The 45,671-nt window shown below is 33.7% G+C and carries 38 protein-coding genes and 1 pseudogene; 1 reads left to right on the forward strand and 38 read right to left on the reverse strand.

All coding sequences use genetic code 11. The features are described 5' to 3' along the window. From CD128_RS03775 to CD128_RS03785, 3 genes are all read right to left on the reverse strand, one after another. Nucleotides 1-812: 2-oxoacid:ferredoxin oxidoreductase subunit beta (locus tag CD128_RS03775; protein ID WP_103328752.1), on the reverse strand; the 812-nt coding region annotated here is incomplete at its 3' end. Beyond that, nucleotides 813-2,573, reverse strand: a complete 1,761-nt coding sequence (locus tag CD128_RS03780) for a 2-oxoacid:acceptor oxidoreductase subunit alpha (RefSeq protein ID WP_103328753.1) — start codon at nucleotides 2,571-2,573, stop codon at nucleotides 813-815. It abuts the gene before it with no gap. 148 nt (nucleotides 2,574-2,721) lie between these two features. Beyond that, nucleotides 2,722-3,516: a TIGR00282 family metallophosphoesterase gene (locus CD128_RS03785; protein WP_103328754.1), complete on the reverse strand. Its 795-nt coding sequence runs from the start codon at nucleotides 3,514-3,516 to the stop codon at nucleotides 2,722-2,724. A 159-nt stretch (nucleotides 3,517-3,675) separates the two neighbouring features. Between CD128_RS03785 and CD128_RS03790 the strand changes: the two genes are divergently transcribed. Then, nucleotides 3,676-3,891 carry a hypothetical protein gene (locus CD128_RS03790; RefSeq protein ID WP_103328755.1) on the forward strand — a complete coding sequence of 72 codons (216 nt, stop codon included), beginning with the start codon at nucleotides 3,676-3,678 and terminating at the stop codon, nucleotides 3,889-3,891. Between the two features lie 168 nt (nucleotides 3,892-4,059). Here the strand turns inward: CD128_RS03790 and rny are convergent, their stop codons facing one another. The 35 genes and pseudogenes from rny to xerC form a co-directional block, all read right to left on the reverse strand. Continuing rightward, entirely contained in the window at nucleotides 4,060-5,619 is a 1,560-nt protein-coding gene (gene rny, locus CD128_RS03795; RefSeq protein WP_103328756.1) for a ribonuclease Y, read from the reverse strand. Nucleotides 5,620-5,857: 238 nt separating this feature from the next. Then, nucleotides 5,858-6,904 (reverse strand): recombinase RecA, encoded by a 1,047-nt coding sequence (gene recA / locus CD128_RS03800; protein WP_103299015.1) that lies wholly within the window; start codon nucleotides 6,902-6,904, stop codon nucleotides 5,858-5,860. Between the two features lie 172 nt (nucleotides 6,905-7,076). Further along, complete coding sequence (locus CD128_RS03805; protein ID WP_103328757.1) at nucleotides 7,077-8,219, reverse strand: CinA family nicotinamide mononucleotide deamidase-related protein; 1,143 nt, start codon at nucleotides 8,217-8,219, stop codon at nucleotides 7,077-7,079. Nucleotides 8,220-8,375: 156 nt separating this feature from the next. Continuing rightward, the gene (gene pgsA, locus CD128_RS03810; RefSeq protein WP_103299148.1) at nucleotides 8,376-8,951 is read right to left on the reverse strand and encodes a CDP-diacylglycerol--glycerol-3-phosphate 3-phosphatidyltransferase; all 576 of its coding nucleotides are present in this window, start codon (nucleotides 8,949-8,951) and stop codon (nucleotides 8,376-8,378) included. A gap of 33 nt (nucleotides 8,952-8,984) precedes the next feature. Continuing rightward, on the reverse strand, nucleotides 8,985-9,377 hold the full coding sequence (locus CD128_RS03815) for a helix-turn-helix domain-containing protein (protein WP_103328758.1): 393 nt from the start codon (nucleotides 9,375-9,377) through the stop codon (nucleotides 8,985-8,987). Nucleotides 9,378-9,398: 21 nt separating this feature from the next. Further along, nucleotides 9,399-10,229, reverse strand: coding sequence for a YmfK family protein (locus CD128_RS03820; RefSeq protein ID WP_103328759.1), 831 nt, complete (start codon nucleotides 10,227-10,229; stop codon nucleotides 9,399-9,401). Nucleotides 10,230-10,361: 132 nt separating this feature from the next. Further along, on the reverse strand, nucleotides 10,362-11,066 hold the full coding sequence (gene ymfI / locus CD128_RS03825; protein WP_103328760.1) for an elongation factor P 5-aminopentanone reductase: 705 nt from the start codon (nucleotides 11,064-11,066) through the stop codon (nucleotides 10,362-10,364). After that, nucleotides 11,066-12,355, reverse strand: coding sequence for an EF-P 5-aminopentanol modification-associated protein YfmH (gene yfmH / locus CD128_RS03830; RefSeq protein ID WP_103328761.1), 1,290 nt, complete (start codon nucleotides 12,353-12,355; stop codon nucleotides 11,066-11,068). The genes ymfI and yfmH overlap by 1 nt, the downstream gene beginning before the upstream one ends. Further along, on the reverse strand, nucleotides 12,345-13,631 hold the full coding sequence (gene yfmF / locus CD128_RS03835) for an EF-P 5-aminopentanol modification-associated protein YfmF (RefSeq protein WP_231917252.1): 1,287 nt from the start codon (nucleotides 13,629-13,631) through the stop codon (nucleotides 12,345-12,347). The genes yfmH and yfmF overlap by 11 nt, the downstream gene beginning before the upstream one ends. A gap of 26 nt (nucleotides 13,632-13,657) precedes the next feature. Further along, nucleotides 13,658-14,374, reverse strand: coding sequence for a GntR family transcriptional regulator (locus CD128_RS03840; protein WP_103328762.1), 717 nt, complete (start codon nucleotides 14,372-14,374; stop codon nucleotides 13,658-13,660). Nucleotides 14,375-14,376: 2 nt separating this feature from the next. Then, nucleotides 14,377-16,044, reverse strand: a pseudogene (locus CD128_RS03845) (DNA translocase FtsK); the annotation flags it as partial. Nucleotides 16,045-17,054: 1,010 nt separating this feature from the next. Further along, entirely contained in the window at nucleotides 17,055-18,728 is a 1,674-nt protein-coding gene (gene rnjB / locus CD128_RS03850; RefSeq protein WP_103328764.1) for a ribonuclease J2, read from the reverse strand. Nucleotides 18,729-18,968: 240 nt separating this feature from the next. Next, on the reverse strand, nucleotides 18,969-21,065 hold the full coding sequence (pnp, locus tag CD128_RS03855; protein ID WP_103299156.1) for a polyribonucleotide nucleotidyltransferase: 2,097 nt from the start codon (nucleotides 21,063-21,065) through the stop codon (nucleotides 18,969-18,971). A 133-nt stretch (nucleotides 21,066-21,198) separates the two neighbouring features. After that, nucleotides 21,199-21,468, reverse strand: a complete 270-nt coding sequence (rpsO, locus tag CD128_RS03860) for a 30S ribosomal protein S15 (RefSeq protein ID WP_103299157.1) — start codon at nucleotides 21,466-21,468, stop codon at nucleotides 21,199-21,201. A gap of 118 nt (nucleotides 21,469-21,586) precedes the next feature. Then, nucleotides 21,587-22,558, reverse strand: a complete 972-nt coding sequence (locus tag CD128_RS03865; protein ID WP_103328765.1) for a bifunctional riboflavin kinase/FAD synthetase — start codon at nucleotides 22,556-22,558, stop codon at nucleotides 21,587-21,589. Nucleotides 22,559-22,572: 14 nt separating this feature from the next. Continuing rightward, nucleotides 22,573-23,493, reverse strand: a complete 921-nt coding sequence (gene truB / locus CD128_RS03870) for a tRNA pseudouridine(55) synthase TruB (RefSeq protein ID WP_103328766.1) — start codon at nucleotides 23,491-23,493, stop codon at nucleotides 22,573-22,575. A 100-nt stretch (nucleotides 23,494-23,593) separates the two neighbouring features. Further along, a complete protein-coding gene (gene rbfA, locus CD128_RS03875; RefSeq protein WP_103328767.1) occupies nucleotides 23,594-23,944 on the reverse strand; it encodes a 30S ribosome-binding factor RbfA in 351 nt (116 codons plus the stop codon). Nucleotides 23,945-24,098: 154 nt separating this feature from the next. After that, nucleotides 24,099-26,228 carry a translation initiation factor IF-2 gene (gene infB, locus CD128_RS03880; protein WP_103328768.1) on the reverse strand — a complete coding sequence of 710 codons (2,130 nt, stop codon included), beginning with the start codon at nucleotides 26,226-26,228 and terminating at the stop codon, nucleotides 24,099-24,101. Between the two features lie 4 nt (nucleotides 26,229-26,232). Next, nucleotides 26,233-26,550 (reverse strand): YlxQ family RNA-binding protein, encoded by a 318-nt coding sequence (locus tag CD128_RS03885; RefSeq protein WP_103296961.1) that lies wholly within the window; start codon nucleotides 26,548-26,550, stop codon nucleotides 26,233-26,235. Beyond that, nucleotides 26,547-26,831: an RNase P modulator RnpM gene (rnpM, locus tag CD128_RS03890; protein WP_103328769.1), complete on the reverse strand. Its 285-nt coding sequence runs from the start codon at nucleotides 26,829-26,831 to the stop codon at nucleotides 26,547-26,549. The genes CD128_RS03885 and rnpM overlap by 4 nt, the downstream gene beginning before the upstream one ends. 27 nt (nucleotides 26,832-26,858) lie before the next feature. Then, entirely contained in the window at nucleotides 26,859-28,142 is a 1,284-nt protein-coding gene (gene nusA, locus CD128_RS03895) for a transcription termination factor NusA (protein WP_103328770.1), read from the reverse strand. A gap of 20 nt (nucleotides 28,143-28,162) precedes the next feature. After that, nucleotides 28,163-28,630, reverse strand: coding sequence for a ribosome maturation factor RimP (gene rimP / locus CD128_RS03900; protein ID WP_103296955.1), 468 nt, complete (start codon nucleotides 28,628-28,630; stop codon nucleotides 28,163-28,165). A gap of 183 nt (nucleotides 28,631-28,813) precedes the next feature. Beyond that, the gene (locus CD128_RS03905; protein ID WP_103328782.1) at nucleotides 28,814-33,124 is read right to left on the reverse strand and encodes a PolC-type DNA polymerase III; all 4,311 of its coding nucleotides are present in this window, start codon (nucleotides 33,122-33,124) and stop codon (nucleotides 28,814-28,816) included. Between the two features lie 228 nt (nucleotides 33,125-33,352). Continuing rightward, the gene (locus CD128_RS03910) at nucleotides 33,353-35,053 is read right to left on the reverse strand and encodes a proline--tRNA ligase (protein ID WP_103328771.1); all 1,701 of its coding nucleotides are present in this window, start codon (nucleotides 35,051-35,053) and stop codon (nucleotides 33,353-33,355) included. A 17-nt stretch (nucleotides 35,054-35,070) separates the two neighbouring features. Then, complete coding sequence (rseP, locus tag CD128_RS03915; RefSeq protein ID WP_103328772.1) at nucleotides 35,071-36,357, reverse strand: RIP metalloprotease RseP; 1,287 nt, start codon at nucleotides 36,355-36,357, stop codon at nucleotides 35,071-35,073. Between the two features lie 221 nt (nucleotides 36,358-36,578). Next, complete coding sequence (locus CD128_RS03920) at nucleotides 36,579-37,361, reverse strand: phosphatidate cytidylyltransferase (RefSeq protein ID WP_103328773.1); 783 nt, start codon at nucleotides 37,359-37,361, stop codon at nucleotides 36,579-36,581. 3 nt (nucleotides 37,362-37,364) lie between these two features. Beyond that, on the reverse strand, nucleotides 37,365-38,135 hold the full coding sequence (locus CD128_RS03925; protein ID WP_103328774.1) for an isoprenyl transferase: 771 nt from the start codon (nucleotides 38,133-38,135) through the stop codon (nucleotides 37,365-37,367). A gap of 226 nt (nucleotides 38,136-38,361) precedes the next feature. Continuing rightward, nucleotides 38,362-38,916, reverse strand: a complete 555-nt coding sequence (gene frr, locus CD128_RS03930) for a ribosome recycling factor (RefSeq protein ID WP_103328775.1) — start codon at nucleotides 38,914-38,916, stop codon at nucleotides 38,362-38,364. Between the two features lie 15 nt (nucleotides 38,917-38,931). Further along, the gene (gene pyrH, locus CD128_RS03935) at nucleotides 38,932-39,654 is read right to left on the reverse strand and encodes a UMP kinase (protein ID WP_103296946.1); all 723 of its coding nucleotides are present in this window, start codon (nucleotides 39,652-39,654) and stop codon (nucleotides 38,932-38,934) included. Between the two features lie 140 nt (nucleotides 39,655-39,794). After that, nucleotides 39,795-40,673 (reverse strand): translation elongation factor Ts, encoded by an 879-nt coding sequence (gene tsf, locus CD128_RS03940; protein ID WP_103328776.1) that lies wholly within the window; start codon nucleotides 40,671-40,673, stop codon nucleotides 39,795-39,797. Nucleotides 40,674-40,853: 180 nt separating this feature from the next. Continuing rightward, a complete protein-coding gene (gene rpsB / locus CD128_RS03945; protein WP_103296943.1) occupies nucleotides 40,854-41,642 on the reverse strand; it encodes a 30S ribosomal protein S2 in 789 nt (262 codons plus the stop codon). Nucleotides 41,643-41,914: 272 nt separating this feature from the next. After that, complete coding sequence (codY, locus tag CD128_RS03950) at nucleotides 41,915-42,688, reverse strand: GTP-sensing pleiotropic transcriptional regulator CodY (protein ID WP_103328777.1); 774 nt, start codon at nucleotides 42,686-42,688, stop codon at nucleotides 41,915-41,917. Nucleotides 42,689-42,709: 21 nt separating this feature from the next. Beyond that, nucleotides 42,710-44,113 carry an ATP-dependent protease ATPase subunit HslU gene (gene hslU, locus CD128_RS03955; protein ID WP_103328778.1) on the reverse strand — a complete coding sequence of 468 codons (1,404 nt, stop codon included), beginning with the start codon at nucleotides 44,111-44,113 and terminating at the stop codon, nucleotides 42,710-42,712. A gap of 62 nt (nucleotides 44,114-44,175) precedes the next feature. Then, on the reverse strand, nucleotides 44,176-44,721 hold the full coding sequence (gene hslV / locus CD128_RS03960) for an ATP-dependent protease subunit HslV (RefSeq protein WP_103328779.1): 546 nt from the start codon (nucleotides 44,719-44,721) through the stop codon (nucleotides 44,176-44,178). Then, the gene (gene xerC, locus CD128_RS03965; RefSeq protein WP_103328780.1) at nucleotides 44,722-45,615 is read right to left on the reverse strand and encodes a tyrosine recombinase XerC; all 894 of its coding nucleotides are present in this window, start codon (nucleotides 45,613-45,615) and stop codon (nucleotides 44,722-44,724) included. Between the last annotated feature and the right edge of the window lie 56 nt (nucleotides 45,616-45,671).

The following is a 45,671-nucleotide window of genomic DNA, read 5'->3' on the forward strand; positions in this document are numbered from 1 at the left end:
CTTTTAGATAGTGCACTTTCTTCTAATTCTTCTATTTGAGATTCATATGAAGGTGTTTCCGTATCTTGATAAACAATACCTTTAATTAAAGATTCATGATCTAATACAGTTTTCATAGCTAATTGTTTATCCGTTGGGTCGTATCCTTCAATATCATCTAAACTAGTTAAATGTTCTTTAAACCAATCATACGTATTGATTTTATTATATGTTACGCATGGTGAGAATACATTTACGAAAGAAAAACCGTCATGATTTATAGCATCTTCAATTAATTTTGTTAATGCTTTAATATCACTTGAGAATCCTTGTGCCACAAACGTCGCACCTGAAGACAATGCTAATTCTAATGGTGCTACATTTTTTTCAATATTACCTTTAGGCGTAGATTTAGTTACAAACCCAACTGCTGAAGAAGGAGAAGTTTGACCTTTTGTTAAACCATAAATTTGGTTATCCATAACAATATAAGTCATATTCATATTACGGCGTAAAGCGTGAATAGTATGTCCCATACCAATGGCATAACCGTCTCCGTCTCCGCCTGAAGCAATAACTGTTAAATCTTTGTTAGCCATTTTAACGCCTTGAGCGAGTGGTAAAGCACGTCCATGAATACCGTGAACACCATATGAATTAATGTAACCTGATAAACGACCTGAACAACCTATACCTGTAATGATTGCTACTTCTTCTGGTTCAAGTCCAACATTAGCTGCTGCTTTTTGGATAGCTGCTTGAACAGAGAAATCTCCACAACCTGGGCACCAATTTGGCTTAACATTATTTCGGAAATCTTTAAATGTAGCCAATTAAACCAACTCCTTAATTTCTTTAGCTATTTCTAATCCTTTTTCTTCAATTTCATGAGGTAAGAATGGCGTACCATCATATTTAGTTTGGTTGATTAATTTACTTTGAACATTTGTGTTCATTTTAATAATATTTGCTAATTGTCCTTGATAGTTATGTTCTGCGATAACTACTTTTGAAGCTTTATCTATAGCGTTTTGAATCATTTCTACTGGTAGAGGATGCAATTGACGAATTTGCATTGTATTTACTTTGATACCTTTTTCATTTAAGCGTTTAGTACCTTCTTGTATGGCACCTTTACTTGAAATAAATCCGATATATAATATATCCGCTTCGTCATGTGCTTCATTTAACTCTACAGGATTTTCAATTAATATATCAGCTGTTTTACGCATACGTTTTTCCATTTGTTGACGTCTGTTCTCAGCTGCTTCACTTGGTTTACCTTCTTCATTATGCTCAACACCAGTCACATGGTGAATACCACCTTTAACTCCAGGAATCGGTCTAGGAGATACACCATTACTTGTTAATGCATAACGTCTAAAGTATTGTTTGTCGTCCTCTTCACGTTCTATATCAGATTGTAATAACTCTCCACGTTTAATTTGGATTTTATTATAATCAAGTTTTTTAACAGTTTGTTTACCTAATGACAATTGTAAATCACTTAATACAATGACTGGACATTGATATTCTTCTGCTAAATTAAAAGCTTCCATTGTTAAATAGAATGCATCTTCAGCATCAGTTGGAGCTACGACAATTTTAGGAATATCGCCATGTGTACCATATATCATTTGCATTAAATCTGATTGTTCTTGTTTCGTAGGTAATCCTGTTGAAGGACCTCCACGCTGAGTATTAACAATAACCAATGGCGTTTCAGTCATACCTGATAAACCAATAGCTTCCATCATTAATGATAAACCTGGTCCAGCACTAGCTGTAAATGCTCTTACTCCAGCATAGTTAGCTCCAATAGCCATGTTAGCCGCTGCAATTTCGTCTTCAGTTTGAACAACTGTGCCCCCAACTTTAGGAACATTCGCAATCATATATTCCATAATTTCTGAAGCGGGTGTAATTGGATAAGCAGCCATAAATCTTGAACCTGCTGAGATAGCACCTAATCCGATTGCATCATTACCAATCATATACAGATGTGGATCTTCATTATTTGCTTCTAATGTGAAGTCACCTTCAACCTCAGATAAATGCTCTTTCATTAAATTATATCCTTGGTTTAAAGCTTCAATATTCATTTCAACGACTTTATCGCCTTTTTTATTGAACATGTTATGAATAAGTTCTTCAAACGTGTTCGTCTCTAAATCCATAATTGCACATGTTGCGCCTACTGCTACCATGTTCTTCATAAGCGCTGTACCTAATTCTTTAGCGGTGCTCGTAAAAGGTAATTCAATTAATTGTGCACGACAATCTTCAGGTTTACTAGGTTTTGCTTTAGCATCCGCAATGATAATGCTATCTTCTCTCATCTCATGATGATTTAGCTCAATCGTTTCTTGGTCAAATGCAACTAGAATATCTAAATCATCGCTAATCGCGTGAACCGGTTCGATAGATACTCTAATTTTATTATTTGTGTGACCGCCTTTGATACGACTAGAGAAATGTCTATATCCATATAGATAGTAACCTTTGCGGTTCATTGCTGTGGCGAATATTTCACCTGTTGATTCAATTCCTTCACCTTGTTGTCCGCCCACTTTCCATGATATTTGTGATTTCATATCATATGCCTCCTGTGGAAATAATTCATCTTAAATAATAACAAAAATAACCACCGTCTTACTATGTCAACAGTGGCATTTGATTAAATTCATACTAATGGACTATAATAAATCCATTTTCAATAAAAATTATTAAACGCAAAATATATTATTTACTAAAAGGATGATCGTCATTGATTAAAATTCTTTCAATGTGCTTCGTTCTACCATTTTTATCTAAATCAATAATAACACCTGAAAGAACACTTCTTCCATCATTTGGAACTACATGTCTTTGAGGTAAACTTGTGATAAAGCGTTCAATTACTTCATCGCGATTAATTCCCAGGATACCATCATAGTAACCTGTCATTCCTACGTCGGTAATATATCCAGTGCCTTGGGGTAAAATACGGTCGTCAGATGTTTGAATATGCGTATGTGTGCCAACTACTGCGCTTGCTCGACCATCTAAATACCATCCCATAGCATTCTTTTCTGATGTAGTTTCAGCGTGGAAATCCACAAAGATATAATCCGTTTCTTTTTTTGCTTCTTCAATTAATTGATCTGCTTTTTTAAATGGGTCGTCTATATCTTGCATAAATGAGCGACCTTGTAAGTTTATAATCGCTAATTTAATATCATTAATTTGAATAAAGCGCATTCCAACACCAGGAGCTTCGCTTGGGAAATTCGCTGGGCGAACCATTCTTTTAGCATCATCAATAAAATCGTAAATTTCACGTTGACCATACGTGTGATTACCCATTGTCATAAAATCTACGCCATCTCTTAATAGTTGTTTATAAATTTTTTCTGTTAGACCTTTACCATGAGCGGCATTTTCCGCATTTACGATACTAACTGTTGGTTTATACGCTTGTTTAATTTTAGGCAAATATTCACTAATAGCATTTCTACCAATTTTACCAACAATATCCCCGATAAATAATATTCTCATTAAATGTTCATCCTCTCATAAAAACAGTTTAATTCAAAAAGGAATAGATTTAAAGAGATGATTTGGACTCTATTTAAATTTATGCCTCACTTTACTTTAGCATGTAATCAACATATGATAATATAAATTTATAAAAACAATAGGAGTTGTAATAATTATATGTCAATTAACATTGATCCTGAAAAATTTGCAGAATTAGTAGTTACATCTAATCCATCAAAATCTGAGGATGCTGAAGATATTGCTAAAGAAAGTTTAGAATTATATATCAATGCTTATCGTTTAGCAGAAAGATATTCTAATATCGCTACAAATTGCTATGATACTGCTGAAATAATTTCTGAAGTAAGAAAAGCTGATTTACAACTTAAATAATGAATGACTGATATTTTAAAAGCTAGAAGTTAACGTTAAAAAATAACGTCTCAACTTCTAGCTTATTTTTTTAAATTAATAATTATACTAATTGTTTCTTTTCAGCAGTCTCCGTTACTTACTATAAAAACGAAAAAAACAGACCCAATAAATTAGGTCTGTTAAAAATTATTTCGCATACTCAACTGCTCTTGTTTCTCTTACAACTGTCACTTTGATGTGACCAGGATATTGTAATTCTTCTTCGATTTGATTTTTAATGTCTCGAGCCAATCGATACGACTTCAAGTCATCAATTTCATCAGGTGATACAATAACTCTGATTTCTCTACCCGCTTGAATAGCAAATGCTTTTTCCACACCATCATAACTTTCAGATAATGTTTCTAAACGTTCTAGTCTGCGGATATAGTTCTCAAGTGTTTCTTTACGGGCACCTGGTCTTGCTGCAGAAAGTGCATCAGCTGCAGCTACTAATATTGAAATGATTGATGTTGGTTCTACATCACCATGGTGAGAATGAATAGCATTAATTACAGTGTCATTCTCAGCATATTTTTTTGCTAATTCTACGCCAATTTCTACGTGGCTACCTTCAACTTCATGATCAATGGCTTTACCAACGTCGTGAAGTAAACCAGCACGTTTAGCTAAATTGACATCTTCTCCTAATTCCGCTGCTAACATTCCTGATAAATGCGCAACTTCAATAGAATGTTTTAAAACATTTTGGCCATAGCTAGTACGATAGTTTAGACGACCTAAGACTTTAACTAAGTCAGGATGCATATTATGAACATTAATTTCAAATGTAGCTTGTTCTCCAGCATCTCTAATAATATCGTCAACTTCTTTTCTAGCTTTATCAACCATTTCTTCAATACGTCCTGGATGGATACGTCCATCAGACACCAAGTTGACTAATGCAGTCCTAGCGATTTCACGTCTTATTGGATCAAATCCAGATAAGATAACCGCTTCGGGTGTATCATCGATGATTAAATCGATACCTGTTAATGTTTCTAAAGTTCGAATATTTCTACCTTCTCTACCAATGATTCGGCCTTTCATTTCATCATTTGGTAAATTAACTACTGATACAGTTGATTCTGTAGTATGATCAGCAGCTAATCTTTGAACGGTAGTAGCTAATAGTTCTTTCGCTGTTTTATCAACTTTTTCTTTTGCTTCTTTTTCTTTTTCTTTAACAAGTACTGCAATATCTTGTGACAGTTCTTCTTCTACTCTATGAAGTTGTTCATTAACAGCTTCTTCTTGAGTTAGTCCGGAGATGCGTTCTAATTCTTGTTCATGCTTCATTATTAATGTTTGAACACTACTCTCTTTTGCATCTACTTGTTGTTGTCTTTCTTCAAGTTTAGATTCTTTTTGTTCTAAAATCTCATCTTTTTTATCTAAAAGATCAGACTTTCGATCTAAGTTTTCCTCTTTTTGAAGAAGTCGGGCTTCTTGTCTTTGAAGCTCACCACGTCTTTCACGTAGTTCAGATTCAGTTTGTTCTCTTAAAAATTGATTTTCTTCTTTTGCCTCTAATAATTTTTCTTTTTTGATATTTTCGGCTTCTTTTTGACCATGCCTAATAATATCTTCAGCAGTTTGTCTAGCTTGTAATTGCTTTTGATGCAATATATTTCGGGCTACAATATACCCTACAACAACCCCTAGAATAATCCCCAGCAAAATGAGTAGGAGGTTTAATAAATTCACATAAACACCTCCTTTATCTAGGTATTTGCTTTGTATATCAAAATCTATATGATTTTATAAGTTGTATAATAATTATACATATTAATTGTACGTTTATAAAGTTGGTAGTGTCAAGATATGAAATTGCACATAAGATTCAGTTTACATATACAATATCAAATAAATTTTGTATAAAACAAAGCAGGTGAAAGCTTTCTTTCACCTACTTCTAGTTATATATTATTTAAAATACTAAATATTATTCTTCATCAAATAATGACTGAGGTGATTCTTCTTCTTTTTCTTCTACGTCACCATCAAAAATACCAAGTTTTTCACGTAATTTACGATCAATTTCTTCTTTAATTTGAGGGTTTTCTTTAAGGTAAGTTTTAACATTTTCTTTACCTTGACCCATTCTTTCACCATTATATGAGTACCAAGCGCCTGATTTATCAACGATTTCATTTTCAACACCAAGGTCGATTAATTCGCCTTCTTTAGAAATACCTTGACCATACATGATATCTACTTCTGCTACTCTAAATGGAGGTGCTACTTTGTTTTTAACAACTTTAATTTTAGTTCTGTTACCAACAATGTCTTGTCCTTGTTTTAATTGTTCAGCACGACGTACTTCTAAACGAACAGAACTATAGAATTTTAATGCTCTACCACCAGGTGTAGTTTCTGGATTACCAAACATAACACCGACTTTTTCACGAATTTGGTTAATAAAGATTGCTGTAGTATTGGATTTAGAGATGGCACCTGAAAGTTTACGTAATGCTTGTGACATTAAACGAGCTTGTAAACCTACATGAGTGTCGCCCATTTCCCCTTCAATCTCAGCTTTTGGTGTTAAAGCAGCTACAGAGTCGACAACAACGATATCTACTGCGCCACTTCGTACAAATGCTTCAGCGATTTCTAAACCTTGTTCACCATGGTCTGGTTGAGATAAATATAAGTTATCAATATCTACGCCTAAAGCTTCTGCGTACACTGGATCAAGCGCATGCTCAGCATCGATAAATGCAGCTACGCCGCCATTTTTTTGTACTTCTGCAATAGCGTGTAAAGCAACTGTTGTTTTACCTGAACTCTCAGGTCCATAAATTTCAATAATTCTTCCTTTAGGATATCCACCGACTCCTAATGCGTTATCTAAAGTGACTGAACCACTTGAAACGCTTGAAACACGACGACCTTTATTGTCGCCCAATTTCATAACGGCACCTTTACCGAATGATTTTTCCATATTTTTAATAACTGTATCTAAAGCTTTTTGACGTTCATTATCCAAAGCGAAACCTCCTAAATGAGATAGTTATCTATTTAATATCTTATCTAATACTATACTCTCTATCAGAATGAATTACAAGCATTTTGCGAATATTTGTTCGCATTTTAGAAATATAAAACTTCAAATATCGAACAAGTGTACTTAAAAATTAAGTTTTTGCTGAAATAGCTCCTTACTTAAGCCAATTTAGTAATCTTATTAATGCATAATTTTGACTTCTGTTTTGAAGTAGCTTTCTTTTCTGTGACATTTTAAATGAATCTATTTTAAATTCACCATTTCGATACATTCCTAAGACAACATGTTCATTTTCATGTAGTAAAGCTATACCCACTTTTGTTTTATATAAATCTTTTACATATTGGGCCGCTTCTTTTACTTTATCTTCAATTTTATCATTTCTATTGAGGAAGACTTTTGAATCTGGTAATACTCCTTTTAAAATATTTTCATCATCATAATTTTTTAGACGAGTATATATAGCTCCATTTGTTACTCCATCATAAATACTAAATGTCTCTTTCATTGCATTCATTACTGATTGTTCAATGACGATATCATCTGAGCCATAATAGTATTCGCCTATGCGATTTAATATTTCTTCTTTAACTGGCGCTATAAGATGTTGACATTTCTCTTTTGTATCGGCATTTGCTGTCAACCTAATATACACTTCATGTGTGCCAGCTAGCGGCGCGATAGTAGGATTAGATTGTTCATCTATTAAATCCATAAGTACTGTTTCAACTTTTGATTCACCTATGCCCGCAAACCTTAGTTGTTCTGAAAAGATAACTTTATCATCGTCCATTAAATAAGGAAGTAATTCATTTTTAGCCATCGGTTGCATTTCACGTGGTGGCCCTGGCAATAACACTACTTTCTTATCATCTTTTTCCACTAACATACCTGGAGCCATACCATAATTATTTTTTAACACTTTAGAACCTTCTATGACTAAAGCTTGTTGCTTATTATTAGGTGTCATTTCTTGTCCTTGTTCTTTAAAATATTGTTCAATATATTCTAAAGCATCATTATCTGTGACAAGTTCTCTGTCAAGAACTTTAGCCACTGTGTGCTTAGTCAAATCATCTTTTGTTGGTCCTAAGCCACCAGTTAATACTAAAGTATCAAAACGTCTTAAACCTTCTTTAATTATATATTCAAGTCTTTGAGGATTATCTCCAATAACTGTATGTTCTACTACGCTCTTTCCAATACTATTAAATAGTTTAGATAGATATTGACCATTAGTGTTGGCAATTTGACCTAGTAATAATTCCGAACCTACTGCAATGATTGAAATATTCATCTATGACTCCTCCTTGTAATAATCGTCATACACAACATACATATTATAAACATCTTCATCTATTTAATCTAAACTTAGGCTTATAAAAATAAAAAACCAAGAATATGTGTAAGAAAAAGATTCTTACTACTATTCTCGGTTAATAATTTCACTAATTTAATGTTTAAAAACATCTCTACCTTTATAGAAGTACTCAATACCAGATAAAATCGTAAAGAATACGCCAATATAAAGTAAGACTTGACCAATTGGGAAACCAATCCAGTGTACAAATAAATCACCTAGTAAAATCCAAATAATAGCGACCATTGTTACTGCAGTTTTAATTTTACCTAATTGACCTGCTGCACTGACAAAACCTTGTTCAATTTGTAATAAACGTAAGCCTGTCACTGCAAATTCACGAGCTATGATGATAATAGCTACTACTGAATTAGTTAAGTCCATTTGAACCATTACGATAAGTGCACTTGAAACTAATAACTTATCTGCTAAAGGATCTAAAAATTTCCCCATATTTGTAACTAATTGCCATTTTCTTGCTAAATAGCCATCTAAAAAGTCACTTAATGATGCTACGATAAATACGATAGCAGCAATAAGTTGCTCAATACGAATTTCATATCCGCCTAAAATTGATACACTGCCAAATCCAAAGTTAACTAGAGCAAATAAAATAAAAACAGGAATGAGTATTACTCTAAAAACTGTAATTTGATTTGGTATATTCATGTTAAAGCCTCATTTCTAAATTATCTCTTTTAATTATAATATTAATACTGCTAAAACCCAAAGAACAAAAGTAATAAGAACGATTCCACCCATTATGACTGCAAGTTGTAATGGTTCTTTATTTTTAGTGCGATAAGTAGGCGCATCATCATTATGATAGCGATAAAGGAGTTCATCTAATTGATTCTGGCTACTTGGAATTTCACTTTTATGCGCTGAGATAAGTTGATTTGCATCTATATTGACTACACTAGCATAACGTTTGATAAAGCCTTCAGCATAATCCAATTTAGCTAATTCATTGAAACGATTGCCTTCAATAAGCTTTAATGTCTCACGCTTAATTTGCGTACGTTCTTCGAGTTCAGCTAGTGTCATTCCTAATCTTTCTCTTCTACCTTTTAAAGTTTCTCCAATTGTTTTCACTTTCAAAAGCCTCCACACTTACTATTCAAAAAATCCAAAGCCTCCGCCAAATGTATCTTCACTAAAATCTAATGTGTTTTTACTTTTAACAGTTTGTTGTTTCATATGTTCATATTGTATTTCTTGATGTTCATCTTCACGTAATTCAATAATATAATCAAAATCATCTATACTGTAATTACATGATTCCGCAAATAAATCGGGATGTTCCACTACTTTAATGGATGGCAATGCCATTACTTCTCTTACTAATTCTTGGTGTTTAGGATTTGTTTCTCTTGCCGTAACTGCACCATCAATAATATAAACATGATTTGCTTCATATTCACCTTTAATAAGTGAGCTACGAACAGTTTGTTTAATTAATGTTGAACTGATAAATAACCAACGTTTATGGGCACACACACTACCAGCTACTATTGATTCAGTTTTCCCAACACGAGGCATTCCTCTAATACCAATGAGCTTATGACCTTCCTCTTTGAAAAGTTCAGCTAAAAAGTCTACCAGTAATCCTAAATCTTCACGTTCAAAACGAAATGTCTTCTTATCATCTGCATCTTGTTCGATATATCTACCATGACGTACTGCTAGTCGATCACGTAATTCAGGTAAGCGCAATTTAGTAATTTCGATTTCATTAAGCTCTTTAATGATATGCTCAAAGCGTTTAACCTTTTCAAGATTATCCGTTTTAATTAGTAATCCCCGACGTCCTTGGTCTACACCATTAATTGTGACAATGCTAATACCTAACATGCCAAGTAAACTTGAAACATCCCCTAACAGACCAGCACGATTCACAGTGATTTCATATTCAAGATACCATTCTTTTTTTTCGGCAATCGTCATCTACATCCGCCCCTTGTTTAAATATCAATTTAGCATTAGCATGCATTCTTAAAATGATAGTCATATTATATCATTTATTTACGTAATACTAATTAATAATTTAACTCTTTACACTTTAAACTTCGTATGTATCTATAAGTACCAAGCGCCATTCACTTTTTGAACGGTACCTGTAACACTTTGAGAAAATGGATGCCACAAATAAGCACACGTATGCGCTACCTCTTCAGGCGTTACCATTCGTTGTTGAGGAAGTTCCGCTAAAATGACTTCTTTTTCAGCATCACTAAATGTTTGAGACATGTTACCAGAAACAAATCCGGGCGTTACCGCATTTACCGTCACATTGGTCATTGCTAATTCTTGACTCAACGCCTTAACAAAACCAATTTGAGCACTTTTCATTGCAGAATAAATTGTTTCCATACTTGCACCCGCCTCTCCCCAAATAGAAGAAATCGCAATAATTCTTCCATTAGGGCTTTGACGCAACGTATCTACAAAGTATCGACAACATCTTATAAATTGCTTTACATGAATGTGATAACTTTGGTCAATATCGTCATCAGTCATATCCTGAATCATGCCATATAAGGCTGTACCTGCACTATACACTAAGCAGTCTAAATGCTGAATATGACCAAAGGTATATTCTAAATCGATATCTTTCGTCAAGTCAGCTTGAATAAATTCCACCGCTTCATTTTGATATTTTTCTTTTAAAATGGTTACATCCGTATGATGATATTGCACGACAACTTCAAAGTTATCTTCCAATAATCGTTCTACAATTGCAGTGCCTATACTACCAGAGCCACCCATCACTAAAGCTTTCATTATTGCTTAATCTCCAAGCGACTGTCGACTAAATTGTCTAAGTTTAAATATTGATTTGCCGTTTCATTAATACTATCAAGTGTTATATTTTCAATAATATCTAACATATCAAATACACTTACACCTTCGAAGTATAATTTTGCGTATTGATTCGCAATATATTCTGGAGAATTTAAACTTGAAATAAATTCACCAATAAATTGCTTTTTCAATAATTCAAAGGCTTCAGTATCAGTCAACGCCCCTTTACGTTGTTTTAACTCATTTAAGAGCACTTCTTTTAACTTATCAGGATGTTGAGTCGCACTTGTAATAATTGAAAAACTGTATGTAGATTCTAAAACAAATTGATAGCCAAAGGTGTCATCAATTAAATCATTATTCAATAATACTTGATAGAATTCAGTCTCCTCACCAAATACTAATTCAAAGAATAAAGTCATTTCTAAGTCACGTTGTACGTATTTTTCAGGTGTTTCATTTAGAGGTTGATTTTTAAAACCTAACATTAATCTTGGCGATTGTAGTTTCATTTCTTCAGTAACATAAGGTGTTATCACATTGTCGGGTTCATCAATTGGACCTCTTTGAATGCTTGGTTGATTCGTTTTATGACGTTTATTTTCATGCGCTTCAACTACTTCGCATATATGCTCAGGATCTACATCTCCTACTACGAATAACACCATATTTGAAGGGTGATAGAACGTTTCGTAACATAAATATAAATCATCTTTCGTAATGTCATAAATACTTTCCACACTACCTGCAATATCCACTCTAATCGGGTGATTTTGATACATAGCGCGTAATGTATTAAACATAATCTTATAGCCTGGTTGTTCTTGGTACATCTTTATTTCTTCAGCTATAATTCCTTTTTCTTTATCTACTGTTTCTTTTGAAAAGTAAGGCGTCTCTACCATTTCAAGTAAACGTTTTATATTACTATCAACATTATCTGTTGCACTAAATAAATAACTTGTACGATCAAAACTAGTAAAAGCATTTACTTGAGCATTGTCTTCTGCAAACGTAGTAAATAAATCCTCAGTTTCATCTTTTTCAAATAATTTATGTTCTAAAAAGTGAGCAACACCATCTGGCACAGTTACAAATTCATCACTATGATGAGGTTTAAATGTGCTATCTAATGAGCCAAACTGAGTCGTATATGTAACAAATGTTTTTTGAAACCCTTTTTTTGGAATCACAAATAAACGTAAACCATTCTCTAGTTCATGTTCAAACACATGCTCATCAATGAGTTCATAATACTTATTTTTCATTAGTTTGACCTCCTTTTCCTTTTGTAAGCACATAAATAGTATCTAGTAAGGCTTTATTAGCCATATCAATGACATCTTCTCTTGTCACATTCATGATAGCTTGAATATATTCTTCATCAGTTTGTGCTTCTTCAAGAAGTAATTGGTTCTGCATAACCTCAATAATACTTTTCGGTCTATCTGCAATTTCTTGACGTTGTGAAACAATAATCTTTTTAGCGAGTGCTAATTTATTGTCCTCAAATTCTCCATTTTTAAACTTCTCGAATTCTTTTAAAATAGTTTCTTTAGCGATTTCATATTTATCAACTGATACGCCACTTAAAACAAATAAATAGCCATTTTTACCATCTAATTGTGAATGGATTGAATAAGCTAGACTTTGTTTTTCACGCACTTCACTGAATAATACAGAAGAAGGATCTCCTCCGAACATAGTGTTTAAAACAACAAGAGCATAATAATCTTTAGCTCCAAAACGCGTAGGGAAACGATAACCAAGGTTGAGCTTAGCTTGATCTACTTCATCCTCTTCAATAATGAATTGAGGTTCAGTTTGGCTGTAATCCAACTCAGGCATAGCTATTTGTTGAAGTACAAATGGTTTAATATCAAATTTGTCTTCAATCAATCGACTTACTTCAGTTTCATCTACATTTCCTACTACATATACAGAACAGTCATCATTATTAATCATAGATTGATATGTATCATATAAACTTTCAGATGTAACTTGCGCTATGTTTTCAATTTGTCCTGTTGCTAGATAACGATATGGTTCATCTTTAAACATATATTTAAGTAAATTTAAAAATGAATATTGTGCTTTATTATCTATAATTGACTCAATTTTTTTAGATAATAATGATTTTTCTTGCGATACAAAAGTAGGATTAAATGCTTTATCTTCAATAAGTGGGTTAGCAATCACTTCTTGTAGTAAATTAAGTCCTTTTTCAAACAATGGTGTATTGTCTCTAAGATAACGTTCATTAACAATTTCTAGTGAGATAGTAATCACGTGTTTATCTTTAAATTTAGATACAAAGCTATTGATATAAGCCCCATATAATTCTGATAATTCTCTATTCAATGCTTTATCAGTTGGCCATTTTTGGGTACCACGTACTAAAACTTTACTTAATAACGACCTTGCTGTGATTGTATTATAATCAAGCGGTGCCATAAATTTAAAAGTAATCATCGTTGTTTTAAATTTTTCAGTAGGCAATATATTGATATGTTGATATTTATCCTTATTTACTTGCGATTTCAATGTAACATCTCACTCCTTATTAAGTTTTAAAGCTTTGTGCGCGTCAGTTTGAATTTAACTAAGCTACTTTTAACATAATTTAATGAATATAAAATAGGTTTACCCGTTTCATCATAATGTACAACCTTTAATAACATTAAACCTTCATGCGGAGAAGCATTTAATATTTCAGAAATATGAGGTTCATAACTAATCGCTTCAACTTCAGTTTCAGCAGAGGCAACTTTGTGACCTGTATTAGTCTCTATTGCTTTAAGCATTGAACCATCACTAATTTGATATTCTGCACAAGTTAAATTACTTTTAGCAATTTTATCTAAGCAATATATAACGGGTTGATGGTTAGCAGTACGTAAGCGTTCAATAATCGTAATAGGCTGCTTGTCCTCAATTCCTAGCATTTGAGCATCCCATAATGATGCTGGTTGTTGTTCTAAACTTAAGTATTCTGTTCTAGATTGATATCCCGCTTGCTCAATCATGTCATTGATGCTAAATAATTTATTTAATGGATAAAAGAAAGGATGTAACGTTTTAACACTTGGTCCCTCTTCAAAGTTATCTGTTAAGACTTGCTCTGTAATGAGTTCCCCAATTGCGTCATAGACATCATCTGTTTTGACATTCACTTCTCTAGCAATTTCTAAATTGCTAGGAAGTTTGTCACCAGGTTTTAAAGATTGATTTTTAATCTGTCTAAATATATACTCTTTTACTTTAAAAACTGAGTTTATTTCTGTCATTTTTACACCTCTTCATCATCTAAATCTATTAAGACTTGTCTTGGTTTACTGCCTTTCTGAGGACCGATAACTTGATTGCGTTCTAAATCATCCATTAATCTTGATGCCCTATTATAGCCAATTCTAAATTGTCTTTGTAATAAGGATGTACTTGCTTTTTGTTGTTCAATCACAAATAAATAAGCTTCATCATATAATGAATCTTCACTTTTCATTTCTGATTTATCTACAGGTGCATCGGGTTCCATTTCTTTCACATAATTAGCTTTTTGTTGTTCTACTACATAATTCACAACATCTTGTACTTCTTGATCGCTTAAAAATGCCCCTTGGACACGCGTTTGAGAAGATTCTCCATTACCAACATATAACATATCACCTTTACCGAGAAGCTTTTCAGCTCCTCCAGAACCAATAATCGTTCTAGAGTCAGTCTGAGAACTTACAGCAAACGCAATTCGTGATGGGATGTTATTCTTGATAATACCTGTAATAACGTCTACAGATGGTCTTTGTGTAGCAACAATCAAATGGATACCTGCTGCACGTGCCATTTGCGTAATACGCTGAATAGCATTTTCCACTTCTTTACCTGCTACCATCATTAAGTCAGCTAACTCATCAACAATAACTACGATATAAGGTAATTCGGCTTGTTTTTCATCCAACTCTTCATTTTGGCGACGTAAGAATTGATTATACCCTTCAATATTTCGCGTTGAAGAATGTTGGAATAAATCATAGCGACGTTCCATTTCAGCTACAACTTTCTCTAATGCTTGTGATGCCTTATGAGGATTTGTAACTACTGGAATTAATAAATGTGGCACGCCATTATATACATTTAATTCTACCATTTTAGGATCGATTAACATAAGTTTGACTTCGTGCGGCTTAGCATTTAATAGAATACTAGTAATAATGCCGTTAATACATACTGATTTACCGCTACCGGTAGAACCTGCGACTAATAAATGAGGCATTTCATTTAGCTGGATAGTCATCGGTTCCCCAGAAATATCTCGACCTAACCCAACTTCTAATTTATTTTGTGCTGGGAATTTAGATTCTAATACTTCTTTTAAAGTAACTAATGAAATTTTATCATTTGGTACTTCAATCCCTACTGCTGAACGTCCAGGAATTGGCGCTTCAATTCGCACGTCTTTTGCAGCTAATGCAAGCGCAATATCATTATGTAAATTAACGATTTTACTCACTTTTACGCCTTGTGCTGGTTGAATTTCATATTGAGTAACCGCTGGGCCAATTTTGATTTGTGTGACCTTCGCATTAACACCGAAGTTTTTCATTGTAGATTCAAGAATTTGACCTTTTCTTTGTACTTCAGCTCTTGATGTCGCTTTCTGTTTAACTGGCTGTTTTAACAATGATAAAGGTGGAATATGATAAGCAACATTTGAGACTTCTCCAGCTTCTGAAATAGAGCCACCCGCTTGATTATTGTCTTCTGATGAAGTGTCTTGTTGTGGTTTTGACGGCTTAGGTCCAGTTGCTTTTGGAACTCGTTCAGAAGGTGTGTCCTCATCAAAGTCGAAGCGACGTTTTTTTCTTTTTTTAGATGCCGGTTTCTCTTCCGAACTATCGTTATGCCCATAAATTGGAATATCTTCAGGCGGTGCTTCTACTTCTGGGAAATCACTAACATCTGTAATTTCTCTTTCGCGTTGTAAGCGTTCCTCTTCTTCTTGCTCTTTTTGTAATTGTCGCTCTCGTGCGCGTTTTTCTTTTTCACGAGCACGCTCTTCTTTTTTAATCTTATTCTGCTCTCTTTTTTCTTTAAAATTAGACGAAGCACTTGAACTCGATGATTTCATCTTTTCAAGAGATAATTTAGCAACATCTCTATGACGTAATTTCATAAGTAAAATAATACTTGAAGCTAGTAGTAATAAAGTAATAATTACGACTCCAGCAATAGAAATTAATGGCACAAATACTTTTAATAAATAAAAACCAATTAAACCTCCCCCAAAGTTTGGGAAATGTGTGTGGTTATAAGATTTATAGACATAAGAGAGCACCGGTTCTCGCTCCGCTACAACACCTTTGGTCATATGATATATAATTTGTGCGACGATTAATAAAACGAATTGTAATAGAATTAAGCCAATCGTTCGGCGTGACTTAGGAAATCGTTTTTGCATAGCAACATAAATTGTAATTAAACTGACTAAGATATATGTAAGATAGCGACTCATACCAAATAAGTAATTAAAGAAGCTATCAATCATTCGTCCAACAATGCCGAGTTGAAACATGCCTAATACTGATAAAATGACAACTACAATTGCTACGATATATCTTAAAGAAGAACTTTCCGTTTTTTGTTGCTTTTTCTTTTTAGTATTACGTGCGCGTGTAGAAGTTCCTTTTTTTCTAGTAGTTGTTTTTTTCTTAGTTTGTGGCAAATTTGTACACCTTCTTTTATTTCATGCGTTAAATTTTTATATGTATTGCTTAAAACAAGTTATGACTATGTATTGGTTTCATTTTTCATAAAAATTAGGAAAGAGGTTGAGACAATGTCATACATCTTCAGACTAAAATAGCCTTGCAACAAAGTGACTAACTAAATACGTGAGTTTATGATACTCTAACGTTTAATTATTACACTGTTGTGATGTGTTGTCCCGACCTCTTTTTTATTATATATATCTTATATCTCAGAAATGACTGGTATAATCATTGGACGACGTTTCGTACTTTCAAATAAAAGCTTACTAATTTGATCACGCATATTTTGTTTAATGTCAGACCATTCGATACGTTTTTCTTGAAGTCCTGCTTCAACGATTTCACGTACTTTTTCTTCAGCTTCTTTCATTAAGTCTTCGCTTTCACGTACATACACAAAACCTCTGGATTGAATTTCTGGTCCTGCAGCAATACGTCTATTTTTAGGATCTAAAGTAACAACTGCGATAAAGATACCATCTTCTGCTAATAAATGACGGTCTCTTAATACTATGTTACCTACATCGCCAACACCAATACCATCGATTAAAACATTACCTGATTGTACTTTTTCATTTAATACCATATCTTTGCCATCATAGTGAATGACATCGCCTTTTTCTACAAGGAAAATCTTTTCAGGTGCAACGCCCGCTTCATTAGCTAATTTAGCATGAGCGATTTGCATTTTAAATTCACCTTGTACAGGAATGAAGTATTCAGGCTTCATGATGTTAATCATCATTTTTAATTCTTCCATGCAACCATGACTAGATGCATGAATTTTTTTATTATTAGGAATAATATGCGCACCTGCACGAACAAGTTCATTCAATGTATCGGCAATGATTACTTCCATGTTAGCTGAAGCGGTAATTGCTAAATAAACTGAATCGCCTTCTTCAATATTCATAATTTTATGTTTATGTTGAGCCATTTGACTTAAAGCTTCAATAGGTTCGCCTTCCATACCTGTAGCAATAATCACGACTTCATTCTTAGGATAATTCTCAACTTCATTAATAGGGATTAATAAGTCTTTTGGAATATCAAAATATCCCATTTTACGTGCAATGTTAAATGAACTTTCTAATGAACGTCCTAAGAATGAGACTTTACGGTTTAATTTACTAGCCGTATTAAGCACTTGTTGGATGCGAATGAAATTAGATGCGTAACAAGACACAATTAAACGTCCGCGCACTTTAGCGAATGCATCATAAATATGTGATTCGATAACATTTTCCGGTGTATTGTAACCAGGTTTCTCTGCTTCAGTAGAATCACTGATTAATGCAAATACACCTTCTTCACCAATTTCAGCCATTCGTTTAATATCTGGCGCATAATGACCTCGTAAACTTTGGTCAAATTTAAACTCACCAGTGTAAACGATTGAACCATAAGAAGTATGGATACAAATACCTAAGCTATCTGGAATACTATGCGTTGTATTAAAGAATGTGATGTTTACATTTTTAAAACGCATGACTGAGTCATGATTTACTGTATAATAGCGCACTTTTTTCTTCACATTTCTTGATTTCATGTTTTCTTTAACTAGCGCTAATGTCAATTTAGAACCGTAAACTGGCGCATCAATTTGTTCTAAAATATAGCTGACAGCACCAATTGCATGTTCATGACCATGGCTTAAAAAGATACCTTTTAATTTTTCTTTATTCTCAATTACATATTGAATGTCAGGAATCACAATATCTACACCTAACATTTCATCTTCTGGGAACATTAACCCAGCATCTAACATGAACATTTCATCGTCTACTTCAACGATATACATATTTTTAGCGATTTCGCCAACACCACCGAGTGGGATGATGCGAATATCATCATTTTTTTTCTTTACTAAACTCAAAATGTTACCTCCTATATTAAAATCCCCGTCCATATAAACTCATCATTTATTATAATTTAATTTATGTAGGATGTACACTATTAAAGTACTTCATTACTCCTTCTAATATAGGCAATAACTATTAATAGTTGTTTTTTGTTTGAATTTTCATTTTCAAAAAAGAATAAAGCAGAAATCTATTAAAGATAAAAATAAGGTTAAGACGTCATCAAACGTCCTAACCTTTAACTTTACAACTTCTTATTCATCTAATGCTTTGTGAGATGCATTAACGCGGCCTTGTTTATCAATTTCAGTAATTTTAACTTCAATTGTATCGCCAATTTTTAATACATCTTCGACTTTATTAATACGTTCTTTAGAAATTTGAGAGATGTGTAATAATGCATCTTTACCTGGGAAGATTTCTACAAATGCGCCGTATTTCTCGATACGTTTAACTTTAGCATTGTAGACTTGACCAACTTCAGCTTCACGTGTGATATCTTCAATGATTTCACGAGCACGTGTAATCATCGCTTGATCAACTGCACCGATAAAGACTGTACCATCTTGTTCAATATCTAATTTTACGCCAGTTTCATCAATAATTTCGTTGATTTTTTTACCACCAGGTCCGATAACATCTCTAATTTTATCAGGATTGATATGGATGATTTCTACTTTAGGTGCATACGCACTTAATTCTTTACGTGGTTGATCAATCGTTTGTAACATGTGATCCATGATGGCTAAACGACCTTGACGTGCTTGTTCAAGTGCTTCTTCAATCACTTCTCGTGTTAAACCATCAATTTTAATATCCATTTGGATTGCAGTAATACCTTCTTTAGTACCTGCCACTTTAAAGTCCATATCACCTAATGCATCTTCCATACCTTGGATATCCGTTAAAATAGTATAACTATCTTCACGTGTTACAAGCCCCATCGCAATACCTGCTACTGGTGCTTTAATAGGAACACCTGCATCCATTAATGCAAGCGTTGAACCACAGATTGAAGCTTGTGAAGATGAACCGTTAGATTCTAATACTTCACTTACAATACGAATTGTGTATGGGAAGTCAGCCGTATCTGGAATGATATATCTTAATGCTCTTTCACCTAAAGCACCATGTCCAATTTCACGACGGCCTGGTGCTCTTACAGGACCAGTTTCACCTACTGAGAAGTTAGGGAAGTTATAATGATGCATAAAGCGTTTTTCAACTTCAGGTCCTAAACCATCAATTAATTGATAATCGCCTAAAGCGCCCAATGTTAATACAGATAACGCTTGTGTTTGACCACGTGTAAATAATCCTGAACCATGTGCACGAGGTAATAAACCAACTTCAGAGTCTAATGGACGAATTTCGTCTGGTTTACGACCATCTGGTCTAATTTTTTCGTCTGCAATTAAGCGACGTACTTCTTCTTTAACTAAATCGTTAAGAATAGCGTAAACTTCATCAATTAATAATTCATTTTCAGGATCAGCTTCGTCCACAAACTCAGTTGCAATTTCAGCTTTTAAAGCATCTAAATTCTCATCACGTTGTTGTTTGTCGAAAGTTAAGACTGTTTCTTTCAAGCCTTTTTCTTCTGTTAAAGCTTTCACTTTATTAACAAGTTCTTCATCGCGTTCAACAGGTACGAATTCTTTCTTAACTGGCTGAATATGCTCAACGACTTCTTCTTGGAATGCAACTAAACGTTTAATTTCTTCGTGACCAAAGAAGATCGCTTCCAACATTTCTTTTTCAGTAATCTCACTTGCGCCTGCTTCAACCATGTTGACTGCATCTTTATGTCCGGCTACTTCTAAATCTAAACGTGAGACTTCTTTTTGTTCAAGTGTAGGATTGATTACATATTCCCCATCAATGTAACCGACATTTACGCCAGCAATTGGTCCTTGGAAAGGAATGTCAGACACACTTAATGCCATTGATGAACCAATCATTGCTGCCATTTCCGGTGAACAATCTGGATCAGCACTTAGTACTGTATTCATAATTTGTACATCATGACGGTAGCCTTTTGGGAAAAGTGGTCGAATAGGTCTATCAATTAAACGTGCAGTTAATGTAGCTTCGTCTCCAGGACGACCTTCACGTTTTTTGAAACCGCCAGGAATTTTACCAGCAGCATACATTTTTTCTTCATAGTTCACTGTTAATGGGAAAAAGTCACCATCACGAGGTTCTTTTGAGGCTACAGCCGTTGATAATACTACCGTATCACCATAGCGCACTAATACTGCGCCATTAGCTTGTTTTGCTAATTGACCTGTCTCAATCGTTAACGATCTTCCAGCCCACTCAGTTTTAAAAACTTTTTTATCTTGAGACATTATGAATCTCCTCTCTGAAATCTAATACCTACATCATATCATTTATTTTTATAATTTTATATTAGTGATTGTTTAAAAGATAAAAAAAGGAAAGTACCAAACCAAGTGGTGCTTTCCTTTAAATATATTAATATTAACGACGAATACCTAATGATTTAATTAATTCACGGTAACGTTGAATATCTTTACCACGTAAGTAGTTTAATAAGTGACGACGACGACCTACCATTTTTAATAATCCACGACGAGAATGGTGGTCTTTTTTGTGTTCACGTAAGTGTTCGTTTAATGCAGTGATTTCTGCAGTTAAAACAGCGATTTGCACTTCTGGTGAACCAGTGTCAGTTTCGTGTACACGATATTCTTTGATAATTTCATTTTTACGTTCTTGAGTAATTGCCATAATTAAATTCCTCCTAAATTTTGTATACACCTTAATCTGAGCTAAGCGTCGGAGTTTCAACTTGCCAAGAGAAAGGAATAATTTTGATAAGTCTTATACTGATTTATAAAACTCAACTTTAGATATTATACGATACTTCATCTCCGAAATCAACAGCTAATAGATATTTGGCACGTTCTTTGTCATTGTTCATTTGTTCTACTAATGGGTCAATGCCATCAAATTTAACCTCTGGTCTTAAGTAGTGATGCCAATAAACAATCACGCGTTCACCGTAAATATTATCACTAAAGTCGAAGATGTTTACCTCAATGACTACCTCTGCTTTTGATGGATCATGAAATGTGGGTTTCACCCCTACATTCGCTACACCACGATAGATTTTATTTTCAGCACCAATCGCCATACTTACTGCATATACACCTTTTTTCGGTAACACATAATCATCACTAGGTTGCACATTTGCAGTAGGGAAACCAATTGTACGTCCACGTTTTTCACCTTGTACTACTGTACCTTTGATACGATATAAATAACCTAATTGTTCATTTGCTTTTTTCAAGTCGCCATTTTTTAATGCTTCTCTTATTGCAGTTGTCGAAATCTTCTCAGATTCCATTTCTTGTTTACCAACAATAGTGGTATTAAATTCTTCCATTTCGTTTAAAACTGACATATTCCCTTTTCCAAATTTGCCGTATGTAAAATCGAAACCGGCAACGACTTCTTTAACATGGTTATTAATGATGTATTCTTGCGCAAATTCTTCGGCAGTTACATTAGCAAATCGAGAAGAAAAATTAATGACAATACAATAATCGACGTCATGTTGTTCAATCATCTCAAGTTTATCAGAAAGCGGTGTTAAATAATCCGTGCGCTTACGTTCTGGATTTAACACTACAGAAGGATGTGGGTCAAACGTTGTCACTGCTTTTTTTAAATGTTTCTCTTGAGCACGTTCATCTAATGCTTCAAATACTTTATTATGTCCACGATGCATACCATCAAAAAAACCAAATGCCATGGCTACATCTTCTTGAATTAACTGGTCTTTTTGAATTGGATGGGTTACTTCTATCACTTTCATAACGTCTAACTCCTTTAATTGAATACTTTTTTAGGCTTAATTTCGTATGGTTTGTCAGGATGTTGAACATAAATAGCCATTGCTTTGTCAGTCTCTGCATCTTTAAATACAAGTTGATCACTTTTTATAGATTTTTTAAATGTTTTCTTATTAAATTTCTGGCCATTTAAAATTCTTTTTTTCATATTTTCATCTGATATATGTATCTCAGGCAAACTTTTCAAACCATATTCTATAGGAAATAGATGAGATTGTAATGTGTCTTGCTCATGGAAATCTGAAATTTGCTCAAGTGTTAAACTTTCTTCTATATCAAAACCACCTGAAGTTGTACGCGTTAATAAAGACATGTGCGCTGGATAGCCAAGTTCTTTACCTATATCAGTAGCAAGCGTACGAATGTATGTACCTTTTCCACAATGAACAATTATATCGAAATGACATTGATTATCTTCGAAGACTAAATCTGATATACGTTCGATTTGTTTAATATTCACTTTTCGCTCCGGTCGCTCTACTGTTTCACCATTTCTCGCATATTCATACAATTTTTTACCATTCACTTTTACTGAAGAATACATTGGTGGAATTTGTGTAATGACACCTTGAAAATTTTCCAATACCCCATCAACTTGGCGTTCATTAAGTTCATTTGGCGCAATGTTAACCTTTTCCACGACTTCTCCAGTTTGGTCTTCAGTAGTCGTACTCATACCAATTGAAACAGTCGCTTTATAAGATTTACCCATATCCATAATGTAGTCACTTACTCTAGTAGCAGGACCGATACAAATAGGTAACACCCCTGCGACTTCAGGATCAAGTGTGCCAGTATGGCCTATTTTTTTCGTTTTTAAAATTTTTCTTAATTTAAATACAACATCGTGACTTGTAAGCCCACGTTCTTTATATACGGGTAAAATACCGTTGTACATCATTTCACACCCTTATCTTAAAACCAATTTTATGTATAAATACTATTTCAATAATAATTGAGAGGCTGAGGCACGATATAATGCCCCAGCCAATTTTTTATTATTTATTTTGTTTGTGTAAGTCTTGAATCATTTTTTCAATTTTATTGCCGTATTCGATTGACTCATCATATTCAAAGAATAATTCTGGGATAATACGTAATCTCATTCTTGATCCAAGTTCAGATTTAATAAATCCTTTCGCTTTGTCTAAAGCTTTGAAAGTATCTTTCACTTCTTTATCACTACCAAGTACTGTTAAAAATACTTTAGCTTGTGATAAGTCATTTGTTAACTCAACATCAGTAATTGTGATAAATCCTACTCTAGGGTCTTTCACTTTATTATTAACGATATCCATAATTTCTTTTTTCATTTGTTCGCCAACACGTTCTGCTCTCATGTTACTCATTTGTGTCACCTCTTTAATCGATGTTTTAAATCTATTTATTTTATAAATTTCCTTATTTCAGTTCATTTAAACTTTAGAAATTAGAAATTGTTTTTATTTCTTAAAAAAGGTGGACAATACTTTATCGTCCACCTAATCAACTTAAAGTGTTAAATTATCTTTCAACTTCTACCATTTCAAAGGCTTCGATAATGTCGCCTTCTTTGATGTCGTTAAATTTCTCAATTGTAATACCACATTCATAACCTTGTGCTACTTCTTTAGCATCGTCTTTGAAACGTTTTAATGTGTCTAATTCACCTTCAAATAATACGATGCCATCTCTGATAACACGTACGCCTGCGTTACGAGTGATTTTACCTTCAGTTACGTAACTACCTGCGATTGTACCAACTTTAGATACTTTGAATGTTTGACGTACTTCAGCTTGACCGATGACTTGTTCTTCGAATTCAGGGTCTAATAAACCTTTCATAGCTGATTCGATTTCTTCGATAACGTTGTAAATGACACGGTGAAGACGCATATCAACATTTTCAGCTTCAGCAGCACGTTTAGCACCAGCGTCAGGACGAACGTTAAATCCGATGATGATACCATTTGAGGCATTAGCTAATGTTACGTCTGATTCGTTGATAGCACCTACAGCAGTGTGAATAATACGTACGTTTACGCCTTCTACATCAATCTTCATTAAAGAAGCAGCTAAGGCTTCTACTGAACCTTGAACGTCACCTTTAATGATAACGTTAAGATCTTTCATTTCACCTTGTTTCATTTGTTCAAATAAGTTATCTAATGAAACGTTTTTACTTTCTTGACGTTGTTGAATCACGCTTGCTTCATGACGTGCTTCACCAATACGACGCGCTTGTTTCTCATCTTTGAAAATAACGAAACGGTCACCAGCTAAAGGTACATCATTAATACCTGTAATTTCAACTGGAGTTGATGGACCTGCAGTTTTAATTCTTTGACCAAGATCATTTACCATAGCACGAATACGTCCATACGTATTACCTACTACGATTGAATCACCAACATTTAATGTCCCATTTTGTACAAGTAATGATGCTGCTGGGCCACGTGATTTATCTAATTCTGCTTCAATTACTGTACCAACAGCTTGTTTATCAGGATTAGCTTTTAATTCTTGAACTTCAGCTACTAAACCAATCATTTCTAATAAGTCATCGATACCATCGCCACTTAATGCTGATAATTGAACGAAGATTGTGTCGCCGCCCCAATCTTCAGGAATTAAACCATATTCAGTTAATTCTTGCATTACGCGGTCTGGATTAGCAGTTGGTTTATCGATTTTGTTTACTGCAACGATTGTAGGTACATTCGCTTCTTTAGCGTGGTTAATCGCTTCAATTGTTTGAGGCATTACACCATCATCTGCCGCTACTACTAAGATAGTGATGTCGGTAACTTGAGCACCACGTGCACGCATTGTAGTGAAAGCTGCGTGTCCTGGAGTATCTAAGAAAGTAATTTTCTTACCAGCATTTTCAATTTGGTATGCACCGATATGTTGCGTAATACCACCAGCTTCGCCAGCAGTTACTTTTGTATGACGAATTGAATCAAGTAATGTTGTTTTACCGTGGTCAACGTGACCCATGATAGTTACAACAGCTGGTCTTTCAATTGCATCTGGATCGTCTTCTTCATTATCAAAGTAAGTTGAAAGATCTTCTTCATTAACTACTACTTCTTTTTCAATTTCTACACCATAGTCATCAGCAATTAATTCTAACGTTTCTTCGTCTAGAGATTGGTTGATATTCGCTACAATACCTAATAAGAATAATTTTTTAATAATGCCTGATGATTCAATATTTAATTTATCTGCTAATTCACCAACAGTAATGCCTTCTTCATAAGTAATTTTTGATGGCATTTCTTTAGGTTCAGCTGCTGGTTTATTTTTGTTTCCTTTATTATTGTTCTTGTTGTTCTTATTATTTTTGTTGTTTTTATTTTTATTATTGTTTTTGTTATTTTTATTGTTTTTAGGATTAGCGTTTCCTTTGTTATTTTGTTTCTTATTATTGTTGTTACTTTGTTGTTTTTGGTGATTATTTTGAGTAGTTTGTTTATCATTATTACCACTTTGTTGTGGTTTAAATTTCTTATCAAGCACTTTAATTTGATCGTCTTCTAGCGCTTGCATGTGATTAGATACTTCTACGTCCATTTTCTTTAACTCATCGATAATCTCTTTACTTTTCACGTTTAATTCTTTCGCATATTCATAAATTCTTTTTTTACTCATATAATCACTCCTTACAATATTCATCAATCATAGACTTTAGCTTTTTAGCAAATCCTGAGTCAGTGACTCCAACATTTACGCGTTCTGCTTTGCCTAAAGATTGGCCTAATTCTGCTCTCGTACCGAAAATTCTAAATGGAACATGGTATGTTTCACATTTGTTTTGTATATTTTTTATAGAGTTTTCAGAAGCATCAGAAGCTAAAATAACCAATTTAACATTTTGTTTTTTAATTTCTGTTAATAATACAGATTCTCCTGCTTTAACTTTTCTAGCTCTCATAGCTAACCCTAAAAAATTAAATATTTTTTCTTTGGTCATTTAGGAATCTCTTCTCTATAAATTAATCTGATAATTTCTTTGTAGACTGGGTCTAATTTTTCAGGATTTTCATTAAAATATCTCTCAAGTACGCCTTTTTGTTGAGCTTCTTCTACACTTTTAACATTTTTTGAAACATATGCGCCTCTTCCTTGCTGTTTCCCTGTACCATCAGCAAATATCTCGCCTTCTTTATTAATAACAACGCGAATCATTTCTTTTTTAGGACGCATTTCATTAGTAATAATACATTTGCGCATTGGAATTTTTTTCTTCTTCATTATTAATTACTCACCCCAATTTTATGCTTAAACGTCTTTATTTTCTTTCTCGTCTTCTGTTTGCTCTACTTCTTCAGATGTTTCTTCTGTTTCTTCATTTTCAGAAACTTCTTCACTTTCTTCATCAGAAGGTTCATCAATTTCAGCTGCTAATTCAGCAGTTGTTAAATTAGATTCTTCTAAATTAACGTCATCGATTTCTACATCTTCGTCACCTGTCATAACGATTTCATCAGCTTGTTCTTCTGATTCGATAACAGGATAGATGCCCGCTTCACGTGCGTCAGTTTCTGATTTGATATCAATCTTCCAACCAGTTAATTTAGCTGCTAAACGTGCGTTTTGACCTCTTTTACCGATAGCCAGAGATAATTGATAATCAGGTACAACTACGACTGTAGATTGGTTATCTTCACTAACAATTACTTCAAGTACTTGTGATGGGCTTAATGCATTACGCACGAAAACTTTAGGATCTTCATTCCATTGAACGATGTCGATTTTTTCTCCGCCAAGTTCTTCTACTACAGCTTCAACACGAGCACCTTTAGCACCTACGCATGCACCTACTGCATCAATGTCAGGATTTTCAGAGTACACACTAATTTTAGAACGGTCTCCCGCTTCACGTGCTACTGATTTAACGATAACAGTTCCGTCATAGATTTCAGGCACTTCTTGCTCAAATAAACGTTTAAGTAAACCTGGGTGACTTCTAGATACATAAATTTGAGGACCTTTAGTTGTTTGTTCAACTTTGTTTACATACACTTTAATACGTTCGTTTGGAATGTAACTTTCATTTGGACTTCTTTCAGGTTCAGATAACACAGCTTCAATACGTCCTAAATTAACGTAAACATAACGGTGGTCAACACGGTCAATCACACCTGTTAAAATGTCTTCTTCTTTATCGATGAATTCTTTATAAAGAATTTCTCTTTCAGCGTCTCTTAAACGTTGCATTACCGCTTGTTTAGCCGCTTGTGCACCAACACGACCAAAGTCTTTAGGTGTAACATCTTCTTCGTAGATGTCACCGATTTCATAAGCAGGGTTTTTAACTAATGCTGTGCTTAGATCAACTTCATCACGGTCGTCAAATACTTCTTCTACGACTTCTTTACGTGCGATAACTTTGAAAGTACCTTCATCCATGTTTAATTCTACACGTACGTTTCTAGCACTATCATAGTTTTTCTTATATGCTGTAATTAATGCTGCTTCAATAGCATCAATTAAAACTTCTCTTGGGATTTTCTTTTCTTTCTCTAAATATTCAGTTGCTAATAATAACTCATTACTTGCCACAATTATTCCTCCTCATCACGTTAAATCATTACTGCGTGACGTGCTTTTGCAATTTTATTTCTTGGGATTTCGATATTTTTAGTTCTAGCTTTTTCTTTAACTTCCATCGTAATTGCATCATCAGTTACCTCTTTCAAGATACCTAGCCACTCTTTATCTCCTTCAATTGGAGCATATAATGATACAAATACTGGTTTGTCGATTGCATTTTGATACTCTTTTTCTTTTTTAATTGGACGCTCGGCACCTGGAGACGCAACATCTAAATAGTACATTTCAGATATTGGGTCTTTTTCATCCATGACTTCGCTTATCTTTTCAGAAGCAAGCGTACAATCATTTAAATCGACGCCACCTTCTTTATCGATAGAAATTCTTAAGAAATGATCTTTTCCTTCTTTAGCATACTCGATATCTACTAATTCAAAGTTTAATTCGTCTAAAACAGGAGAAATGATAGTTTCTACTTCTTCAGTTATTTTACTCATACAGGCCTCCTTTTTTGGCAAATAGAAAAGAGCGGGTATATGCCCACTCTTTCTGCCTGAGTCAAATTTTTACACAGTGCAATTATATCACAAGTTCATTTATTAAACAAATTAAGCTATTTAAACTAAGACTTGATGAATACCTGTGTAGTAAATATTAGCGTTGTAGCTACTCTGTTCATTTTAGATATCAAAAATAGATAACTGTGCTTTATCTGGTAAATCTGGTAATGAGCCTAAATCATCTAAATACTCGATGACTTTTTGTGATAAACCTGCTTTTTTATTTAAGTCTTCTTTTGATAAGAACGGTCCATCTTCACGTGCTTCTACGATACGTTTCGCTACGTTCTCACCTAAACCAGGAACAGCGACAAATGGTGGAATCAATGTATCGCCCTCAATGATAAAATCAAAGGCCTGGCTTTTCTCTAAGCTAATAGATTGCATACGGAAACCTCTATGTGCCATTTCGTTCATAATTTCTAATACAGTTAAAACGTCTTTCTCTTTCTTACCTAAATCCATATAACGAGAATACATGTCTTTAACAGTATTTTTTATGCTTTCTTTATCTTTAATCATTGTAATTAAATCAAAGTCTGATGCACGAATAGTGAAATAAGCAGCGTAGTAGTATAAAGGGTAATGAACCTTGAAATAAGCGATACGCACAGCCATTAATACATATGCAGCAGCATGGGCTTTAGGGAACATGTACTTAATTTTAAGACATGAATCTAAATACCAATCTGGTACATTGTTTTCTTTCATAGCTTCAATCATTTCATCCGTTAAACCTTTACCTTTACGTACTGACTCCATCGTTTTAAAGGCCATAGACGGTTCTAGACCTGCATACATTAAATAAACCATGATATCGTCACGACAGCCAATTACGCTTGATAAGTCACATATGCCAGAACGAATCAGTTCTTGTGCATTACCTAACCATACATCTGTACCATGAGATAATCCTGAAATTTGAACAAGCTCTGAGAACGTCGTCGGTTTCGTATCTTCTAGCATTTGACGCACAAACCCTGTACCAAATTCAGGCACTCCAAATGTTCCGGTTTTACATAAAATTTCTTCCTCAGTCACGCCTAGTGATTCAGGACTACTAAAGATTTGCATTGTTTCTTTATCATCGACTGGAATCGTCTTAGGATCGATACCTGATAAATCTTGTAACATACGTATCATGGTTGGGTCATCGTGTCCAAGAATATCAAGTTTTAATACGTTGTCGTGAATAGAATGGAAGTCAAAGTGTGTTGTCATCCATGACGCACTTTGGTCATCTGCTGGGAATTGAATAGGCGTAAAATCATAAATATCCATATAATCAGGTACTACGATAATACCGCCAGGGTGCTGACCAGTCGTACGTTTAACACCGGTACACCCTTTAACTAGACGATCCACTTCAGCACCACGTTTATGAATGCCTTGATCATTTAAGTAACCTTTTACATAACCAAAGGCAGTCTTTTCAGCAACCGTACCGATTGTTCCAGCACGGAATACTTTATCTTCACCGAATAGCACTTTCGTATAGTTATGTGCGTTAGGTTGATATTCACCACTAAAGTTCAAATCAATATCGGGTACTTTATCCCCTTTAAATCCTAAGAACGTTTCGAACGGAATATCTTGTCCTTCTTTAATTAAATCTGAGCCACATGTACTACATTTTTTATCAGGCAAGTCGAAACCAGACCCTACTGACCCATCATCGAAGAACTCACTTGTTTTACAGTTCTGGCAAATATAATGCGGTGGTAATGGGTTAACTTCTGTAATTTCAGTCATTGTCGCTACGAAACTTGAACCTACAGAACCACGAGATCCTACAAGATAGCCATCGTCTAATGATTTTTTAACTAATCGTTGAGAAATCAAATAGATTACAGAGAATCCATTCCCGATAATACTAGCTAATTCTTTTTCTAAACGATCAATAACAATTTGAGGTAAATCTTCACCATAAAGTTTTCGTGCATTAGCATAACTTAATTCTCGTATTTCTTCGTTAGCACCTTCCATACGTGGCGTGAACAGTTTATCTTTAATCGGAATAACTTTATCTATACGATCTGCTAATTCATTCGTGTTTTTAACAACGATTTCATAGGCTTTTTCTTCTCCTAAGAAATGAAATTCGTCTAACATTTCATCAGTCGTTCTAAAATGAGCTTCTGGTAACGTTGAACGATTTAATGGATTACCCGGTTGAGAAGCAATCAGAATTTTACGCGCAATCGCATCATGTTCGTATAAATAATGCGCATTACCAGTTGCTAGTACAGGAATACCAGTACTTTCACCAGCTTTTAAGATACGGTCATAAATTTCATATAACGTTTCAGTATCTCTAATTAACTCACGATCAATTAAATCTTGATAAAGTTTTGGCGGCTGCACTTCAATGAAATCATAGTATTTCGCGATTTTTTCAACTTCTGCTTGATCTCGTTGCATTACTGCTGTAAACAGTTCGCCCTCATCACAAGCTGTACCCACTAAGATGCCTTCGCGATATTCATTTAATAATGAACGCGGAATTCTTGGTGTACGGTAATAATATTTAACTAATGATGCACTTACAATTTTGAAGAGATTTTTAAGTCCTTCTTGTGTTTGCACAATTAAAGTGACATGCGTAGGACGCGCACGTTTATAAGCATCTTCATTTGTTAATTTTTTATTGATATCTTTATGGTTTGTAACACCTAATTCTTTCATTTGTTGCACCATTTTTAAGAAAATGTAGGCTGTTGCCTCCGTATCATAAATGGCTCTGTGGTGTTGTGTAAGTTCTACGCCATATTTTTTAGCTAAGAAGTTCAAACCATGTTTACCGTATTCAGTATTGATTGTACGAGATAATTCAAGTGTATCAATAACCCCATTTGTAGAAGGACCGAAACCAAGTCTTTCATATCCCGTATCAATAAAGCCCATATCGAATGAAGCATTATGTGCTACAAATATAGCATCGCCAACCCATTCTTTAAATTCTGTTAGTACTTCTTCAATTTCTGGAGCATCTGTTAACATATCGTCTGTGATATGCGTTAAATTAATAATCGTTTCAGATAACTTTTCATGCGGATTACTAAAACGTTCAAATTTATCAATAATTTCGCCGTCTTTCACTTTTACAGCGGCAAGTTCAATAATTTGGTCATATTGGTTAGATAAACCTGTTGTCTCAACGTCAAAGACGACATAAGTCGCTTCTTTTAAGTCTCTATTTGTTGGTTTATAAGCAATGGGCACACCATCATCTACAAGCATGCCTTCCATACCATAAATCATTTTAATACCATTTTTCTCAGCAGCACTATGCGCTTCTGGGAATGCTTGAACTACATTATGGTCGGTCACGGCGATAGCTTTATGACCCCAATTAGCTGCTTGTGCAACATAAGAGCTAATGTTAGGAATCCCATCCATTTGACTCATGGATGTATGTAAATGGAATTCAACACGTTTCTCTTCAGCTTTATCTTGTTTTGGTGTCTTTTTAATTTCCTCAATATCAGACATCATCATCACTAAGTCACGTACAAATGTATCTTCTTCAATACGTCCTTGTGCACGCACCCATTTACCTACACTTAATGCTTTAAAGTGATCTAAGTCATCTTTATTTTTTCTAGTAAACATTTTTAATACTAATGAATCTGTGTAGTCTGTCACTTTCAATTCTACGATATGGCGGCCACTTTTTAGTTCTTTCAGATTAATATCAAAGATGACCCCTTCAATAGCTACTTTAAACTCTTCCTCAATAATGGATTCGATTGGTTTAATATTCTCAACTTGAATTGGTTTACCAATTTGACATTTATCTACGCTACTTTCGTTATTATCTTGCTGTTTCGCTTTTTCAGCTTTAATTTTTTCCATTTTTTCAGTTGCTTCTCTTGCGCTTTTTTCGTCTTCTTCTTGAATATGTGCCTCTAATGAAGCTAAATCTTCATCCGTATTAGAGTCATCCGTTTCAAAGATAACTTTATCTATATCAAATCCGCATTTTTGAAAAGCTTTCACCAAACTGCCGTTACATACTTTGTCAAAATGATTTCTTTCAATATCGTTTGAAGTCATAATTTTTAAAACATTACCAGACATAATTAAACGTTTTTGCTTTAATTGCCCTTTCACTTTAGGAGATAAAGCAGTATGTTCGATACAATGACCAAAGTATTTGATTGCATGTTCATCTTGGTTACTTGTATTTTGTATCGTGAAATGCCAATCTACTTTTGCGATTTCTTTAAATTCTTCGGTGATTGCATTGGTAAAGATTAAATAATCTTCATTTGAAAGAAAGTATGGCAATGTAATTTGAAATTCCCATGTTCTATTTTTATTTGATACATCAACGCGCGTTAATTCCCCATTTTCAAGAATTTCTTGATCAAGTTGATTTGAAATTTTGATTTGGTCAGCAAGCACTCTAAATTTTTCTTGATTCGTCATTGCCACGACAGATAACCACCTTATTTCATACTTAAATTCATCACTGTTTATAGTGTTCCTCACTACCCTACATTTACAAACTTGATATCTATTATACTACTTCAATAATCATTTTTCATTCGTACAGATTATTTCTTTATTTTTTGAAAATTAATTCTATAAACATAATTAAAACGGTAAAAATGCCACATACATTTTTACCGCTTCTAATTAAACTTTTAAATAATTTTATAAGTTTTCGTAAATTTTAGCTACGTGTGCTTCTAAATCATCAATATGCACATCTTCGCTGTCGCCAGTATGGCGTACTTTCACTTCAACAATACCTTCAGATGCATTTTTACCTACAACAACACGAATAGGTAAACCAATTAAATCAGCGTCATTAAATTTAACACCTGCACGATCTTGGCGGTCATCATATAACACATCGTACTTACCTTGGAACTGTGCATATAATTGGTTAGCTAATTCAAGTTGTTCTTCTTTTTTAGGGTTAATTGTAATTAAATGTAAATCAAATGGTGTTACTGATTTAGGCCAGATAATACCATTTTCATCATTATTTTGTTCTACAATCGCACTTAGTGTTCTAGAAACACCGATACCATAGCAGCCCATGATTAACGGTTGTGCTTTACCTTGATTATCTAAGAATGTTGCATTCATCGCTTCTGAGTATTTAGTACCAAGTTTAAATACTTGTCCTACTTCAATACCTTCAGCGAATTTAGCTTCACCTGAACCATCACTTAGTTGTTCTCCTTCTAAAATGAAGCGGAAGTCTCCATATTCATCAATCTTGAAATCACGGTCAACATTTGCATTTACATAGTGGTATCCATCTTCATTTGCGCCTACCACGATATTATTTAAATCTTTCACATAATTATCGGCATAGATTTTAATTTCTCTATCATGAATAGGACCTAATGAACCTGGGTTAGCACCTAACAAGTTAACAATTTCATCTTGAGTAGCCATTTCGACATTATCAGTATCAAAGAATGATTTTACTTTCACATCGTTCAATTCATGATGACCTCTTACTAAGAACATTATAAATTCGCCATCTACTTTGAAGATCATTGTTTTAACAATTTCATCTACTGGACGATTTAAGAAGTCAGCTAATTCTTGAGCAGTTTTAACGTTTGGTGTTTCAATTTTGCTTAATTCAGCAACTTCTGTATGTTTTTCATTAGGATGATAAACAACTTCTGCTTTTTCGATATTTGCTGCATAATCACTATTTTCACTATAAACGATTGTGTCTTCACCAATTTTACTTAACGCCATAAATTCGTGTGTGTGGTTACCACCGATAGCACCTGAATCTGCTACAACTGGACGTGCATTGATTCCTACACGTTTAAATATACGGCTATAAGCGTTATACATATCTTGGTATGTTTGATCTAATGATTCTTCATCTGCATGGAAAGAATAAGCATCTTTCATAATGAATTCTCTACCACGTAACAATCCAAAGCGTGGACGTTTCTCATCACGGAATTTAGATTGAATTTGGAATAAAGTAATTGGTAAACGTTTATAAGATTTAAGTTCATCACGTACGATTGAAGTAACAACTTCTTCATGTGTAGGTCCTAAAGCAAATTCTCTACCATTACGATCTTTTAAACGCATCAATTCAGGGCCATATGCTCCCCAACGACCTGATTCTTCCCATAACTCAGCTTGTTGAAGTGCAGGCATTAAAATTTCAACTGCATCTACACTTTCCATTTCTTCACGAATAATTTTAGAAATATTATTTAAAACGCGTGTTGCTAATGGTAAATAGCTATAGATACCACTTGTACTTTGTTTGATTAATCCTGCTTTTAATAATAATTGATGGCTTAAAGCTTCTGCTTCTGCAGGTACTTCTCGCATCGTTGGTATGAATACTTTTGATTGTTTCATATCGTTCTCCTCCTAAATTATAAGAAATAGCGTTGTATATCGTTCCAAGTAACCAGTACCATGATAATTACTACAAATATCGCCCCAACAGCTATGATAGCTGTTTCTGCTTTTTTATTCACTGGTCTTCTGAAAATAGCTTCATAAATAACAAATAGAATTCTACCACCATCAAGTGCTGGAATTGGTAATAAGTTCATTATACCTAAGTTTACACTTAATAACGCAGTGTAAAATGTAAGCGCGATAACACCTTGTTTAACCACTGAATCGACATTATGATAGATGCCTACTGGTCCATTAAGCATGTCAAATGTGAATCCGCCTGTGAAGATACTTGCTATCATTGTACCTACTGCTTTGAAAATGACTGTACTAGCATCAACGAAGTTTTCAATACCAGCTGGAATAGGTTTAAACAATGAGTGCTCATTTTTAGGTTGGAAACCTAGTACATATTTTGTAACTGAATTCATTTTAGTTTGCTTAATCACTTGTTTTTTAGGTGTAATGTCTAACGTTTTAACTTTACCATCACGTTCAACTTTTAACGTTGTTTTATGGTCTTTAATTTGATCAGCAGCTTTTTGAATATCTTCAAAATTATCTACCTTGTGACTACCTAATTGTAAAATTTTATCGCCTGTTTTTAAACCAGCTTGTTGTGCTGGATAATTATCCGCCAATTGATTAACTGTAGTTGTAGGCGTTCCTTGATAATAAGCTAAGCCGATAAATAATACGATAGCTAAAAGAAAGTTAAATAATGGTCCTGCAAATAATGTTAAAAATTTGGGTAATGGTTTTTTGTGAGCAAATTGGCGATTTCTAGGCGCAATTTGAATTAGACTACCATTTTCAACAAAATAAGCTTTCTTAGCGATATTAAAATGATGTCTTTCATTATCATAAGACGTAATACCTTCTATAAATAAGTCATCTTTAAAATCACATTGCTTTACTTCAATAGCTTCAATTTTTTGGAATTTATGTTGATCATCCAAAATAATATGTGTAATTTCATCTTGGTCATTTAATTTTATTTTTACATTCATACCTGGTTCCACGGACGGTTCTTCAAGACCATCTCCGGCCATTCTTACATAGCCTCCCACAGGTAATAAACGGATTGTATAAAGGGTTTCGTCTTTGCGGAAACTAAAAATTTTCGGTCCCATACCAATCGCAAATTCCGGACACATAATCCCTGCACGTTTAGCAAAGAACATATGACCATATTCATGTACCGTTACAAGTACACCAAATACGATAATAAATGAGACAATAGTGACTAAATAACTCACTCGCTACACCTCAATTAATTAAATTTATCTACGTCAATTCAAGTTATAAGAATGTTGTAGATTATGTATGATTTTGTAATTTTTTTCAAGTAATACTATTACCTTTGAGAAAAGGAGTTAAGAATTACGTGATTGAATGCTTCTAATCAACAGTAAATTCAATAACTCCTCAATTATACCATTATTCATTTTTTAAAAATAAATATTACGTTAAATTCTTACTATATTTGTATTAATAATATGTTGAGTAAAGGTAACACAAACATAAAACTATCAAAACGGTCTAGTATACCACCGTGTCCAGGTAAAATTCTTCCTGAATCTTTTACACCGAAATGACGTTTAAATCCTGATTCCACTAAATCACCAAGTTGACCAAACATACTTAAGATTATCGTTACAAGTAGCAATAACCAAACATTTAAGTGGAAATCAACGAAAAATAGCATAACTAGTGGCACAATTAAACTACAAATTAATCCACCAATAAAACCTTCTATTGTTTTATTTGGGCTGATGACAGGCCATAACTTATGTTTGCCCATTAAACGACCAAATAAATATGCGCCTGTATCAGTTAACCATACAACTAAAAATGCATATAGTATATAGTGCAAGCCATCTTCACGTGTAGCATAAAAATACATGAAGCCAATGCCTACGTAAGCAACTGACATTAAACAAAATGCTGCATCCATAAAACTAAATCTATTTTTAGAAAGTACAGTATAACTTAATAATATAAAGCTCATTGCGATTAAACTTTTTAGCTGAACATCATTTACCCACTGACCAGCGTCTTGCGGTAACATAATTATAATTAACGCTAAAGCACTAAAAATACCTGGAATAGAAAGCAATTTAATCATATTCATATTCAACAGTTCTTTTAATGCGATTAAGGCTAGCAAATAAGCAAATAACATTAAAATAGTTCCACCTTTTAATAAGATAGGTAGAAATATAATTAAAGCTATAATCGCGGTTAAAGTTCTAACTTTCATACGCTACTCCTTACTTAATCCTCCAAATCGTCTTTGACGAGATTGGTATATTTTTAAACATTTTTTAAATTCCTCAGCATCAAAATCCGGCCATAACTTCTCATTAAAGATAAATTCACTATAAGAAGATTGCCAAATTAAAAAGTTACTAATGCGTTGTTCACCAGAAGTGCGAATTAATAATTCAGGATCTGGGTAGGGATGCGTCATTAAATGTTTCGATATCATTGTTTCGTCGATGTCATTACTATCCTGACCATTATTTTGAAGCTCATCATAAATTGATTTCATACTTTGAACAATTTCAGCTCGTCCACCATAATTAATGGCAAATATTAATTTCAAACCTGTATTATCTTTTGTTTTCTCTTTTGCATGTTCAATAGCATCAATTGTTGATTGAGGCACTGCCTCTAAAAAACCAATTGTTTCAATTTGGACATTTTTTTCTATAAGTTCCGGTAGAAAAGTTTTTAAAAAATTAACAGGTAAATTCATGATATAATTAACTTCATTTTCAGGTCTAGACCAATTTTCCGTTGAAAAAGCGTATAAAGTTAAGTATTTAATACCTAAGTTGCTTGCTTCACGCGTTACTTTTTTTATTGTTTGCATACCTTCATAATGACCTTTAATTCTAGGCATTTTACGCTTTTTAGCCCAACGTCCATTTCCGTCCATGATAATCGCTACATGTTCAGGTAAATTATGTAAATCTAAATCATCGTTATGAGTGATTTTAGTCTTATTTCTTTGTATTAGCTTTTTAAACATGGTCTTTCCTCCGAGCCTGATCATCTCTGTTATATTATATTAGTTATTTAAGAAATCATCTATCATTTTATCATACTCGATAATGGCATTGAATAAGCAAATTAAAAAACTGTACCAAAGTCTGAATTGGCACAGTTTAGACTAAAATGATTATTGTACTATCATAATTAATAATACGGTGAATTCACAAAATATATGAATAATTAAACGTTATTAATATTCTAAATTATACAGACATGATATCTTTTTCTTTATCTTCTACTAATTGATCAATTTCTTTAATAGAATTATCAGTCGCTTTTTGAACATCTTCAGTTTGACTTCTTAAGTCATCTTCAGTAATATCGCCATTTTTCTCGTCTTTTTTCAATTGATCGTTAATGTCACGGCGAATGTTACGAATTGAAACTTTAGCATCTTCACCGATTTTTTTAACGTTTTTAACTAATTCTTTACGACGCTCTTCTGTTAAAGCTGGAACAGTGATACGAATAACTTCACCATCACTAGTTGGGTTAACACCTAAGTTAGCAGCGATGATTGCTTTTTCGATATCAGCAACAGATGTTTTATCGTAAGGAGAGATAACTAATAAACGTGCTTCAGGCACATTAATGCTTGCTAATTGTTGTACAGGCGTTGGTGCACCATAATAATCAACAGTTACACCATTTAATAAGTTAGAGTTAGCTCTACCTGCACTGATATTAGCTAATTCACGTGATAAGTTATCGATAGATTTTTTCATTCTAGCTTTAGTATCTTGGATAATGTCACTCATGTTTTACACCTCAAATTATTTAGTAATTAAAGTACCGATTTTTTCTCCCATTACTGCGCGTTTAATATTTCCTTCTTCCATAATTGAGAAGACATTTAATGGAATATTGTTATCCATACAGAATGAAGAAGCAGTTGAATCCATAACTTGTAATCCTTCTTGTAACATTTGGATATGAGTTAAGTGATCGTATTTCACTGCATTTTTATCAACTTTAGGGTCAGCTGAATATACGCCATCTACATTATTTTTACCCATTAAAATAACATCAGCTTCAACCTCTGCTGCACGTAATGCTGCAGTAGTATCTGTAGAGAAGTATGGATTACCAATACCAGCTGCAAAAATAACTACACGTTTTTTCTCTAAGTGTCTAATAGCACGACGACGGATGTAAGGTTCTGCTACTTGTTTCATTTCAATTGATGTTAATACGCGAGTATCACAGTCTAATTGTTCAAGGCTATCTTGTAAAGCAAGTGCATTCATTACAGTTGCTAACATGCCCATATAATCAGCTGTACCACGGTCCATACCTAAATCACTACCTGTTTTACCTCTCCAGATATTGCCGCCGCCAACAATTACAGCAATTTCACAATCCATTTTAGCTACTTCAGCTACTTGTTCAGCTACGCTTTTGATAATCATTGGATTAATTCCAAAGCCTTTATCTCCTGCAAGTGCCTCACCGCTAAGTTTTAAGACTACACGTTTATATTTAGAAGTTTGCGCCATTGTTTTTTCCTCTCTATTGTAAAAATATGTAATATATACAAGTAAAGAAGACACGAACGCGTCTTCTAAGATAAAGTAGAAACTCTATCTAATAGAAAAACTCAAAGGTGCCTTCTTTCTTGTTTAGTAATGTTGAAAGATTATTTCATTTGTCCTTTTACTTCGTCAGCAAAGTTTTCTTCACGTTTTTCCATACCTTCGCCTACTTCATAACGTACGAAGTCAACAAGTTTACCACCTTTAGATTTTAAGAAAGCTTCAACTGTTTGGTCTGGATCTTTAACGAAGTTTTGATCAACTGCACAAATTTCTTGAAGATATTTACGTAAACGTCCTTCAACCATTTTTTCAACGATGTTTTCAGGTTTACCTTCATTTAATGCTTGTTGTTTTAATACTTCTCTTTCATGGTTGATTTCTTCTTCATTTACTTGATCAGATGAAACATATTTAGGGTTGATTGCTGCGATGTGCATAGCAACGTCTTTAGCTGCTTCTTCATCAGTAGTACCTTCAACAACAGTTAACACACCAATACGTCCACCCATGTGTAAGTATGCACCAAATGCATCGTTGTCAGATTTAGTTCTGATAGCAAAACGACGGATGCTTAATTTTTCACCGATAGTTGAGATAGCTTCTTTCATTCTTTCATCAACTGTTTGACCACTTGATAATTTAGTTTCTAATAAAGCTTCAACTGTTTCAGCTTTGCTTTCAAGAACTTGGTTAGCAATTTCTTTTACTAATTCTTGGAAACCTTCATTACGAGCAACGAAGTCTGTTTCAGAGTTGATTTCAACGATTGCAGCTTCATTACCTTTTACTTCAACGTGTACTAAACCTTCTGCTGCGATACGGTCAGCTTTTTTAGCTGCTTTAGCGATACCTTTTTCACGTAAGTAATCAATCGCTTTATCGATGTCACCATCAGTTTCAGTTAGCGCTTTTTTACAATCCATCATACCAGCGCCAGTTCTTTCACGTAATTCTTTAACAAGTTTTGCTGAAATTGCCATTAATTATTCCTCCAATATGTCTAATTGTAATAATAGATGATACTTAAATATTACCATTAAAGGTACTCTAATTTCCAATACTCTATTATTATTTAATGAATATTTTTTAAGTTATTAAATGCTTTATATTTGAAAAAAGGGCGATAAGCATTACATCTTATCACCCATTTAAACTATATCTTAGTTTGATTCAACAGTAGTATTTTCTTCAGTTGATTCTGCTTCTTGAGATTGTTCTTTTTCATCTAAATCGATGTTTTGTTCTGCAGCTACTTCATCGTTAGAAATACCTTGTTGACCTTCTAAGACAGCGTCTGCCATTTTACCAGTTAATAATTTAACGGCACGGATAGCATCGTCGTTCGCTGGGATAACGTAATCGATTTCATCAGGATCACAGTTAGTGTCAACAATACCAACGATTGGGATATTTAATTTACGTGCTTCAGCAATCGCGTTGCGCTCTTTACGAGGGTCAACTACGAATAATGCTTGAGGCATTGATTTCATATCACGAATACCGCCTAAGAATTTGATTAAACGGTCGTATTCTTTTTTAAGTTCAACAACTTCTTTTTTAGGTAATACTTCGAATAAACCGTCTTCTTCCATTTTTTCGATTTCAGAAATACGTTTAATACGTTTAGAAATTGTTTTGTAGTTAGTTAAAATTCCGCCTAACCATCTTTGGTTAACGTAGAATTGTCCAGCACGTTCAGCTTCAGCTTTAACTGATTCTTGTGCTTGTTTTTTAGTACCTACGAATAAGACTTTACCGCCATCTTCTGATACTTGTTTTAAGAAATTGTAAGCTTCTTCAACTTTTTTCACTGTTTTTTGTAAGTCAATGATATAGATACCATTTCTTTCAGTGAAGATATATTTTTTCATTTTTGGGTTCCAACGGCGTGTTTGGTGACCGAAGTGAACACCGGCTTCTAGTAATTGTTTCATTGAAATTACTGCCATTTTAAATTCCTCCTATTGGTTATTTACCTCCATAATAAACTAATGTAAAGACAATTCTTAGAATTGCACCCTTTGCATATACGTTTATCATGTGTGTATTGGCTTTATAGCCGTCAATAATAATACCATAATTTTTTTGCTAGTGCAACGACTGATTTAATATCATTTATTTTTTTCTTAAAAATAAAAACGAGCTTTCAAGTTACCTTGTAAAAAGAATTAACTCAGCTCGTTTCTATTAACTAGTTAGATTAGAAATCAGTTAACATCTATTATTTATTACGTTCTAATTCATCTAAGAATTTTTCTTTTTTAACTTTAATGAATGTACCTTTCATTCCTAACGATCGAGATTCGATTACACCAGCACTTTCAAGTTTACGTAATGCGTTAACGATTACAGAACGTGTAATACCTACTCTATCAGCAACTTTAGATGCGATTAATAATCCTTCATTACCGCCTAATTCTTCAAAAATGTGTTCGATTGCTTCTTTTTCAGAATAAGAAAGTGAATTAATTGCCATAGTGATAGCTGCTTTATCACGCGCTTCTTTTTCAACTTCATTATGCTTTTCACGAAGGATTTCCATACCAATTACTGTTGCTGCATATTCGCCTAAAACTAAATCATTTTCATTGAAGTCGTCTTCTACACGTCCTAGAACTAATGTACCTAAACGTTCTCCACCACCTAAAATTGGGAAAACAGTAGTACGACTATTAATGAAAGTATCTTTATCTTCAGGAGGGAAAACAGTTAATTCATTGTCGATTTTAATGTTAGATTCTGTTTGCTTAACATCCATTAATAATTCAGTATATTCGCTTGGAATGTGTTTGCTTTCTAACATTTCACTAATTCTTTCGCTTTTTAAAAGTTCATTTAAACTGGAACCTAAGATTTTTCCTCTACGTGACACGATAAACACGTTTGTCACTGTTACGCTACTAATTGTTTGGGCAACATCTTTAAAGTCTACAGCTATACCTTTATGTTTTTGTAATAACGTATTTAATTCTCTAGTTTTAGATAATAAGCTCATAAAATTTCTCCTTTATTTATATTATAAAATAAATGCACTTAAATCTTTATTAGTTGAAATTGATTTCAATTTATCATCAACATATTGAGGTGTTATATCTACAACCGCATTCGGCATATTTGGAGCTTCATACGATAAATCTTCAAGCATTTTTTCTAAAATAGTGTGCAAGCGACGCGCACCTATATTGTCTGTGTCTTGGTTTACTTGATACGCCATCTCTGCTAAACGAGTAATCGCTTCCTCAGAGAAGTTCACAGTAACATCTTCAGTTTTTAGTAAAGCTTCATATTGTTTAATAAGTGATAATTTAGGTTCTGTTAAAATTCTAAAGAAGTCATTTACTGTTAAGCTTTCAAGTTCAACTCTAATTGGGAAACGACCTTGTAATTCAGGAATTAAATCACTAGGTTTTGAAACATGGAAAGCTCCAGCCCCTATAAAGAGCATGTGTTCAGTGTTTACAGTACCATATTTCGTTTGAATCATGCTACCTTCGAGAATTGGTAAAATATCACGTTGTACACCTTGTCTTGACACATCTTGACCACTATTTGAATTGTTAGTCGCAACTTTGTCGATTTCATCAATAAAGATGATACCCATTTGTTCAGCTAATTCTAATGCTTCTTGGTTAGCTGTTTCTTGGTCGATTAATTCATCAGCAAAATCATCTATTAAAATCTTACGTGCTGTTTTCACTGGAACAACGCGTTCAACTTTACGTTTAGGCATAAGTTGATTCATCATATCTTGCATTTGTTGATTTTGGTTAGTACCTAACATGCCTAATGCACCTGGATCTTGCTCCACTTTGATTCTAACTTTCTCTTCTTCAAGTTTACCATCTAAAAGTTGTCTTTTGATTTCAGAACGTTTCGTTTTAATTTCTTCAGTTGGTGCATCTTCTTCCTCGTCATCATTATTACCAAAGTTTGGAAGTGTACCACCTAAAAGTGATTCAAGTGGATTATTATTTTGTGACGCTTTTTTCTTCATACTAGGAACTAAAAGTTTTACTAATTTTTCATTAGCTTTTTCAGTAGCTTCATCTTTTACTAAAGCTTTTTTTTGATCTTTTACTAATCGTACTGCGACATCTACTAAGTCTCTTACCATACTCTCAACATCGCGACCAACATAACCTACTTCGGTAAATTTAGTAGCTTCCACTTTAATAAATGGTGCGCCTACTATTTTAGCCATTCGACGTGCGATTTCTGTTTTACCTACACCTGTTGGACCAATCATTAAAATATTTTTAGGTGCGATTTCTTGTTTAGTTTCATCGTCAAGAAGGCTTCTTCTATATCTGTTTCTTAAAGCGATAGCAACTTTACGTTTCGCATCGTCTTGACCAACAATATATTCATCTAATTTAGATACGATATCTTTAGGTGTTAATTTTATACCGTTTGCATCCATTAATTATTACCTCCAACTAAATGTATGTCCATATATATTCATTCCCATGATTTATTAAACTATTATAAAGTTTCCACGATAATATTATCATTTGTAAATACACATATATCAGAGGCTACTTTTAAACTTTCATATGTCATTTCTTTAGCAGACATGTGTGTAGCGTGACGTTTCAATGCTCTACCAGCACTTAGTGCATAGTTACCACCAGAACCAATAGCGATTAAATCATCATCTGGTGCAATAACTTCTCCTGTTCCACTAACTACTAATATTGCATCTTTATCCATAACAATAAGCATTGCTTCAAGTTGACGTAGTTGCTTATCTCCTCGCCATTCTTGAGCTAATTCAACAGCTGCACGTTCTAAGTTACCGCTAAATTGCTGTAGTTTAGTTTCAAACTTTTCAAATAAAGTAAATGCATCTGCCACACTTCCTGCAAATCCAGCTAATACTTTACCTTCATATAAACGTCTAACTTTACGGGCAGTTTGTTTCATAATGACTTGTTCACCAAGCGTAACTTGGCCATCTCCTGCCATCGCTGCTTCTCCATTATGTCTCACTGCATAAATAGTTGTAGCATGTAATGATGTCTTACTCATTTATTTACTCTCCTTTTTCGCTCGAGGATGTGCGTTTAAATATACCTTGCGTAATTGTTGATTTGATACATGCGTATACTTTCCAGTTGTTGAAAGATTCACATGACCTAACAAAGATTGAACTGTTCGCAAATCCGCTCCTTGATTTAATAAGTGAGTAGCAAACGTATGTCTTAACTTATGGGGATGAATTTCAGTTACTCCTGCAGTACGTTTAACCACATCATTAAGCACATATCGAATTCCCCTAACCGTAATAGGGTCACCATTCATATTCACTATTAAATAGGGATGTGATTTGTGTTGAACAGGTTTAAATTCATTTAAATATTGTTCAATGCTTTGTCGACAAAATTCTCCAAATGGAACAAAGCGTTCTTTATTACCTTTTCCCAGTACTTTGACGCCTGGTAATGACATATCTATATCAGTAAGTTTAATATTTACTAATTCTGAAACACGTATGCCTGTTGCATATAATAGTTCTAAAATAACTCGATCTCTTAATCCTTTTTTAGAATCCTTAGCTACTGTTTTAAACAATGCCTCCATCTCTTCTTCGTAAAAGAATTGAGGTAGATATTGTTCTTTTTTAGGATGAACTAATTGCACAAAAGGATTAATGATTGAATTATCTTGAGTCATCCAAAATTCATAAAATGTTCTTAGCGTTGATATTTTTCTAGATACAGTCGTTCTTTTTAAATTTTGAGAATATAAAAAACTTAAATAATTTCTAGCGTCTTTATATTCAAACGTATTTAATTGTAACATTTCTTGATTTAGAAAGCGGTTAAATTGCTCTAAATCATCATGATAAGATTTTAAGGTATGGTCGGAGAAATTTCTTTCAACTTTTAGCATATTTAAAAATGTTTTTTGGATTTCTTCCACTTAAAAATCCCCTCCATCATATGCATTGTAGCATATATTATGGAAGGGACTAAAAT

It is taken from the genome of Staphylococcus croceilyticus, from assembly GCF_002902575.1.
In the GTDB taxonomy this organism is placed as follows: domain Bacteria; phylum Bacillota; class Bacilli; order Staphylococcales; family Staphylococcaceae; genus Staphylococcus; species Staphylococcus croceilyticus.

Bases quoted from the DNA above. Each gene is read 5' to 3' on its own strand.
- CD128_RS03780 (WP_103328753.1), bottom strand. From the start codon at position 2,573: ATGAAATCACAAATATCATGGAAAGTGGGCGGACAACAAGGTGAAGGA.
- CD128_RS03785 (WP_103328754.1), bottom strand. From the start codon at position 3,516: ATGAGAATATTATTTATCGGGGATATTGTTGGTAAAATTGGTAGAAAT.
- CD128_RS03790 (WP_103328755.1), top strand. From the start codon at position 3,676: ATGTCAATTAACATTGATCCTGAAAAATTTGCAGAATTAGTAGTTACA.
- CD128_RS03805 (WP_103328757.1), bottom strand. From the start codon at position 8,219: ATGAATATTTCAATCATTGCAGTAGGTTCGGAATTATTACTAGGTCAA.
- pgsA (WP_103299148.1), bottom strand. From the start codon at position 8,951: ATGAATATACCAAATCAAATTACAGTTTTTAGAGTAATACTCATTCCT.
- CD128_RS03820 (WP_103328759.1), bottom strand. From the start codon at position 10,229: ATGACGATTGCCGAAAAAAAAGAATGGTATCTTGAATATGAAATCACT.
- ymfI (WP_103328760.1), bottom strand. From the start codon at position 11,066: ATGAAAGCTTTAGTGATGGGTGGCTCTGGTAGTATAGGCACTGCAATT.
- yfmH (WP_103328761.1), bottom strand. From the start codon at position 12,355: ATGAAAAATAAGTATTATGAACTCATTGATGAGCATGTGTTTGAACAT.
- CD128_RS03840 (WP_103328762.1), bottom strand. From the start codon at position 14,374: ATGACAGAAATAAACTCAGTTTTTAAAGTAAAAGAGTATATATTTAGA.
- pnp (WP_103299156.1), bottom strand. From the start codon at position 21,065: ATGTCTCAAGATAAAAAAGTTTTTAAAACTGAGTGGGCTGGAAGATCG.
- rpsO (WP_103299157.1), bottom strand. From the start codon at position 21,468: ATGGCAATTACTCAAGAACGTAAAAATGAAATTATCAAAGAATATCGT.
- CD128_RS03865 (WP_103328765.1), bottom strand. From the start codon at position 22,558: ATGAAAGTGATAGAAGTAACCCATCCAATTCAAAAAGACCAGTTAATT.
- truB (WP_103328766.1), bottom strand. From the start codon at position 23,493: ATGTACAACGGTATTTTACCCGTATATAAAGAACGTGGGCTTACAAGT.
- rbfA (WP_103328767.1), bottom strand. From the start codon at position 23,944: ATGAGTAACATGAGAGCAGAACGTGTTGGCGAACAAATGAAAAAAGAA.
- infB (WP_103328768.1), bottom strand. From the start codon at position 26,228: ATGAGTAAAAAAAGAATTTATGAATATGCGAAAGAATTAAACGTGAAA.
- CD128_RS03885 (WP_103296961.1), bottom strand. From the start codon at position 26,550: ATGACCAAAGAAAAAATATTTAATTTTTTAGGGTTAGCTATGAGAGCT.
- rnpM (WP_103328769.1), bottom strand. From the start codon at position 26,831: ATGAAGAAGAAAAAAATTCCAATGCGCAAATGTATTATTACTAATGAA.
- rimP (WP_103296955.1), bottom strand. From the start codon at position 28,630: ATGAGTAAAATAACTGAAGAAGTAGAAACTATCATTTCTCCTGTTTTA.
- CD128_RS03905 (WP_103328782.1), bottom strand. From the start codon at position 33,124: ATGACGAATCAAGAAAAATTTAGAGTGCTTGCTGACCAAATCAAAATT.
- CD128_RS03910 (WP_103328771.1), bottom strand. From the start codon at position 35,053: ATGAAACAATCAAAAGTATTCATACCAACGATGCGAGAAGTACCTGCA.
- CD128_RS03920 (WP_103328773.1), bottom strand. From the start codon at position 37,361: ATGAAAGTTAGAACTTTAACCGCGATTATAGCTTTAATTATATTTCTA.
- CD128_RS03925 (WP_103328774.1), bottom strand. From the start codon at position 38,135: ATGTTTAAAAAGCTAATACAAAGAAATAAGACTAAAATCACTCATAAC.
- frr (WP_103328775.1), bottom strand. From the start codon at position 38,916: ATGAGTGACATTATCCAAGATACTAAAGCTAGAATGAAAAAATCTATC.
- pyrH (WP_103296946.1), bottom strand. From the start codon at position 39,654: ATGGCGCAAACTTCTAAATATAAACGTGTAGTCTTAAAACTTAGCGGT.
- tsf (WP_103328776.1), bottom strand. From the start codon at position 40,673: ATGGCAATTTCAGCAAAACTTGTTAAAGAATTACGTGAAAGAACTGGC.
- rpsB (WP_103296943.1), bottom strand. From the start codon at position 41,642: ATGGCAGTAATTTCAATGAAACAATTACTAGAAGCCGGTGTTCACTTC.
- codY (WP_103328777.1), bottom strand. From the start codon at position 42,688: ATGAGCTTATTATCTAAAACTAGAGAATTAAATACGTTATTACAAAAA.
- hslU (WP_103328778.1), bottom strand. From the start codon at position 44,113: ATGGATGCAAACGGTATAAAATTAACACCTAAAGATATCGTATCTAAA.
- hslV (WP_103328779.1), bottom strand. From the start codon at position 44,721: ATGAGTAAGACATCATTACATGCTACAACTATTTATGCAGTGAGACAT.